Raw genomic sequence first — 44019 nt, forward strand, 5'->3', positions numbered from 1 at the left:
ATTGACGAAGACATGGAGATTGAGAAAGTGATCGCGGTCATTCTGGATTACACTGATTTTGATGGCAACGTCGTTAAAAATGAACATGCCGATGCGTTTTTAGATGTGATTGAAGGCAAAAAAATGAAATGAGCATGGAACGGTTAAAATAACTTATGATATAATCAGCAATAGAAAAAGACGGCGTTCGCGCACCGTCTTTTCTGCCCTGTGACTCACAGAATATATTTAAGCTGTTCGCGCAGCTCTAAATAATTGGGTAGGCTCTAGTCTTTTTGGCTGGAGTCTTTTTTTGCATACTCATTGTATTCATTCGTGTAAAAGTCAGTCGCTTTCACCTGTCCTTCTTTCAACTCGCCATTTTTTTCAAGCCAGTCGATCCAAATATCAAACTCATTTTCTTTAATGACGCCACCTTCTTCGGCAATACCTGTACTTTTAAAGTATTTCAGTTTATCTGTCGATTCACCTTCACGTGCACCAACGATTTCTGTATATTTTTCGATTACTTCTTCTTTCGGTGAGTTGCGTGCCCATTCGATCGCTTTGGCAACACCGTTCACAAATGTTTTTACCGTATCTGGATTTTCTTTAATGTAATCTTCTGTGAAGAAGTAAGAGCCCGCTGTGAATTCTGTGCCGAACACATCAACATCACTAAATACTTCTTGAATACCGCCTCTTTCTAGTGCTAAGTCACGTCCAATACCATTTAAAACAACCGCTTCTAATTGTTCATTTCGTAAAGACTGTTCTGCATTTGAGGCTGGTACGACTACAAGCTGTACTTGCTCAATTTCTTTATCTGTTAAGCCTTCTTGTCGTAAATAATCTCTAATAAAAAATTCCGCATGTGCACCGAGCGTATTCACGCCAATTTTTTTACCAATAAAATCTTTCGCGCTTTTAATCGTCGTTTTGTCTAATGTATACACACCATAGTATGTATTCTTATCACTTCCATATGAACCGACGACTGACTCAATAGGTGCTCCTTTAGAAGCGGCTTTGACAATCGCACCATTAAAGGCTGTACCGAAATCGGTTTCACCGACACTTGTAATTTGAATAGATTCTGGTCCCCCTGTTAAAGCACCAATGTTGTCGAGTTTTAAGTCGTCTAAGTATCCTAATACTTCTGCTAACTCTGGAAATGTCACTGTATTCGGCGAACCTTGATATTGTAGTACTTTATCTTGCTCATTTGCGGCAGCTTGTTCATCGCTAGAACTGCATCCTGCGAGTCCGCCGACTGTTAATGCTGAAAATAATACGAATGAGGCAAATTTTTTCATATACATTCCTCCTATACTTGTTCAACTTGTTTGTGTAATGCAACCGGTACTTTTAATCCTAAATTTTCACGTAATGTTGTGCCTTCATATTCTGTACGGAATAAACCGCGGCGTTGTAATTCAGGAATGACAAGATTAACGATATCATCGACGCTGTCTGGGAATAATGGTGGTTGAATGTTGAAGCCATCTGCAGCATCGTTTAAGAACCATTCTTCTAATTGATCGGCAATTTGCGCTGGTGTACCGACGATTTCACGGTGACCACGTGCGCCTGCAATGTTTTCATAAAGCTCACGTAACGTTTTTAATTGTTTACGCTCTGCTAAGTCTAAAATTAGTTTCGCACGAATTTGTGGGTTCGTTGTATCTTCTGGATCTAGTAAAATTAATGAATCAATAGGTGCTTCTACGTCATAACCTGTTACATCAATCCCTAATGCGTTTGATAAATATTTCAAGCCCGTTTCCGGTAAAATATAACCGTTTAACGCGTCACGTTTCGCCAACGCTTCTTCTTCTGTTTTTGCCACTGTAATAAATGTCCCTGGCATAATTTTTAAATCTTCTGGCTGACGACCATATTTTGCGAGACGTCCTTTTACATCTTTATAAAACTTTTGTGCATCTTCTAAATTCGTCCACGCTGTAAAGATAACTTCTGCCGTTTTCGCTGCTAGCTCTTTTCCTGCCTCTGATGAACCTGCTTGTACAATGACTGGATGGCCTTGTGGAGAAGCGGGCGCATCTAACGTCCCTTTCACATTGAACCATTTTCCTTCATGGTCGACTGTATGAATTTTATCAAGATCTAAATATTGACCACTTTCTTGATCATGAATCAATGCCTCTTTTTCAACTGACTGCCATAATTGTTTCACGACATCTACAAATTCTTCTGCGCGCTCATAGCGATCTGCGTGTGCTAAATGATTTGGTTTACCAAATAATAGTGATTCGCGTGGATTTGCTGATGTCACCACATTCCAACCTGCACGCCCTTTTGATAAATGATCAATACCGATAAATTTACGTGCAATGTGGAAAGGCTCGTTATAAGTCGTTGTCGCTGTTGCGATTAAACCGATATTTTTTGTAACTGCAGAAACCGCAGCATTAATAATAAGTGGATCAATTTTCAACTGTCCCGCTGCTTTCGCATTTGGTTCTGTATTGAAGCCATCTGCGAAGAAAATCGTATCGAATTTAGCCGCTTCCGCTTTTTTCGCGATGTCTGTAATAAAATCTACATCGAAAATGCGCTCATTTTGTGCTGCAGGGTGGCGCCAGCTCGCTACGTGTTGTCCTGGTAACATAATAAATAATCCTAATTTCATTTGTTTTTTTGTCATTTTCCTTCACTCCTATTTTTCATACTCGTTTAGTTGGTATTAAAGATAAAAAAATAAATCCCCCTTTGATGCCTTCTGCTCGGTAAAACAAATAGAGGCATTTATTTATACGGGATAAATAAATGCCTCTATTTTGTATAGTGAGCATATCAATTATTTTCGGCTAGTTATGTGAAAAGATAAACTAGTTAAAAATTATAATAAAGGGATTTTTTTACAAAGTCAACTATTTTTATAGGAATTATTGTCATTAAATATGGATTGTTGCTTTCATATAAAAAGACGTCCCACAATCTTCATTGTAGTGCGTCTTTTTTGAATGACTCTGTATTTAATACCGTTTCTTCCCAATGCTCTATGTTTAATGTGCCACGTCGATGATTTTTCGCTTCATATAACCGATCATCTGCGCGTTTTAACCAATCGGCAAATGTTTTCGTCGTTTGACGACTATAGACCGCACCAATCGTCGCAGACAACGGCAATATTAACGTTTGTGTCTGATAACTTTGAGATGAAAGTTGTTGATGGAAATGTTGTAACACTTCTTCCGCTTCTTGTGGCTTTGTCGTTTCAAAATAAAAACAAAACTCATCGCCACCGTATCGACCAAATACTTGCGTATTGCCTTTAATCGCTTCATGTTGGTAACTGTTCGCACATTGACTAACCATTTTCAACATCTCATCACCGACAATATGGCCATGTGTATCATTAATTTGTTTAAAATAATCGATATCTACGATAGCTAACACTTTGTACACATCTGCTTGCAAACTTAACAGTGGTGATACAAATTTTTCGAAACTCGCGCGTGTATACGCTTGCGTCAACACATCTTTTTTCAAATCATCGAGTAATTCGGCTTCTTGTGCCATCTGATAAAGTTGCGTGCAGTATTGCTGAATACGCTGACTCTTCAACTTATCTGCATACGTAATCGCGCGTTCTAGCACAGAGGCAACCATTTCTGGATTACCAAGTGCTTCATAAACAGCGACGACTTTATCAAAATAATTCAGCATTAGATGATATTCAATCGACTCTAAATCGAGCGATAAAAATCGTTCTGCATATCGTTTTGCATTCTCTAGGTTTCCTACTAACAAATAATAACGAATCGAACGTACTAAATAAATCAATTGTGTAAATACGACCTCTTTTGATGGTAGGCGCTCAAATTTATTTAAATAATACGCCGCACTAATCGTATTTTTTTCTTTCAAATAGACGTGACAAATATTTAAAATCGACAACACATAACTAACATCGCGTTTGATTGGATGTTGCTCATAATATTTCATACACGCTTTGTAGTAATATTTTGCTTCGTCATATTGTTCAATGCGCTCATATTCATAGCCTAAGTTGTTATAAATATCAATCGTCAAATCATGAAGTTTTAGCATTTCTGCTTCTTTTAATAGCTCTTTTAATATATCTGTATGGTCATAGTAAAAGCCTAATGAATCGAGTAATAAACAAGATGCATAACGCATTTTAATACGCATAATTTTACTCGCATATTGCTCAATAAATAATCGCTGTTCTAAATAAATTTCCAACGCACGCAACGTTTGACCATTCCAAAAATAGTGAGACATTTTCAAATAATAGACGTCACATATGTCTTGATATTGCTCAAACTGTTCTAAACGTCTTTGCAAATCCTCTAAATAATCTTGCACGTCTGATAGTGGTTGATGTTTAATATGTTGTTCATATTCTTCTATCGCTTTTTTAAAGTTAATCATTCTAGCACCTCACTCTGCAGCACAAATTGATTTCGGCCATTCTTTTTCGCTTCATAAAGTGCTTTGTCTGCGTGCTGAATAGTATCTTCTAACGTATGTTTTTCAGTCATGTAACACATGCCCATGCTAATCGTTGGGACAATCGTTTGATGATGTGCTAACACATGTACATGTTGTACAGCATCAATGATTTTTTTTGCAAGCGCTTTTAATTGTGATGGTGATAAAGATACGATGCCAAAAAATTCATCGCCGCCTAAACGTACGAAATGAGTGCCTTCTGTTGGCAATACTGCTCGAATGGCTTGTGCAATTTGTTTCAATACTTGATCACCGATAAGATGTCCAGCCGTATCATTAATTGTTTTAAAATGATCGACATCTAATAAAAAGGCGCTAAACGGGACGTGAAGTTGTGGATAAATGTCTTCTAAATAACGACGATTCGGGACAGATGTAAGTGGATCATGCCAAGCAATTTCTTTTAAACCTGTGTCATCGAAATAACGCTCTAACAATTGTAAACGCTCACGATTATCCGTTTTCAGTACACGCTTTTTCATTTCTAAACTCGCTTTCAAGTCTTCAATGTACTGTGCAGTATCGTAACATCGTTTCGAAATACAACAAATATCTTCATATAACAGTTCACACCATTTACTATGATGGGCAATTTCTGAAAGTCTTGATTTTAAATACGTGTAGGCTTCATTATCTTTCCCTCTTGCGCATAAATATTGCGCTTCAATTTGCCAAAATGTAATCGTATCTTGATTAATTGGACGTTCTTTAAAATATTGTGCGCCCCACTCTAATTGAGACTCTGTCGTTGAAAGATGATGCTGTTTTAACAATAACTTCATGTACTGCAACTGCGCTTTCGGCGTTTGATGCATTGCAACACTTTTATGCGCATAGCTTACACTCTTTTCAACGTCAAGAGATTCATAATAAACACTTAAATGATAATAAATATAAGGCAGTGGCTCGATAATATGATATTGCTCTGCTAGTTTCTTTGCTTTTTGTAAATAGCGTAGTGTCGTTTCCGCATTCGCTAATCCTTCATAGGTGGCTGCTAGCAAATAGTAATATTCGATACGCTGATGTACCGAGCCGTTATTGACGATAAATATGCTATAGTCTGTTAGCAATTTCGTCGCAGCGACTTTATTATTCATCGTCAAATAAACATCAACAGCTTGTAACACCGTATCAATTAATAACATCCAGCATTCTTCATTTTTCAATTGGGATAATACACGCGGCATTTCTTTAAAATAACGTGTGTAATCTTCCATTTCTTTATACGATTGTAATGCTTGAACGGCCTGTTTCATGGACTCACATCCTACCATTTAGTGTTATTTATACTTTTTTTACCTTTTATGTATATAAATTAATATAGATATATTTTCGTTACATTTCAAGTAAAAATAGTAATTTAGCGCTTTTACAATGTTTAAAAACAGTGACTTATCACATTATACTTTTTCCCGTTCAGTGCAATAGTATGCATGTATCAGTGTAAATTGCAAAAATGATATTATTTTCGATCTCTTTATACGGCATTTCGAGCATATCGAGTGAAGAAATGAGTCCTTTATCTACTGTTAAATACATCGGTTCAGCCGTTGTAATCGTTTTTTTATTCGACGTTATCGTTACTTGTAATGCTTGGTGACATAAAATATCGACGGCTAGTTGTTTATGTGGTTCTTCAATTAATAGTGACACACGTTCACCTTTGAATAAAATCGGTTGTGCTTTTCCTTTGTATGTGCCGAACCAACTCGTACCAAATCCTGTTAGTTGTACTTCATGCGCAGCAACTTCGCGTTGTGTCGTTTGTTGTTCTGTTGTGAAAGTGAGTGGTGCGCCGTCCTCAAAGTTTACAGTAAATGTGTGTAACGTCTTTTTAATCGAAGCAACAGGGCGTTGTTCGACGCATACTGCTTCACCATTTTTCGTCCATTTATATAAAAAGCGCTCATCGTCGAAATGGCTAAAGTAAATATCACCGTCAAAAGCGGTGCAACATTGTACGCGTGCAGGAAGTAATGTTGTCGTTTTACGCGTATGCATATCCATTTTCATAAGATGCGCCTGTTTCGGATGTGGGAAGTAAATCGCATCCGCGTCGTATGTCACATCATATACGTTCGATAAACCTTTATACGTCTCACTTAAACATTGTGGATAATGGTCATGATTCCAATGATGATCGCGCTCCATAAAACGGTCGGAACGTAAAAAATAGCGATAACGAATGTCATGACTTTTCATTTTGGAGCCTAAATCGTTCCACGTCGCATCGATATGATACCAATGCCCTTCAAGTTGTACCATATTCCACGCATGTCCTAAATTGCTCTCACCGTCCGCTTTACCGACGACATAATGACATGGGATGTTTAATTCGTCCATCATTTTCGCAAACAATAACGCATACGCCATACAAACACCTTGCTTTTCGTGCATAAACGTATAGACCGTAAACGGTGAACCGGTCGTATTCATTTCGTATTGATGATTGCGAACGATGTAGTCATGGACGGCTATCACTTTTTGTAAATCACTCATATGTGGTGCAATAATCTCCGCTAAAACGCGTTGAATTTCTGAAGTCACCCATGCATGTTCATCGCGTGTCATGCGATAACTCATCGTAAAATCAATTTTAATACGATTTTTCGATACACTGACGTAACTGCTTTGTTGACGTCCACAATGCTGTGTATAAAATGGTTCTTGCAAATGTGAAATATCAAATGCATCTTGTAACAATGCACTTAATGGTTTCGGCAAACGTCCATTAATATACAACAAAAATTTGCGATCACCGCGCTTCATATGTGTCACGAGCGCGGGTAACAATTGTTGCGCCGTAATCGTCGTTTGTTTCAGACCGCCTGCCGCCTGAAACGCTTGTAATGATTCAAAATAAATTGGCATAATACCCCTACATTCTCTATAAATTCTTTTCTATTATATACAAAAAAGACAGAAGCATCGACGCTTCTGTCTTTTAATAGATTTATTGGTGAATCGTAGGTACTGGAACGCGCTTCACTGTTAGTAAATCTTCTTGCTTCATTTCTAATGCTTTGAAGCAAAGTTCTTTTTTCAGTTGTTCATTATGTTCATACTCTTCTGGTGTAAATGATTCTTCACGACCTTTTAATAAATAATCATAAAAAATAGGTGGTAAGAAATCTTCATTTAATGACACTTGAACAGATTGTTGTTTTTTATTTGTGAAAATATAAACGTAACCTGTCGGACGATGTGGATCGTATTGCGCTACAGGATATGTTGGATCTACTGTATATTGACCGCGTGTTTTCGCACGTGTCACAAATTCAATCGCATCGCGGAAGCCAGGGCCACCATGACCTGAAATAACTTGTAAATCTTCACGTGATAAAATCTCGCCATTTCCTAGTTCTTTCAATGCCACTTCTACAACACGGTAACCGACACCAATCGCCATATAAGCACGAATACCGTGCAGTTTGCGAATGTCCTCGAAGTTAATGTCTAATAAATAACCGTGATCATAAATTTGAATACCCATAAATTATTGTCCTCTTTTCTTCGTACGTAGTAGTAATAATGCCGCTATGACGACAATGGCACCGCCACCAATCCACCAACCGATAGATGATGACTGTTCTATTTCGTCAGCATTTTTTTCATTTACTACAGGTACGGAAATATGTTCTGTTTGTTTTTCTGTTGTTTTGCAACTTCATCAGCCTCCCCAATAGCTACGTACTGTAGCTTTGCTTCGTCTGATACACTCCCGCCGCCCTTTCGATCCGATACAGTTTGTTTAGTTAATAGTGAAGTCGTCACTGTTTGACCTTCCCATACACGCGGATCGGTTGAATCGTTGTCGATGTTCGGGTGTTCTGCTAACGTATAATTTTCGCCATCAATTGTTAACACATAGTGTTCATTTTTTTCTGCTACCGCTTCAATTTCACTAGTTGGGCCTTCCACATAATCAAGTTGCTCAATCAATGTGCCTGCTGAAAGTTTGTCGCTTGCATGTGTAGCGACGAAATCTGCATATTCACTACGGGTCATCGTACTTGAAGCATCTTCAAGTTTGACCTCATCGGTAAAAAGACATTTTCATCTTTTAAATCTTTCGTATAAATGACTTTGCGTTGTACGAGTGGATGGTCATTCGGTACGATTAAAACGAAAGGCTCATCAAATAATGGATGAACCGTAAAGCGTTCATTCATCTCTATATCTTCTGCATAATAAGGCATCAACGCAAAGTTTGTTTTCTCATTCAGCAAGTGCATTTTCAATGTCGCATAATCCGCACTTTGAATATCATAGCTATAGCGCTCGTCATTATGGATAAATGAAAACAACTCGTCAAAAAAATGATTCGCTAAGTAATAGCTTACGTACACAGACATATGAGAAGACTCATCCGTTCGTTGCATTTTTTCTGTTAATTGATCATTTAACATTAAAATTTCTTTCGCATATGTTAAAAACTGCTCCCCTTTTGATGTTAATACAACTTCTCCGTTTCGACGTGTCATTAGTTGCGCATTATAATGTTTTTCCAATAACTTTAAATGTTGGCTAATTGTCGGTTGTGAACAATATAAATGTTGTGCTGCTTGCGTAAACGACTTATATTGTGCAAGCGCAACAAACGTTTTAAATTTATCAAGCATGGATAAAATCCCCTTAACTCATTAATTGAAATTGATTCTCACTATCAATTATAATCAAAAGTTTATAAAACAGCTATTCATTTTCCACTAAAAAAAAGAAAATGCTATAATAAGAACGAAATTAATGATAGAAAGCTGATGTTATAATGCCTCTTACGAGAATTATTTATTTAGCCGTCATGACACTCATCATTGTCGGCTTATGTGTCCTAAGCATATCAAAAGGTCACAGTGAATTAACGATTTACTATATATTAGGTCTTATCGTAATCTTTGCTGCTGAAACAGTACGCATTGTGCTTGACCGTAAAAAGAAATAATGAAAATCCCAAAATCAACAAGATTTTGGGATTTTTTGATGCATGAAGCGGGAATCAATGCATAAAGGAGGTTTTTAAAATTGTCTGTTTATGCGCAACTGCTCGGTGACAAGTTTCATCAGCTTCATCCGAAACTACAACACCGCTATCATACAGCACCTGGCGAAGCATTTCGTGCAGAAGGTGTGATGACAACGATTCAACATGGTAGTCCATTGTTGATGCCATTTTATTATGCTGCACCACTGATGGATTTTTTATTTCCAGAGCAAGGAAAAGATATTCCATTTGATATGGTACACGAATGTGTAGCACGTGGAAATGATACGTATGATATCGATTGGGGACGTCACTTTTATTTTCCTGAAAAGACACGTGCATTTAATTCAATTACACGTGTCGATTTAAACACGAACGATGCTTATGATTTGCTCGGCAAACCTGCGATGATGCGCTCCAATCTATTATTAGACGTCACAAACGAAGGAAAACTCATTACCCGTACGAATGCTCAGCACTTGTTCGGTCTCGTACCGATGCCTTCTTTTTTTAAAGGAAAGGCAATCGTAGAAGATGGGTTTGATGACGCGCGTGGTGTCTATACTGTACATGCGACAGTATTTAATGATTTGCTAGGTACGATTATGATGTATGCCGGTGAATTCCATGAAAAAACTTAGCATTTCAGAAGTAATCAGAAATACGTATAAAAATATGTGTTCTCATATTAAAATCGCTCTATGATATTTTCTAACAGAGCGATTTTTTGATGTATATTTATTTTAATGTTACTTTCCAGTTCCATTCGCTTTTTACGTATTTTTGCATACTCGTTTTTGTGCCGATAATAATATTTTTATATTTACCTGATTCCATTTCTTCTGCTTGCATTAGCAAAATATAATATTTTCCAGCCTTATAAATACTTTGAGGTAGTTTATCTCCTTCTCCACCACTATAAAGCTTTTTAGTAGCTACTGGATTACCAAATGCTTTCTTCAAATTATTTGATGTTTCTTTTGCATTATTTTTTATTACCATTTGAACTTTATCTTTGTTGTTAACTTTTGTTTTATCAAAGTGATAAATAAAATCTTCTTTATAGTAAACGCCATCATAAATTTCTGGGTGCTTATCTTTTTTCTTTATCGTACTAAGTGTTGTACCGATTTTAAATTGACTACCAGGAATTTGACCGTTTTTATACTGATTTTTTTCGCTAGTAGAAAGTGTTTTTGCACTAGCAGTTGTAGCATGGGGTATAACAGCAGTTGCTGTAATTGTACTTGTTGCAAAAGAAAAAGCTAAAAACATTGATTTCCATTTCATTCATATCACTCCAATAAAAAAATTAGATATAATATACCTAAAAATATTTTACCATAAATAGATAATTTTTACTTATTATTTAAAAATATTATTTATGAACAACCCCTATATTATCTTTATCTACAACAATTGGCGTCAATAAAATAGATGGAATAAGCGTTTTACCGTTATCGATATAACGTGTCGCTTGAATTTGCTCGCCTTTTGCCATTTGCAGGGCAATCGTCACCGCTTCTTTCGCTAACGAATCAATTGGTTTATAAATCGTAGCGAGTTGCTTTCCGGCTCGTATCGCTCGAATGCCTGCTGCGTCTGCATCTTGTCCGATAACAGGAATTTTTTTCGCAAGCCCTTTCGATTGCAGCACATCAATCGTAGTATCGAATTTCCCTTGTGCTAATACATTTGCCGCCGTCGTTAATTGCTTCACTGGTTTTATAAGCGTTGCTGAAAACCCATATGTACCGAGTAATAACACTGCTGTAATCCAACATAATACGATAAATGCTAGTTGATTGAATGCTTGCGAACGTTCAATTAAATTGCGATACGCTTCAAATATTTTAATATTCAAACTAATTAAATGAAATCGATTTCAATTAGACTTTTTTAACTTTTACTAGATTATATTAACTTTTTACTACAATTAAAGATTTATATATTCCTTTTCAAGGGTATTCAACTTAAGAAAGTTTTTATTTATAGGAGGAATGTTGATGATCGTCGAAAAACAGTCTTTTCAATTAGATTACACGTTTGAAAATGGTGAAACGATTCCGCTTACACTAGGATATGAAACGTATGGTACATTAAATGAAAAACGCGACAACGTTATCTATGTCGCGCATTATTTTAGTGCGAGTAGCCATGCGGCAGGAAAGTATGATGAACAAGATGCGACGCCTGGCTATTGGGACGCACTGATTGGTCCTGGTAAAACGATTGATACAAACGAATTTTTTGTTGTAAGCATCGATAACATTTGTAATGTCGCCCCACATAACCGACATATTATTACGACAGGGCCATTATCGATCAATCCGAAAACAAATGAACCGTATGGCTTACAGTTCCCTGTCTTTACGTATCGTGATATGGCGAAAATTGCATACGCATTTTTAACGACGCAACTTGGCATTTCGCAAATGCATTTAGCGATTGGCGCATCTGCTGGTGGGTTCCAAGTGTTAGAGCTTGGCTGTGAATATCCCGATTTCGTCCAACGCATTACAGGTGTTATTACGAACGCGCAAAATCCAACGTGGACATCGTTAACCGTTTTGCAACCCGCAATGCGTGTATTAGAACTTGACCCAGCTTGGCCATCAAAAGAAGCAACGACAGGATTAGAATTAGCTGTTCAAATGATGAACACAGGGGCATTCACATCGACGTTTTACGAACAAAACTATCCACGACCTCATGTAGATGAGGCAACATACAAGTCGTTAAAAGCGCCATCGACCTATGAACAAGCGTTACATGACACATTAGCCAAAACATTACCACTTCTTGAACCGACACATTGGTACTACACATGTAAAGCGACGATGCTACAAGATTTAGCTCGCAATCGTGGCTCACTTGCTGAAGCAGCGAATCGCTTCAAAGCTCCGATTTTAATGATTTCTTGTGACGATGATTTACTACAGCCTTCAACGTATAACGATTCATTCGTCAACCTGTTAAAGGGGCTCGGAAAAGAAGCAACACATTTTCACTATGAAAGTAAACTTGGACATATGGCGGGCATTTTAGATACGACGCCATATGAAGCAACGCTAAAACAATTTATCGGCACAACGAACGTATCAATCGAATAACAAAAAGCAGGTATCGCTTCGGCAATACCTGCTTTCTTTCATTTAAATAGACGATTCAATGATGACTTCTTCTAATGTATGAATCGGTGCCCCCATCTCGACATCATCATCGTACAAATGACACGCTACGAAGTGATCTTCATCTGCGGCAATCCAACGTGGTTCTGTTTTCGTACAAGCGACACAAGCATGTGCACAGCGCGTATGGAATACACAGCCTGTTGGCGGATCAATTGGGCTTGGTAATTCTCCTTGTAAAATGATACGTTGACGCGCTTCTTCAATATCTGGATCTGGAATCGGAATCGCGGATAGAAGTGCTTGTGTATAAGGGTGGAGTGGCTTATCGTAGAGCGCTTCACTCGTTGTGAGCTCAACCATTTTCCCTAAGTACATTACACCGATGCGGCTTGAAATGTATTTTACCATTGATAAATCATGTGCAATAAACAAATATGTAAAGCCTTTTTCTTTTTGGAGACGCTGTAGCAATTTAACGACTGATGCTTGTACAGATACGTCTAGTGCTGAAATCGGCTCATCACAAATAATAAAATCAGGGTCGAGTGCAAGGGCACGTGCGATACCAATACGTTGACGTTGACCCCCTGAAAACTCATGTGGATAACGGTTCGCGTGGTCGCGATTTAACCCGACTGATTCTAACAATTCATATACTTTTTGGGCTAGTTCTTTTTTTGATTTATGTACTTGATGAATAACAAGCGGTTCCGCAATAATTTCAAATACGGTCGAACGCGGATTAAGCGATGCATACGGATCTTGGAAAATCATTTGCATTTCTTTAAAAAAGTCATGGCGCTCTTTTTCGCTCAATGCATGCACATCTTTTCCTTTGTAATGAACGTCGCCTGCTGTTTTATTGTATAAGCCCATAATCGTACGTCCTGCTGTCGACTTCCCACAGCCTGATTCACCAACAAGGCCAAATGTTTCTCCTTTTTTCACATCAAACGTAATACCGTTGACCGCTTTTAACGTTTCATTTCGATCTAGTTGAAAATGCTTTTTTAAATTGTGAACGGATAAAATGATTTCTTCTGTCATGATGTTGTCCTCCTTTATGTTAACGAACGCCTGGTGTAATCACGATTGTTTGCTTCGTCGCGTCTAATGTCGCCTCTACGCCTAACGGCAGCGCAAAATGCGGTTGGCAGTGACCAATTTTCACACCTGATAATACCGGTACACCAAGCGTACCAAAGTAATGGTGGAACACCTCTGTTAGGGTGAGCGAAGCTTTTTCTGGTGAAGGCGATGCATTTGCAAAATCCCCGATTATAACACCGTTTATATTTTCAAATAGACGAGCGAGCCTTAATTGATTTAACATACCATCAATACGATAAGGTGGTTCATTGACATCTTCAATCAATAATATATTGCCCGCCGTCTGTGGTGCATACATCGTCCCTACTGAACTAGCGAGTAAACTTAAATTGCCACCAACGATTTTTCCGGTCGCACGTCCAGCAGTGATCGTTGAAAGACCAGGTGCAAACTGCGCGTCATACGTAAGCGTCGTCGGTGTAAACAATTGCTGAAATTGCGCTGCTGATTGTAGCATAAAAGTCTCTTTGCCAATATCTGAACCGAGCATCGGTCCGTGAAACGTGACGAGGTTTGCGCGTTGCATCAAAGCTTGATGTAACACCGTTATATCTGAATAGCCCCAAAATATTTTTGGGTGACGACGAATTATGTCAAAATCGAGTTCATCGACGTAACGTGCCGCGCCGTATCCACCACATGCACATATGATGCCAGCGATATCGTCTCGTCGAAACATGTCTTCAACATCTGCCCGTCTCACATCATCTCGTGCAGACAAATAGCCATATTGAGATGAAATCGTTTTGCCAAATTCATAACGAAGTCCTAATTGTGTTAAAAAAGATAACGATGCTTGTAGCGCTTGTTGATTTGGCGCACTTGCTGGGGCAATGATGCCAATTGTATCGCCGCGTTGTAAACGTTTCGGTTGTTGCATATCCATGCCTCCCTTCGCTGTAAAAACGACGACTCATTTTCACAGCGAAGGAAGCTGCACATTCGCAGCTTCAACTTCTTTACTTTTTATCAACGTTTTTCAGTTCTAAGTAACCAACTGGGTGACGTACGATACCTGTCACAGCAGGTTTTTGTACGCTTAATTGGTTATAGAAATGAACTGGTACGACTGGTGTTTCTTCCATTAATAATTTTTCAGCTTGTTGTAATAGTTCCCAACGTTTTGCTGCATCTTGCTCTGCTTTCGCATCTGCAATTAATTTGTCGTACTTTTTATTTGACCAATTTGTACGGTTCATTGAAGAATCGGTAATGAATGATTCTAATGCATTCACTGGATCTGCATAGTCAAAAATGAATGATGAACGTGATAATTGGTGTTTTAATTCTTTTTGTTCTGCTAAGAATACACTTGGCTCAACGCTTTGTAATTTCACGTCTACACCTAATGCTTCTTTAAATTGATCTTGCAAAGCAACTGCAACTTTTTGGTTATCAGGAGAAGTACCGTATGTGAGCGTTACAGCAGGTAGCTTGTCCCAGCCTTCTTCTTTCATACCTTCTTCTAATAATTTTTTCGCTTCATCTTTATCAAAGTTGATTAAATCACCAACTGTATCGCGGAATTCTTTACCATCTGGGCCAACGAAACCGTACGATACGAAACCATGTGCTGGTTTTTGACCTGTTTTTGTTACGTATTCAACGATGTTTTCTTGATTAATCGCATGTGCAAATGCTTGGCGTACTTTTGCATTCGTAAATGGCTCTTTATCTACGTTAAAGCGGTAGAATGCCACACCTGCTTGTTCACTATTCACTAATTCATCGCTATCTTTTAATTGGTCGTACATTTCACCTGGAATAGATGACACGTCTAACTCGTCAGATTGGTACATTTGGTATTCTGTATTCACATCGTTTACCATTGCCCATTCTACTTTGTCTAACTTTACGTTTGCTTGATCCCAATATTGATCGTTTTTCTCAAAGACCATTTTTGAATCATGTTCCCATGATGCTAATTTGAATGGACCGTTTGAAACGAATGTGTCTGCTTCTGCAAACCATTTTGCATTATCTTCTGCTACTTTTTCGTTTACTGGGAAGAAGCTAGGGTTTGAAATAATGTTTAAAAATGCTTCTGTTGGATCGTTTAATGTCACTTCGAATGTTTGATCATCTACTGCTTTAATCCCTACATCGCCTTTTTTGCCTTCACCTGTGTTGTATGCTTCTGCACCAACGATTGGGTAAGCTAAAAATGCAGCAGGAGAAGCCGTTTTCGGATCTAACATATGTAACCAACCGTAAACGAAGTCACCAGCTGTTACAGGATCACCATTTGACCATTTCGCATCTTTGCGTAATGTGAATGTGTACGTTTTGCCATCTTTTGATGTTTCTACTTTTTCAGCAATTGCTTCTTTCGGCTCGTTGTTTTCATCTAAACGAACAAGACCTTCCATTAAGTTGTTTAATGGATTCCAAGAGACTGCATCAAATGCGACTGATGGATCGAATGATGTCGGTTCAACAGCATTGTTTAAATACAACACTTTTTCTGACTTTTCATCATTTGAAGATTCGCTACTGTCATTTGAACCAGCGTCTTCGTTTGCTGTACAAGCTGCCATAACAACCATGGCTAGGGCAAGTACGATGAGTGATAACCATTTTTTCATAAAAATCCCCCTTTAACGTTTTGTATATATGTGATGTACGACTGTACGAATCACTGATAGTTAGGAAAAAGCCCTTTCGCTCTTTCATCAAGTTGCCAACAATAGGCGCGATGTGCTTCTGTTAGCACAGTTTCAGGTGGTTCCACACGTTCACATACGTCCATCGCAAACGGACAACGTGCAGCGAAACTACAGCCAACCGGTGGATCAAATAAATCCGGTGGCGTACCATCGATCGGTTGCAACTCTTCTTCTAGTAAGTCGAGGCGCGGTACCGATTGAAGAAGCCCTTTCGTATACGGATGTTTCTGACGATAAAAAATATCGCGCTTCGTACCAATTTCAATGACTTTGCCGGCATACATTACCGCGATACGGTCGGCAATTTTCGCAACGACCCCTAAATCATGCGTAATTAAAATAATCGATACGCCGGTACGCGCCTGAATGTCTGCGAATAGCTCTAAAATTTGCGCTTGAATCGTCACATCAAGCGCGGTCGTTGGCTCATCGGCAATCAATACTTCTGGGTCGCAAATGAGCGCAATAGCGATGATGATTCGCTGACGCATACCACCTGAAAATTGGTGTGGATATTGTTTCAATCGTTCTTCTGGACTCGGAATACCGACAAGGTGAAGCATCTCAATCGCACGTTGCTTCGCTTTTTGCTTTGAAATGCCATGATGGGTGCGAATCCCTTCCATTAGTTGCTCCCCAATCGTCAGCGTCGGATTTAACGCCGTCATCGGGTCTTGGAAAATCATCGAAATATCCATTCCTTGAATATCGCGGAGCTCTTTTTTCGAAAGCTTCGCTAAATCGCGTCCTTTATAAAGCACTTGGCCATTCGCAATACGACCAGGTGGCTGTGGAATGAGGCCCATAATCGCATTAGACGTCACACTTTTACCACAACCTGACTCACCAACGATGGCAAGCGTCTCTCCTTTATACAAATCAAATGTCACTCCACGTACCGCTTTCACTTCACCGCCATACGTTTTAAACGTGACATGTAGATTTTTGACTTCAAGCACTTTTTGTTGGGCTTCAACAATTGGTGGTGCTACTGTTGGTTGATTTGTAACCATGTCTCTACCCCCTTAACTTTGGATCAAGCGAATCTTGCAAGCCATCACCTAACACGTTAAATGCAAACATCGTAATCGAAATGAATAATGCTGGGAAGAATAAACGCCACCAGTCACCGGATAAAATGACCGGTAATGCATCATTCGCCATTACACCCCAACTCGCATACGGTGCTTGTACACCAAGCCCTAAGAAACTTAAGAAAGCTTCCGCAAAAATCGCTGTCGGTACGCTTAGTGTAATTTGGACGATGATTGGTCCCATCGTATTCGGCAATAAGTTTTTACGAATAATACGACTTGAATCCGCACCGAACGATTTCGACGCTGTAACAAATTCGTAGTTTTTAATTTGTAACACTTGGCCACGTACGATACGTGCCATGCCGACCCAACCCGTAATCGTCAGCGCAATAATAATCGTTAATAAACTTGGTCCCATCACGACCATTAATAAAATGACAACGAGTAAGTTCGGTAAGCCGTATAAAATTTCAACGATACGCATCATGATCATATCGACTTTGCCGCCTTTATAACCGCTAATTCCGCCGTAAATAATACCGACAATACAATCAATAAGCGCTGCAACTAAGCCGACAAATAATGAAATTCGGGCGCCGTACCATGTTCTCGTAAATACATCGCGTCCCATTTCATCCGTTCCAAACCAGTTTTTCGCAGATGGTGGCTTATTTTGATTTGGTAAATCTGTCGCTGTGACAGAATGTGGAGAAAAAATAGGCACGAAAATCGCCATCACTGCGAGTAATACGAGAAAAACGAGCCCTAGCATCGCAAGCTTATTTTTACGCAATCGACGCCAAGCATCTTTCCAATACGATAGTGATGGGCGCATCACTTGTTCTTTTGCTTCACTATCTTTTTTCTTAGGTGTGAACCATTCGTCTTTTACATTTACGTTTGTCATGATGACTCACCTTCTTTTTTATGCAATTTAATACGCGGGTCTAAAATGCCATAAATGATATCGACAAGGAACAGCATAAAAACTAAAAAGGCGCTATAAAACACTGTCGTTCCCATGATGACCGGGTAATCTCGATTGTTAATACTTTCTACGAAATATTTACCCATTCCTGGAATCGCAAAGATTTTTTCAATGACGAACGTCCCCGTTAAAATCGACGCGAGCATCGTTCCCATAATCGTCACGACCGGCATCATCGCATTACGAAGCGCATGGCGACATACGATGCGCCAAGGTTTTAATCCTTTTGCTTTTGCCATCTTTATGTAGTCCTGCGTTAATACTTCAAGCATGCTTGAGCGCGTTAACCTTGCGATAATCGCCATTGGGCCCGTTGCTAAAGCAAGCGTCGGTAAAATCATATGTTTTGGACTTGACCATGTCGCAGCTGGTAGCCAACCGAGCTGACCTGCGAATACTTGGATTAATAACGTCGCTAAAATAAAGTTTGGAATCGAAATCCCGATGACCGCAATCGCCATCGCAAAATAATCGACGAGTCCATTATGTCTTAGCGCTGCGAGCGTACCGAGGATAATCCCCGAAATACAAGCGACGATAATCGTAATCATGCCGAGTTCAAGTGATATTGGGAATCCTCTCTCTAACAATGAATTAACCGTTTCATTCGGTTTTTTAATCGATGGACCAAAATCAAATGTCACAATCGCCTTCATATAACTACCGTACTGGACGAGTAGCGGATCATCTAAATGGTAAAACTTTTCTAAATTTTCTTGGATGACGGGATTAGACGTTTTGTCGCTATCAAATGGTGATCCTGGAATTGCATGCATCAACGCAAATGTTAATGTCGCAATAATAAAAATCGTCATGATCATCATGAAAAAGCGCTTTACAATATACGAAATCATAGTGTTCCCCCTCTCTTTGATGCTTCCAAAAAACATTTTTGGATATTTTTGGTTAAAATAATATTATCAGAATTTTTATAATATTACAATTTTATTCTGTAAAAGAATTGAAAATGCTGTTTTATACCTAGTTTTTATTTACCTAATTGATTTTTACAATGATGCGCGCTATAGGTACATTCGCTAATATAAAAAAACACCTCACACAATTGTGTAAGGTGTTTCATATTGGTCCAAATATTCTATTATGGAAAAACATCCATCATTAAAAATAATATTGCATCAAATTGTTAACGTTTTGCGAGCATGTCATATACTTGTTCAACATCTTTGTCACCACGACCTGAAATGTTGACGATCACAATATCTTCTTTTGATAACGTTGGGACAAATTTTAACGCGTACGCCACTGCATGGCTACTTTCTAATGCTGGGATAATACCTTCTTCTTTCGATAATGTCATAAAGGCATCTAATACTTCCTCATTGGAAATCGTCACATACTCCCCACGACCTGATACTTTTAGTTGTGAATGTTCTGGCCCTGCGCCTGGATAATCTAACCCTGCCGCAATTGAATACGTAGGCTGTGGATTGCCCGCTTCATCTTGCAATACTAAACAGCGGAAACCGTGTAAATCACCCGGTGTTCCTTCTGTTAATGAAGGTGCTTGGTCAGGTTCTACGCCGATTAAGCGTACGTCTTCATCTGCAATATATTCCGCAAATGAACCAATAGCGTTACTACCACCACCAACACATGCAATGACTGCTGTCGGCAACTTGCCTTCTTTTTGTAAAATTTGTGCACGACTTTCACGGCTAATAACCGATTGGAAATGTTTCACCATCGTTGGGAATGGGTGTGGTCCGACAGCTGAACCTAATAAATAGAATGAGTTTTCATAGTTCTCTACTAAATCTGCAAATGCGGCATCAACAGCTTCTTTCAGGCGACCTTGTCCTTCTGTAACCGATACGACTTTCGCACCTAATAATTCAATACGGAACACATTTAACGCCTGACGCTTAATATCTTCCGCGCCCATGTAAATGACACATTCCATATTAAACATCGCACATACTGTTGCTGTCGCTACACCATGCTGACCTGCACCCGTTTCAGCAATAATACGTTTTGCCCCCATACGTTTCGCTAATAAAATTTGACCGAGTACGTTGTTAATTTTATGTGATCCTGTATGATTTAAATCTTCACGTTTTAAATAAATTTTTGCGCCACCTAAACGGTTCGTTAAGTTTTCCGCAAAATAAAGTGGTGATTGACGGCCTACATATTCACGGAAATAATAATCTAATTCATTTTTAAAATCTTCATCATCTTTAAAACGATTAAAATTTTCTTCTAAAATGTCTAATACATTTTGTAATGACGGCGGTACTTGACTACCACCAAATTCTCCGAAATACCCTGCTTGTTGCTCTGTGCTCATCTCATCTTGCCCCTCTCAACTAACTAAATTTTCAGTCTATTTTAAACATTTTATAAGAAAAACGCAATTGGTTATACGGAAATCGAGCAAAAAAAGTGCTATTTTTACATGTTTTAGAAAAAATGAACGCGAGCAAAAAAACACTCGTCAAAAAACGAGTATTTTTAACGCTCATTAATAATATTCATTGTCATCTTCTAATGGGAAAATTTCTAAATCATCGCTATCAATTTCATTGAACCACAATGTGTCCGCGCGTCGACGCCACGTCTCAAGCACATCAATTGTCGTACATTGATCCGTTACACAATCATCGCGTGCAATGTCTCGAAACGTAATCACCTCGTCTAATATTTCATAAGCTGTAATTAATTCCGCTAATCTATTCGCTTCTACAATTTGTTGTAATTCTTCGACGATAGGGAGATGATGTTGTAGCAAATGAACGGTATTATTCGATAATCCCGCTTGCGCCACTTGGTCACTCAACACCCAACGTGCCACAAATAACCGTAAAATACTAAATTGCCACGTTTCTAAACGGTCGTCCTTTCGATGAAATTCGCCGAGACGGGCATAAGCATATGCGAAAATATGTCGTCCTTCATATTGTGCAAACACCACTAAATCTCCTTTATTTCCGACACCTCTCTGCAAATCCAAGCCTTTCAAAAATGGTTGACCTTCTTCGGTAAATACATTTCTTTTATGAAACAACACTAAAATCATTGTCATCTTCCTTTCCATTGAAAAACGATTTGTTTATGATCATAACAACGAAACAGAAATCGAACACATGTTCTAAAATAATTTTTTAGCATAAAATAACATAAATTCAATATATTTTTACCCTACTTATCCACTTTTTAAAAATAATCGTGAAAAATAACTTATGTAAATATAAAAAAGCACCTAATAAGATGCTTTTTAAACCGAAGATGTCGCCGCTTCTAAAATTTCTTCTAACATTTGTTCTGTAAACGCTGCGCCGTTCATTTCTAAAATCCGGATTGGGGCCTCATGCGCGAGCGTTCCATAGATCTCACCATGTTGTGGCGAGTAATGATGCTCCGTTAGCTGCATCATGCCGAGGTCCATAAATGAATCTCCAGCGGCATAATGGGCAATCGGTGCAAGCTTTTCTAATACATATTGTACAGCAGCCTCTTTCGTTAACGTTTTCGGCAATGCGTAAAATTTTCGACCGTGCACATAACTCGTCCAACGTGCATCTTCAAACGATTCAGCTAATTTCGTCAACGCTGCATCATCACGTTTTTCTTCATCAATGAGCATCACGTAAAACAAACCGTCTACCTCATTAATTTTTCTGAACATCTCCATTTCCCAACAATGTGCAAACGTTTCTCGAAATGCTTCAAAGCCCATGCAACTCGCAATGTTTTTTTGCACTTGCGCTTGCCATTCACGATCTATTTCACCATCATTGAGAACAATTCCTCCGTTACAAACGACGGCGTAATGCGGTGTTTGGTCAAATAACTGAATGCGATCATATTGCGCACGTGAACGCGTTGTCACTGGAATGATTTCAATATGTTGTTGCGCTTCTTCTAAAAGCGCTTTTGTTCGCTTAGAAATGTAAGAAATCGGCCTATCATGAAGCTTTTCAATACAAATTGCTTCTTCTAATGGCAGCCCAACTGTTCGCTCTGAAAAAATAAACGTTCGATCTAAGTCTGTTGTTAGTACGTGCATTTATATCAACTCCTTAATGAGTCCACAACAAGAGTAGCTCATGTCTTTGTATACCTCGACCGGCACACCACGTTCCTCCGCTAGCATATAAATATGTTGCAAGTCCATATCATACGTCGGGTTGACGAGAATTTTCCACGGTACACGTCGCAATAGTACGCGCGTCGTTTCACCAACGCCTGGTTTAATATGATGCGTATTGGCAATGTCAAATTGCTCTTGAATACGCTCAACAGATTGCATACCTAACCATGTCACGGGCGCATCTTCTGGCGGTTGAGGCGATACGTTCGGAAATTGTGCAACGACCGCATCGATAAACGTATACGACACGTCCGCAGATTCAAGCGCTTCATAATATTTCGCGCCGTGGAAATCACCTTCGTGAATGAATGTGTCATTTAATACCGTACGACTAACGAGGCCTGAAACAGTCGAGTTCAAGCACGCAGAAGGAATTAAAAAATCATCACGTGTCCCATATAAAGAAGCACAATGTCCGGGATCTGCTAAAACAGCTAGCGTATCATCAATGTCAATTCCTTTTAAGCGCAGCTCGTTACACGCAGCAGTTAATTCTCGTGTGATGGCGCCTTTTCCTGTCCAACCATCGACAAATTGAATATTTGCCTGTGGGTGCGTATCTAAAATGTATTGAATCGCTACTTCATCAATGCCTCGATCGCGAATGATTGAAATAGCGTAATGCGGTACGGTTTCACCATATTTAAACTGAATGTAACGCTTCATTAAAATCCCGATTGGCGTACCGGCACGCGCTAAACTAACGAGCACGACTTCATCGAGTACCTTTTTCGCAAGCACTTGCTCTGTTACCGTCGCAACAGCTTCCGCTAAACGTGCACTATACGCATCTAGCGTTTCATGGAATAGCGCTAAATAATCGTCACTCGGCTGGAATTCTTGCGGTAGCATCGTTGAATAATGTACTCCTTGTTGAATGAGTTGTTCGCGTGATTGCGTATCTTTTTCTAATTCAATATCGCTTAAATCCTTCAATAAGAAAATTACATCGTCTGTACTATAGCTCGTTTGCATAAACGTTTTGACCGTCATAATAAGACACTCCTTCCGTTAGTTGAATGACTATTACTGGTAAATTCAATTGTGCAATTAATGCCTCTAAACCTTCTTCGTCTGCAAGGCGCTCGACGACAAGTACGACTTCATCAAAATTTCCTTTTGACACGCTATATAAGAAATTCGCGACACCTGCATTTTCAGGGCTGCTAAAAGCGTACTTCTCATAAATGACCGAACGTTCATCTACAAAAATCGGACTGCGTGTCGTCGATTGTGTCCAAACATCACCATCTAATAGCATCGCAATTTGCATCGGGATAAACATACATTCCCCTGTACCGACCACAAGCGTTTTACCATTTACTTTTGGTAAAGCTAGCGTCGATAAATCGTCACGCAACATTTTATTTTGTGTTGCAGTCAAGCCGAAACGACCTGTTTGCTCTACATATGGCGATGCACAAAGCGTGCCATCTTCACTCGTTGATTTATAGACGATCGGTGTTAAACTGCACGCTTCACCAACACGTTTTGATACCGTACGTGCTGACAGTTGGAGAGGTGTTTCCTCGTCACAAAATGAACCTTCTACAGCCATCGTACCACTCATCAACGTCACGACTTGAATATCGATACGACGCGCTGCTGCAAACGTTTCATATGCTTTGCGCTCTTCTGCACTACGCCAATCTAAAATAGATACGACCGTATATTGTTGAATGTGCGGATATTGCGCATGTAATTCATCAATAATATTTAAATTCGTCTGACCTGTCGACATTTCATCATCTACGAGGACTATGTGCGTTGCCTGCTCAAACATGTTCGGCGGAGCATATAAGCGATGACTCGTCGCATGAGAATGTTCCTCTTCAAATGTAATCGTCGGTTCTAAACCGTGAACGCGCTCACGTGTCGTATGAATATACGTCGCGTTGTCGTCAAATGCATCGAAAAATGCATGTCCGAGTGCCGTCGCTGTTTCTGCAAACCCGATAATGGCAATTTGCTCTGGTGCTTTCGTTCGTACGCTCTCGATATCAACGAGTGGCGTCTCTGTTTTAATCGATTGTACGAGTGCTTCCGTATGGTCTTGATAAATACCGTAATGTTCTAAAAAACGATTTGCTAATAAATGCCCTGTATAAATTGGAATGAACGGTTTTACATGTAAATGTTTACCGAGTACTTTCGAAACAAATAAAAATTGACGCTTTTTATTAATGCGTAGCCCTAATGCAAATAAATCATGCTCACTGAAATTATACGGATTGTGGAAAATATTCGTATCAACCGTTAAACGGCCTTCAATTGAAAAAGTTGTCATAGAAAATGCCTCCTTAGATGAGTGCTAAATAATCTTCTTCTGGCTTTAACACGCCGTAAATTTCTGCTCTTGCGAGAATGCGTTTTGCCCAATATTGATGTGGCTTCATCTCATTCATTTTGTTCCCGTAGCTACTTTTCAACACCCCTGCGTCCGTTGCGTGATCTAAAACGGCTAGTGCATCTAAATAATTTTCATACGTCACAATGTACGATGCATTGACGAATTGAATATGCGTTGGATGAATGACGGTTTTTCCGACTAAACCGTTTAATTGATCCAATTCACATTCTTGCGCTAAGCCTTCTAGCGCCCGCGTCAACGTCTTCGTTGCAACCGCACCACCGCTTGCGACTTCTTGCTTCGTATCGAAGTATTCCCATACCGCACCTGAAATTGCAAACCCTTGCTGGCGACCAAATACGTTCACGATATCTGTTAACATATCTTGCGCAATCAATACATCATATACAGACTGCGTACGTTTTCGACGAATACCATAAACGCCGAGGAAATCTGTTGCCCCAATACGGACGTTTAAAATCATATCCTGGTATTCTTTTAATAAATCATATAGTTGTGTAAGTTGGGATAGGCGACGTTCTTTATATAGAAGGTTCGCCGTTTCTAGCACTGGCATTGCGTACAATGAATAACCTTTCATACATTCGCGGGCCATCACATGTAAAAAAGCCGCCCCATTTTCAAGTTCAAACTTCGGTAGCACGTACCCTGTTAATAAATGTTGCGTTTCACCAAGTACTTCAGTTACACGTTCTAAATGTTTTGGTGTTCTGACACGTACGAACAATAGTGGCAATGTTTCTTCTGTTAATAATCCTTTTTCTATAAACCCTTGAACTTTCAATAAACTTTCATGTGTATTGCGAAGTGCGCCCTCTACTTCGCTATCCGCAACAGCATCTTCTAAATCAATAATGAGCGACGTTAATTGTGGGTACTTGCGATCCAATAAATCTTCAGCAATTTTTGTTCGTGTACCCGGGGTGTACAATGTAGCTCCTAAACAAAGTGCTAACTGCTCACGCGGCGTATCCTTTGTGAAATGTTTCGGCAAAATGGCTAAGTGACGAGCTAATTGTTGATCCGATAAATGTTGATGAAAACGCATGTAAATCGCTCCTTTCAATTTTTGTAAAGTTTTATGAAAAAAACAAAAGTTTAATAGAATTTTCTGAAAAATATACCCTTAATTATATGTGAGGTTATATAACATTGCAAATAATTAACAGTTATTCCTTTAAATAATATATTGATGTAATTCATCGCAATTCGTTATATGCAATCTATGATTTAAATTGATTCTTTTCCGAGATAAATCTTATAAAACTTTTTCGGACGTCCTCTTGTCGACGCAACGACATTCGGTAATTCTGTTGCCAATTGTTTTTGACATAAGTTTTGTAAAATGCGATTGGCAGAGCGAACGGTCATATTTAAATGATCCGCGAGCAATTCACCGTTTAAAATCGGCGTTTGTAACGTTTGAATGACTGCATCAATTTTTTGTAATTGTGCAAATGGTAATTGTTTCGATATGCTGATGTCCTTTAATCGCTGTTGTCGTGATGCATCATATTGTAACGTCACACCTGCTAACAATGGACCGATTTCATACGTTTCACCTTTCATATAACCTTCTGTATGTTTCGACGTGCATCGCTGAACCGCTTGTTGGGCAAATGCACGACTTTGTTGCAACGTTTGGCCAATGCCCCAGCCAACTTTCACAGGAAATGATAGCTGTTTTGATAAATAAGCGACGAGTTCACACGTCGTTCGTTCTTTCGTCAACGCAATGAAATGCGCATACGTCGTTAAAAGCATCATCGCAGTTGCCTCGCGATGGACGATTATATGCGGATGCTGCTGTTTCAAATCTAAAATGGCTTTATAAAGTGAAATATGACGATATTCTAATGTTTCGACATCTGTTTTATCGACTGGTATGTGAATCGCTGCGACAACGACTTGATTTTGAATAAGTTGTGCCATATCTAATTGTTGAATGAATCGTTTAATCGTTTTTTCAACAGCATATGGAGACGGATGGACGAAAATATAAGGAACACCTCGTGCAGCTAATTGATCGACCATCTCCGCAACGCGCGTCAAGCTAAGCTTCGTTTTTCCTTTTTGATACAGCGTCGTATGCCAGTCGACGACGGATTCGATAATATTGCTCGTCGCGTACGAATTCATCGTTTGACTGAACAATTGTGGCAAATCATCTTCTCGCCATTCATGAATACCTAAATAGCCATTTTCTTCATAACAAAAATCAATCGCGATTTCTTTTAACCGTAAATCGCGTGTATAAAATAGTTCTGTTAATAAACGATAAAAATCACGTTCAGAAATATCGAAGTACGCCATTGGCACTGTCGTTTCTTTCATATTTGCTTGAGCGAAAAAATATGGAATTTGACCGCTAAATAATGCGCCGTCCCCTTCTGATAAATGAGCACGTAATAATGCATGCAGTTGTTCGAAAGATGTGTATGTATAGTAATGAAACGTACAATTTTTAATCGCTAATTTATCAATGTATTTCACCCATTCATATGAGCGTTGTGCGCAAAAAATATTAATGTGGTACATTTAAAAACTCCTATCTGTTTAAATAAAATAATTGCTTAATATGGTATTTTATGTATATTATATATTAAAAGACGCGAGTGATTCATGTCTTTTAATCATTGTAAGATTAAATGTCAGAATTTTCAAACTTAAAAGCGTCTATTTCAATTAAAGGAGATGAATAACATGAAAGAAAAACGAACATTCGTCACGCGATTCCTCGATGTCATCGAACGTGCGGGTAACAAATTACCAGACCCAATTACGTTATTTGTCATCATGGCATTGCTCGTACTCGCTCTTTCTTGGTTGCTATCAGCGATTGGCATTTCAGCTGTTAAACCAGGAACTGACGAAACGATTTCTGTCGTCAATTTATTGAGTCAAGATGGGCTCATTTTAATTGTCACTGAAATGATTAATAATTTCACCGGCTTCCCACCGTTAGGAATGGTAATTGTCACGATGCTTGGAATCGGTTTAGCGGAACAAACAGGTTTAATTTCAGCTTTAATGAAACGAACAGTGCTCGCCGCTCCGCAAAAATTAATTGTTCCCGTATTAATTTTAACTGGTTTAGTCGGTAACTTAGCTGCCGATGCTGCATTTATTATTTTACCGCCGATCGCCGCGATGATCTTTATGAGTATCGGACGTAATCCATTAACAGGTTTAATCGTTACATATGCTGCAGTTGCTGGTGGTTTCAGCGCCAACTTATTAATTAGCTCATTAGACGTTTTATTACTAGGCATTACCGATTCAGCCGCACAAATTGCTGATAAAGATTATAGCGGTCGTGCAACGATGAACTATTACTTCTTAATCGTTTCTACATTTTTATTAATGATTGTCGGTACGTGGGTAACACATAAAATTACAGAGCCACGTTTCGGTAAATTTGAAGGAACGGTTGAAAAATTAGAGCCTATTTCGGACTTAGAAAAGAAAGGTCTGAAATGGGCAGGGATTGTAGCTGCAATTTATATTATCGTCATTGCATTTACAGTCATTCCGTCAAACGGCTTACTACGTGACCCTGAAACAGGCGGATTTTTAAATTCACCGTTTATGACAGGGATTGTTCCAGTCATGTTATTCTTCTTCCTATTACCAGCGCTCGCTTACGGTATCGGTTCAAAAAATATTCAAAACGACAAGCAAGTAGCGGAGAAAATTTTCAAGTCGATTGCAGATATGTCACCATTTATCGTGCTCGCATTCGTTGCTTCTCAAATGATTGCTTACTTTAACTGGAGTAATATCGGTTCGATTATGGCGATTAAAGGGGCCGAATTGTTACAAGCATTAAACTTCACAGGCTTACCAATGATCATTGGATTTATTATCATTTGTGCATTCGTCAACTTACTTGTTGCAAGTGCTTCTGCCAAGTGGGCATTACTAGCACCGATTTTTGTACCGATGTTTATGTATTTAGGTTATTCACCTGCCGTAACACAAGCTGCTTACCGCGTCGGGGATTCGATTACAAATCCAATTACACCGATGTTAGCGTATTTCGCGATTTTACTCGCATTTGCACGACGCTACGATAAAAATATCGGTATTGGTACATTAATTTCAGCGCTATTGCCATACTCAATTGCCTTTGCAATTGGATGGATCATTTTATTCGCTATTTGGTTCTTATTCGACTTACCACTCGGACCTGGAGATTTCATTCATTTAAAATAAGGGAGGACATTTTATGATGTCGACACAACAGCAACAATTACACGATTTACTACAACAATACGAAGCGGAAATGATTGCGCTCCGTCGCGACTTTCATGCAAATCCAGAATTATCATTTGAAGAAGTAGAAACACCGAAAAAAATCGCTGCCTTTCATCGTGCACTAGGACATGATGTACGAGAACATGTAGGCGGTAACGGTGTTGTTGCAACGCTTGTCGGTGCAAAACCTGGCAAAACTGTCGCACTTCGAGCAGATTTTGATGCGCTTGCGATCACAGAAGAAACGAACTTACCGTTCCAATCGAAGTTTAAAGGACGTATGCACGCGTGCGGACATGACGGTCATACAGCAACGCTTTTAACGTTAGCGAAAGCACTTAACCGCATGCGTGATGAACTTGAAGGTACGATCGTCTTTATTCATCAACATGCTGAAGAAATCGCTCCGGGTGGCGCAAAAGCAATGATTGAAGATGGCTGTTTAGAAGGCGTCGATGTCATTTTCGGTACGCATTTATGGGCACCACTTCCTCTCGGTAATATATATACTGCACCAGGTCCAGTAATGGCCGCGGCAGATGGTATTTATATTACGATGAAAGGGAAAGGCGGACACGGTTCTAACCCGACAGATACGAAAGATGCGGTGTTGATTGCCTCACAATTTATCGTCAATTTACAACAGCTCGTATCTCGTCGCGTCAATCCACTCCAACCTGCCGTTGTATCAGTCGGACATATTGAGGCACTCAATCCATTTAACGTTATCGCTGACCAAGTGAAGTTAAAAGGAACAGTGCGTACATTTGATGAAGAAGCGCGTCAGTTATTAGAGAAGGAAATTGAAAAGTTACTGCAAGCAACTTGTGCATTTATGGACGCAGATTATGACTATCAATTTATTCGCGGTTATCCAGCAGTCGTCAACCACCCAAATGAAACGTTACACGTCGAACAAGCCATTGCCAAACTCGACGACATTACGTTCGAACGTTGTGAACCACAAATGGGCGGCGAAGACTTTGCGTACTATTTACAACACGTCCCTGGTAACTTTTTCTTCACCGGTGCACAAAATCCAGAATGGGAAGAAACATATCCGCATCATCACCCGAAATTTGACTTTGATGAACGCGCAATGATGATCGCCGCAAAAGTACTCGGCCAAGCTACACTAGATTATTTATCAAAATCGTAAACACAGAAAACACGTGAATCTCACGTGTTTTTTCTTTTTTTGGTAGTATATAGAAAAAGCTATTCATAGGAGGTGACGCATGGCAAAACGACTTTCTTTTCAATGGAAAATTACGCTATATGTCAGTGCGATTATTGTCATGATTTGTACGGTGTTCTTCTTATTATTCGAACATCATTTACGTACGAAAATGCATGCACAAATAGGCGACCAAGCGCTTCAAGCTGCGCAACTCATTGCAGAAATGCCGAGCGTACACGTTGCATTTACGCAACCGAATCCAACGACGTCATTGCAGCCAATCGCCGATAAAGCACAACGCATTACGAACGCTGCTTTTATCGTTATCGGAAATGAAAAAGGTATTCGTTATACCCACCCAGACCCCGAAAAAATCGGTCAACAAATGGTCGGTGGCGATAACGCCCACGTATTACTCGACGGCAAAACGAGTGTCACAACAGTGAAAGGTTCACTCGGTGAATCGATTCGTGGTAAAGCACCGATTATCGAAAATGGCCAAATTATCGGTGTAGTCTCTGTCGGCTTTTTAACGACAAGTATCGAAAAGACAACTGCTACATTATTTTTACAATGGCTAGGCATTACTGGCATTGTCGCACTCATTGGTATTATTTGCGCCTTGTTATTTAGCATTTATATGAAAAAACAATTGCACGGAATGGAGCCCGCTGAAATCGCGACATTGTATCAATTAAATGAAAACATTTTAGCGACGACGAGCGATGCTATTGTAACGACATCTACAGATGACCTTATTACGTCTGCTAATCCAAATGCGACAGCATTTTTCCAATCCCATCATTCGCTCGTTGGGTTACCAATTCAACAGCTGTTTCACGACAATATTGTTGAGCAACCTTCATTTTCAACGCTAGAATTAGTGATTGCGAACGAAACAATTTTATTATCAAAAGCACCGATTTATACGAACAAACAGCTCAGTGGTGCGATGTATACGTTCCGGAAAAAAATCGATTATGAACACATTTTGCAAGAACTGCATCACGTCAAACAACAGGCACAATTGCAACGCGCACAGACACATGAATTTTCGAATAAATTGCATTTAATTCGCGGGTTACTCGCACAACAAAAAGTACAAGAAGCGATGCAGTTTATCGATCAACATGCTTCAGAGCAACAGCAACTGTATAACTTATCTAATCAGCCTTCTTATACGATTTTAAGCGCCTTATTAACCGGCAAACGACTTGAAGCAAAGGAGCGCGAAATTGATTTAATCGTGACGATTCCAGACGATTTAATGCCATTAAATGATGCCCAACTAAATGCATTAACACTCGCTCTTGGCAACGTCATTCAAAATGCTTTCGATGCTGTTCAACAAAGCACGCATATGATGAAACAAGTGCATGTTACACTTGAACAATATGAACATGAGCTACTTATTACTGTAGAAGATAGCGGAGATGGGATTCCACAAAACATCGAAACGCAATTGTTTGAGCGCCACTTTTCAACGAAAAAAGGATTTGACCGCGGCCATGGTTTAGCACTATCTCAACAAGCATTGGCAGCGGTCGACGGCGAAATATGGATTGATGACGGTGATTTAAGTGGTGCTTGTTTTTTAATTACGTTGAGGAGGATACACGCATGAACATTTGGATTTTAGAAGATGATTTTCGTATTGCCGATTTACATCAGCAATATGTGGAAGCACAAGGTACACATGAAGTAACGGGGAATTTTCGTTATGGCGCTGAATTAATTACCGCCCTATCAACGGCGCCTCACCCAGACGTATTATTAGCTGATTTATACGTACCCGATGTGACGGCATATGAGCTCGTAGATAATGTTCGTAAAACTGCACCTCATATCGACATTGTTATTATTTCGGCTGCAGCTGAAACGACGCATGTGACGGCACTCTATGATCGTGGTGTAAAAGATTATTTATTAAAACCATTTCAAGCCGAGCGATTACATGCGTCGCTTGCCCATCTCGCACAACAGCGCAAATTACTATTGAATGCGTACGTGACACAACAACAACTCGACCAATTATTTCATATTGGCGCATCTAAACATGAGCAAACGATGCCAAAAGGAATTGATGCGCAAACGTTAGAAACAATTAAAATGGCATTTTTATCACATGAAATGAATCATGTGACGGCTGCAGCTTTAAGTGAACAATTTGGCATTAGTCGTTCGACTGCACGCCGCTACTTGGAACATTTAGTTGCTGAGAACGTCTTAATGACAACATTACTATACGGTACTGTCGGTCGACCTGAGCGACAATATGTTCTCCGTGAAACTTATGAACAAAATGATATTTAAACAGTTTATCCAACAAATCGCCATATTCTTTTCCTCATTTGAAATGATGGTACAGTAAATGTACACATCACAAAGGGGGAAATGATATGTCACTCACAATCATTGGCATCGTGACGATTTTAATTATCGTTGCATTGCTCATTAGCGGACGTGTATCGCCGATTATCGCGATGGTGTTACCACCGGTCGTCGCACTGTTCGTTGCAGGTTATTCTTTTACAGATTTAGGAACGTTTTTTGATGAAGGATTGCAGTCGGTCATTAGCGTAGCCGTCATGTTTATTTTCGCCATTATCTTCTTTGGCATTATGCAAGATGTCGGATTATTCGAACCTATCATCAATAAAATGATTGCGCTTTCAAAAGGAAATATCGTTGTCGTCGCAGTTATTACGGTACTGATTGCCGCATTAGCACAAATGGACGGCTCCGGCGCTTCTACATTTTTAATTACGATTCCGGCATTACTACCACTTTACTTACGCCTCGGTATGAATCCATACGTACTATTGCTACTCGTCGGGGGATCGGCAGCAATCGTCAATATGATTCCATGGGGTGGTCCGTTAGGCCGTGTCGCTTCTGTATTGAAAACAGACGTAACAGAACTGTGGTATCCACTTATTAAAATTCAAGTCATCGGCTTACTACTTATGCTCGCTTTAGCTGTTTTTATGGGCTTGCGCGAAAAGAAACGCATCAATGCGAAAAAAGCGCGTGGTGAGTCTGTCGAAATTACGTTAAAAAATAGTATCGTTAATGAAGAAGCGGATACATCATTACATCGTCCAAAATTAATATGGATCAATGCCATTTTATTAATCGTTGTCATTGGTATACTCGTTTCAGGGTTACTACCGGCAGGACTTGCCTTTTTAATCGGTGTATCACTCGCATTAATCATTAACTTCCGTACACCGAAAGCACAAATGGATCGTATTAAAGCACATGCGGCGAACGCTTTAACGATGGCATCGATAATTATTGCCGCAGGACTATTTTTAGGTATTTTAAACGGTACGGGTATGCTCACAGCGATTGCAAATAACGTCGTCAAAATTATGCCCGACTTTTTAGCTTCTTATTTACACGTCATTATCGGGATTTTTGGGGTGCCATTTGATTTACTACTCAGTACAGATGCATACTACTTCGCCCTATTCCCAGTCGTTGAACAAATCGGTATGTCATTCGGCATCGATTCACTGTCAACAGCTTATGCGATGATTATCGGGAATATCGTCGGTACGTTCGTATCACCACTTGCACCAGCTGTTTGGCTAGCGCTAGGTCTATCTGGTTTAGAAATGGGTAAACATTTACGCTTTTCATTTTTCTGGATGTGGGGACTGAGCGTTACATTACTTTTAATCGCTGTCGCTATCGGTTTAATTCACGTATAACTGTATTAAAAAAAGAGGACTCGCCTAAGCGGTTCCTCTTTTTTTGTTTATCCTGCATTCTTTTTCACATTGATTTTATGCACGACGAACGTTGCGGCAAAGGCAATGACCAATACTGCGAAAAATACGTAGTGCGAAATTTCAATATGGAATACACTTAATAGCATTTTTAATGCAATGATGAAAATTAAAATGAAGGCTGTCGTTTCAAGCTCTGGTACTTTATCAATTAACGTAACGAAAACACCTGCGATCGTACGCATCATTAAAATACCAAGCATACCACCGATTAATAGTACCCATACTTCACTTGATACAGCGAAAGCAGCTAAAATTGAATCGACAGAGAATGCAACGTCCATTAACTCAACAGCTACAACTGTACCCCAGAACATGCCGAACATGCGCACGAGGATACCTTCTTTATTAAATTCTTTTGCGTCGTCATCATCGCCGCCTTTTTTGCGGAAGTAGTCGATACTAATCCACATTAAATATGCGGCACCGAGCACTTTGACGAACCAAAACTTTACTAAGTACACACCAATTCCGATAAAGATAAAACGGAAAACATAAGCCCCTATTAAACCATATAATAACGCTTTTTTACGTTGTTTTTCCGGTAAATGCTTTACAAGAACGGCCAGTACGAGCGCATTATCTGCTGATAATAAACCTTCTAACACGACAAGAGATAAAATCAAACCCCAGTTCACTGGGTTTGATAATACTTCTACCCAATGTTGCCAGTCAAAGAATAGCGCATATGTTGATAATATTTGATTGATAATTTCCATCTGGCCATCACCTTATCTATCTAGACTATACGGATAAACCGTATGCATTGACAAGTGCCGCTAGTCCACCTTGGAAACCTGCGCCGACCGCATTAAATTTCCAATCTCCACCGTGACGATACAATTCACAAAATACAACAGCCGTTTCAATCGAGAAGTCTTCGCCTAAATCGAAATGCAATACTTCTTGTCCTGTATTTTCATCGACAAGACGTGCAAATGCGTTCGAAATTTGACCGAAGTTTTGATTGCGTGCTTCTGCATCGTGAATCGTTACCGTAATGGCGATTTTATCGACATCCGCTGGCACTTTTGATAAATCTACTTTAATTTGTTCATCGTCCCCGTCGCCTTCACCGGTACGGTTGTCACCGGTATGTACGACTGAACCATCTGTACTTTGCAAGTTATTGTAGAAAATGAAATCTAAATCTTGGCGGCATTTCCCTTCGCTATTCAATAAAAATGCAGATGCATCTAAATCGTAATCTTGCCCACCGTCGTAACTCTTTACGTCCCAACCTAAACCGATAATAATATTCGATAATGCTGGGTTATCTTTCGTTAAATCAATACGTTGACCTTTACTTAATTGAATTGCCATGTAATTTCCTCCAATTGAATGATTATTTGCTACCCGCTTGCCAACGCAGCCCCCAATTGTAAGCTGCATCCATTTTCGAATGACCACTGAAATAGTCGACGAGACGTTTTACATTGAACGTTTCGTTTTGAACATTTTCAATGAGCGCAATCGCACACATACCCGAGCCATTTCGATGTTCATCGAGACGAACAACGATGTCCTGTCCACCTGGGTAACTAATCGTCACGACACCGTCTGCTTCCGACCAGTTGGAGACACCTTCATAAATAAAGGCATACACTAAAATACGTTTAATATTTGCGACTTTTTCACCGTTAATCCGTAAATTTTCACCGCCAGAAACTGTCCCCGTTCGGTCGTCCCCATCTAATTCAATATAAGGTGGGTGTTGTAATGAACCGAATGAATTGCCCAATGCTTGAATCGCGCCCTTTTCCCCTGTCGTCAATTCAAACAAACAGCCTAAATCTAAATCAATGCCAGATGAATTGTTCCCAAATAGTGACTTCAAAAAGCCACCGGAAGGTTTTGTTTGCTGGTTCCAATTCAAATTGACAGTAATCGGCCCTAACTGTGCTTTCTTTTCTAGGTTGATCGATTGACCTTTTTTCGTTAATTCAATTTTACCTAAATTAACCATGCAATCCCTCCCTATTTAAAAGATACTTCTATTTTACAATAAATAACAACTTAATTACCACCTATAACAGTATTTTTTGGTAATTTACGTAAAATAAAAATATGTTTGAGCCTAATATTATTTGGCCATTTAATATATTATTGCTTTTTGTCCAAAAGCGGCTATAAACTTATGTTTAATAACTCAATTCACCTATCGATTTGCACAGCTACAACGACAGCAATGTATACGAAAGAATGGTAAATAACATTTTATTGTCAGAATTTATAGTATAATCAGTATATTAATGATAGATAGGAGAACAACATGAATCAACAAATCGTTTTATTGCAACATGCAACACTAGAAAGCGAACGTCTTTTATTGCGTCCGTTTGCTTTAACAGACGCACAAGATTTATATGAAATTAACAGTGATGAGGAAACGACACGTTATATTTATCCGCCCCACAAAACGCTAGAAGAAACAGAAAATTTATTGATCAACTTTTTCATGCAAAAACCAATCGGCAAGTATGCGATTGAATTGAAAGAAACAGGTAAAATGATTGGGACACTTGAAATGCATTTACAACATCACAACAATAGCGCCGAAATTGGCTTCACACAAAACCGTGCCTACTGGGGCAATGGTTATATGACAGAGGCTGCGAAACTCGTATTAGATGTCGCGTTCAACAAATTAAACTTAACGCGTGTGTATGGTGGCTGTGATGCTCGCAATACCGCATCAGGCCAAACGTTACAACGTATCGGCATGACACATGAAGGAACATTCCGTAAAGATCATGCGTTTAACGGACAGTATGCTGACAGTAACTATTACTCGATTTTAAAAGAAGAATTTTAAAAAATCGTGTGCCGTCTCTAAGCGGTGCACGATTTTTCTGCTTTTCGGCTAATTACACCGTTCTCAAAATGTTTTCGATATAATGAGTATTGAAAATTTTTTGAAAGCAGGCTTTTATGACATATTTTAAACCGATCGTTTGGCAATTATTAATCGGTATGGTGTTTACACGCACCGCAAGCTTTATGACATTGCCGTTTTTAGCGATTTATATGCAAAATGAATTACACGCCGCGCCAGTGCTCATCGGCGTAGCAGTCGGCATTTCTCCACTGATGTCGACGTTTGGCGGCTTTTTCGGTGGTTATTTAACAGACCGCTTCGGCCGTAAAAAAATATTATTATTATCAATGGTCGGCTGGTGCCTCGCATTTTACGGCTTCGGTTTTGCGCATAGCCCATGGACATTTATTGCGTTAAATGCATTAAATGGGATCAGTCGTGCGTTTTTTGAGCCAGCCTCACAAGCATTCATGATTGACCATACCCCGCAGGAAAAACGACGCAGATTATTTTCGATTCGTTATACGATGATTAATTTGTCTGCGGTTGTCGGCCCACTCGTTGGGGTCATGATTGCGAATACGAACAATATGCATTTGCCATTTATTATTACAGGCACACTCTACATTATTTGCTTTCTGTTCTTCTACATCGTTTTGAAAAAAGCGCCAGAAACACATGCACATCGTAAAACAGAAAGCTTTACGCAACTTATAAAAGTACTCGCAAAAGATCACGTCCTATTATGGATGATTGTCGGCAGCGTTTGTATGAACTTCGTTTACGCACAAACAGATTCTACGTTATCACAAATTTTAAATATGACGTTTGATGACGGCGTGAAGCTGTTTTCTGTATTGATTGCGACAAATGCAGGGACGGTGTTATTGCTGCAGTTGCCATGTAGTTTATTGACGGAAAAACTATCGGTCAAAACGACGTTAGTCATCGGTAGTGTATTAACGGTTTTAAGTATGATGGCATTTTACATTGCTGATAGTTGGACGTTATACATTATCGCTATGTTTATTATTTCATTAGGTGAAATTTTTATCGCACCGATCGTCGGCGTTATTATTGAAATGATTGCCCCGAGTCATCAAAAAGCGACATACTTAGGCGTCATGCAATTTCAAAGCTTAGGTGGTTTCTTCGGGCCGATTGTCGGCAGCTGGCTCCTCGTCCATTGGCTCGGCCAACTTTATTCAGTCATGGTCGGTATCGGACTTTTAATGACGTATTGTTTCATCTATGCAACACGCAATCGCTTTTAAACGGATCCCTTTGTATCGTTGGAGATACAAGGGGTTTTTGTTTATACTATAAGAAAAGGTGGCGATTTATATGATAGATACAATGATTGAACAGCAAATTATTACGCTTTTACGTACGAAAGCAAAAGCTGATTTCATCATACTATTTGGCTCACATGCAAAAGGTACTGCTCGCGCAGACAGCGATATCGACCTTGCTTATTTTAGTCACGATACAATGTCACCATACGATCGATTTTTATTAGCCGGAGAAATCGCAGCACTCACAAATTGTGAAGTAGATTTAGTCAATATTCGAGAAATTGATACCGTGCTAACGATGGAAATATTCGCATACGGTAAACCAATTGATATCCAAAATGAAAATGAATATATTCGTCAAAAAATGCGTGCGTATAGTATGTACGCGACGCTAAATGAGCAACGTGCAGGCATTATCACGGCGATTAAAGAAAGAGGAAGTGTGTTTGGCTATGAATGACATTATTCTAAATAAGACAGCAACGATTGAGCGTTGTGTTCATCGTATTGAAGAAGTATATGATAACAATCCAAAAAACCTCACTGATTTTACAAAACAAGATAGTATTATTTTAAATATACAACGTGCATGTGAAGCAAGTATTGATTTAGCAATGCATATCGTCAGTGAGCGAAAAATCGGCATACCGAAAGCGAGTCGAGAAGCATTTAAGTTATTAGAAGAAGCACACATTATTTCTGGCGACTTAGCTAAAACGTTAATGAATATGGTCGGTTTTCGTAATATTGCGGTACACGATTATCAGGCGCTAGAACTTGGCATCTTACAATCGATTTTAGAGAAACCTGTGAAAGATTTTAATGACTTTACAAAAGTTATTCTCTCACTTACTTAATTTAAAAACGCACAACATTTTCCCTTTTATCGTTGGAGGTACAAGTTTTTTTATAAAAAGGAGCTGTGATGAATGAGTTTAGCGAGCTATATTGGAACAAATGTAGCCATTCCAATTAATCCACATATTTACGATGAGGATTTTGATGAAATATTGTGGATTGGGCTATGTTTTGCAGAACCCGAAGATGTAGAAACTGCAAGGACACAGCATTTTTCAACTACTTATGCATATGAAATTTCTTCTCATTGGGGTATTGGAACAGAAACACATCGTCCGCTTGACCTCGAATCAAAGATTAAATTAAAAAAGCTTTTCGAAATTTTAGAAGACTATATGAAGCCTGGTGATTATTTTCAACTATACAGTTGCTGGGTTGGTGAAGAAGATGACAAGAGCGAAGGAAGCATGACCGTTCATATGGATACACTTAATTTAAATGAACTTGTACTCCTTGAAAAAACCGTCGTAACTTTTCAATTTTAACAAAAAACCCGTGCCTAAACATATCGTTTAAGCACGGGTTTTTCTCATTTAATTATAATTGTTGCATACTTGCAATCGATGTATGTTTATCAATAATGACTGTTTCTAAATTCATCATACGTGCCCAGTCAACGATTTGTTCTTTATTTAATGCTAAAGAAAGCACTGTATGGTGACCGCCGCCAGCGTAAATCCATGCTTTCACGCCGTCTTTTTGGTTCGGTTGTGGGTGCCACATTACGCGCGCCACTGGTAATTTTGGTGCTGCTTCTGTCGGTGTGACGCATTCTACATCGTTTACTAATAAACGATAATGTGTGCCAAGGTCGACCATTGATACGGTGATACCTTCACCTGCTTTACCGTCAAATACTAAACGAGCCGGTGCTTCTTTACCGCCGATACCAAGTGGCAGTACCATTACTTTCGGTTTTGTTTCCGCTAATGTTGGATCTACTTCTAACATGTGAGAACCGACGATGACGTTGTTTTCTGGTGTTAAATCGTATGTGTAATCTTCCATGAAGCCTGTTGATTCATTATGTGCCATCACTTTCATCATACGGTCAAGTGCAGCTGTTTTCCAGTCACCTTCCCCAGCGAAGCCGTAACCTTCTGCATTTAAACGTTGTACGGCAAGACCTGGTAATTGTTTCATGCCGTAAAGATCTTCGAAGTTCGTTGTGAATGCATCGTAGTTACCGCGTGCTAAGAAACGGCGTAGTGCGATTTCGATACGTGCTTGTTCACGCACATGTGCTACGTATGTTGCTTCGTCATTGTCGCCTACGTGTAGGTCATACAATTTTTCGTATTCAGCGTAAGTCGCATCGATTTCTGCGTCAGATACGGCATCCATTTCAGCAACTAAATCGCCGATACCGTAATAATCCACTGTCCAACCGAATTGGATTTGTGCTTCAATTTTATCGCCATCTGTTACAGCTACTGAACGCATGTTATCGCCGAAACGTGCGACTTTAATTGTTTGAGATGCGTTGTACGCACGTGCTACGTCTGTCCAGTCGTTGATTTCTGCTTGCACGTCCGCTTGTTGCCAATGACCGAAAATCACTTTGTTGTGTTTTTTCAGACGGGCATTGATGAATCCGTACTCACGGTCGCCGTGTGCAGATTGGTGTAAGTTCATGTAGTCCATGTCAATTTCATTCCATGGTAATTCTGCTTTATATTGTGTTGCGAAGTGAAGGAGCGGTTTTTGTAATAATTTTGTGCCCGCAATCCACATTTTCGCTGGAGAGAATGTGTGCATCCACGTAATTAAACCAGCACAGTTGTCATCATAGTTTGCTTCTTTTACGATGTTGACAATTTCTTCTGCACTTGTTCCTAATCCTTTAAACACGATTTCTGTTTGAATGGCGTCACTTGCATTTAGTCCTGCTGCGATTTCTTTTGCATTTTTTTCTACTTCTTTTAAAGCTTCTGCCCCGTATAAATGTTGGCTCCCTACGACGAACCAAAATTGATTTGCTACTTGTTTCATTATTTTGCGCTCCCTTGAGGTTGTTTTTGACCGTAATAAGCATTTGCCCCGTGTTTACGGTTGAAATGTTTTGCGAGTAATTCATCTGCAATGTGCACATTGTGTGGATTTAATTGCATTGTGTGATACGTCATTTTCGCGACTTCTTCCAGTACGACTGCATTGTGCACCGCGTTACTTGGGCTCGTCCCCCAGTTAAATGGACCGTGGTCGTTTACGAGTACGCCTGGTACGCGATCTGGATCAATGTCACTTTTCTCGAACGTTTCAATAATAACGGTGCCTGTTTCTTTTTCATACGCACCTTCAATTTCTGCTGTCGTCATGGCGCGTGTTACCGGAATATCGCCATCAAAATAGTCCGCTTGTGTCGTTCCAGCGTTCACAATTGGTACACCTGCTTGCGCAAATGATACTGCCCATGGTGAATGCGTATGTACGACGCCACCGATATTTTCAAAATGTTTGTATAGCTCTAAATGTGTTGCCGTATCACTTGAAGGATTTAAATCCCCTTCGATGATATTGCCATCTAAATCGACGACGACCATTTGTGCAGGTGTTAGTTTTTCGTATTCCACACCACTCGGTTTAATAACGACTAAACCTGACGCACGGTCGATACCACTTACATTGCCCCACGTAAATGTGACAAGATTGTATTTTGGAAGCTGCATATTCGCTTCATATACTTGTTGTTTTAATGCTTCTAACATTGTAATGCCTCCTCAGCGTACGCTGTTTTTAATGATTTCAAACGCTTCATCACATCATTTTCACCACGACCGAAGTAGTCATGTAGCAATTTATATTCTGCATACAACTTTTCATATACAGCTTGGTTTGCCGCAATCGGTGTCACTTTTTCATCACGCACGTGCGCCATTTGCTTCGCCGCTTCTTGTAATGAAGGGTACGCGCCCGCTGCAACTGCTGCAAATACTGCTGCGCCAACTGCTGGTGCATGTAGTTGCTCAGCAATTGTCATTTCTTTATTCGTAATATCTACATAAATTTGATTTAATAATTGGTTTTTATGTGGTAAACCGCCACATACTGTCAAACGTTCAACTGCGATGCCATGTGCTTCTAATTGATCAATGACTAAACGTTTGCCGAAAGCTGTTGCTTCAATTAACGCACGGTACATTTCTTCTGGTTTCGTTTGTAACGTCATACCTAAAATCATGCCCGTTAAATCGGTGTCGACTAAAATTGAACGGTTCCCATTCCACCAATCTAATGCCAATAAGCCTGACTCACCTGGTTTTAACGCTGATGCTTTTTGTTCAAGCAATTGGTGAATGTTCATACCAAGTGAGGCCGCTTCTTTGTAGTACGTTTCAGGTACGCAATTATCAACGAACCATCCGAAAATATCACCGACTGCATTTTGACCAGATTCGTACGCATAAAATCCTGGTACTGCACCATCACGTACGACGCCACACATTCCTGGCACATTGACTTCTTTCGTTGCTAACGTAATATCGCACGTTGATGTCCCCATAATGTTTAACATCGTGCCCGCATCGACAACACCTGTTGAAGCAACAGAAACGTGTGCATCTACATTACCGACTGCAATGACAACGCTTGGTAATAAGCCCATTTTTTCCGCCATCTCCGGTAAAAGCGTACCTGCTTTCGTACCGACTGCTACATATTCCGTACCTAATTTTTCTTCCACGACGTTTTCAAATTGTGGATGCAACGCTTTAAAATACGCTTTGTCTGGGAAACCTTCACGGTCGTTCCACATCGCTTTATAACCTGCTGTGCAAGAATTACGTTTTTCAACGCCTGTCATTTGCCACGTAATCCAATCTGTCGCTTCAATGAAACGATCCATTTCATGATAAATGTGTGGTGCTTCATCTAAAATTTGTAGCAATTTCGGGAATAACCATTCCGATGAAATTTTGTTGCCGTAACGTGCAAGGAATGATTCCCCGCGCTCTGCTGCAAGCGCATTAATTTTATCCGCTTCATATTGTGCAGCATGATGTTTCCATAGTTTCACCCACGCATGTGGTTCACGTTCAAACTCCGGTAAGAAGCAAAGTGGTGTGCCATCTGCTTGAATTGGTAAAACGGTACAAGCTGTAAAATCAACACTTAAACCGATAATATCTTCCTTCGCAACGTCAGATGTTTGTACAGCTTCTCGTACTGTTTGAATGAGGCAATCAACATAATCTTGCGGATGTTGTAACGCCCAGTCTCTTCCTAATGTTGTCGTACCATCTGGTAACGTTGCCGTCATAACTGCGTGTGGATAATCTCGAACAGCTGAGCTCACAACGTCCCCATTTGTAATATCTACTAATACTGCGCGCGCTGATAATGAGCCAAAGTCGACCCCAATCGTATATTTCGTCATAATCATTCTGCTACTAAAAACATATACAAAAGTATATATCTAGCTTTTTCCTGCTTCTCAGAATGCGTCCTCGGCACGTACTCCCTACTAACGTTTCGTGTCATTCTCCACAGGCTTCAATTCCGATGTAGCCCACCGTACTATACTCATTTAAACTGACACTAACAATTCATATTGTGTAGCCTGTTTTAAATTCATGGCGGCGTTTAAATCTCGGTCTAATACTTGATGACAATTTACACATTCGTAAATTCTATCTTTCAATGTCAAATCTACTTTCTTATGACCGCATACACTACATAATTTAGAACTCGGATAAAAACGATTCACAAGGCGTAATTCAATGCCATATGCTTCGCACTTCATTTGCAACTTCGTTCTAAAATTGAAGAAACCTTGTTGTGCAATCGCTTTTGATAAATGTCTGTTTTTCATCATACCGCGCACATTTAAATCTTCTAATGCAATGAATGCTGGTTTGGTTTTCACCAAGTCATTCACAATGTGCTTCTGGTAGTTTTCTCGAATATTTGCTAGACGCTGATGTAACGTTTGTACG

The 44019-nt window shown here is 39.5% G+C and carries 43 protein-coding genes; 13 read left to right on the top strand and 30 right to left on the bottom strand.

Annotated elements, in window-relative coordinates; all coding sequences use genetic code 11:
- Window positions 1-266: 266 nt before the first annotated feature.
- The 8 genes from KMHG_RS12380 to KMHG_RS12415 all read right to left on the bottom strand — a co-directional run bounded on the left by KMHG_RS12380 (window position 267) and on the right by KMHG_RS12415 (window position 9107).
- Window positions 267-1295, bottom strand: a complete 1029-nt coding sequence (locus tag KMHG_RS12380; protein WP_010289946.1) for an ABC transporter substrate-binding protein — start codon at window positions 1293-1295, stop codon at window positions 267-269.
- Window positions 1296-1306: 11 nt separating this feature from the next.
- Entirely contained in the window at window positions 1307-2647 is a 1341-nt protein-coding gene (locus KMHG_RS12385; protein ID WP_010289947.1) for an LLM class flavin-dependent oxidoreductase, read from the bottom strand.
- A gap of 296 nt (window positions 2648-2943) precedes the next feature.
- Window positions 2944-4401 (bottom strand): tetratricopeptide repeat-containing diguanylate cyclase, encoded by a 1458-nt coding sequence (locus KMHG_RS12390; protein WP_010289950.1) that lies wholly within the window; start codon window positions 4399-4401, stop codon window positions 2944-2946.
- Window positions 4398-5741, bottom strand: coding sequence for a GGDEF domain-containing protein (locus tag KMHG_RS18515; RefSeq protein WP_010289952.1), 1344 nt, complete (start codon window positions 5739-5741; stop codon window positions 4398-4400). Before KMHG_RS18515 ends, KMHG_RS12390 begins: the two co-directional genes overlap by 4 nt.
- 160 nt (window positions 5742-5901) lie before the next feature.
- The gene (locus KMHG_RS12400; protein ID WP_010289953.1) at window positions 5902-7356 is read right to left on the bottom strand and encodes a transglutaminase domain-containing protein; all 1455 of its coding nucleotides are present in this window, start codon (window positions 7354-7356) and stop codon (window positions 5902-5904) included.
- Between the two features lie 82 nt (window positions 7357-7438).
- Complete coding sequence (locus KMHG_RS12405; RefSeq protein WP_010289954.1) at window positions 7439-7978, bottom strand: FmdE family protein; 540 nt, start codon at window positions 7976-7978, stop codon at window positions 7439-7441.
- 125 nt (window positions 7979-8103) lie between these two features.
- A complete protein-coding gene (locus tag KMHG_RS12410) occupies window positions 8104-8493 on the bottom strand; it encodes a hypothetical protein (RefSeq protein ID WP_010289955.1) in 390 nt (129 codons plus the stop codon).
- On the bottom strand, window positions 8490-9107 hold the full coding sequence (locus KMHG_RS12415) for a LysR family transcriptional regulator (RefSeq protein WP_010289956.1): 618 nt from the start codon (window positions 9105-9107) through the stop codon (window positions 8490-8492). Before KMHG_RS12415 ends, KMHG_RS12410 begins: the two co-directional genes overlap by 4 nt.
- A gap of 146 nt (window positions 9108-9253) precedes the next feature.
- On the opposite strand from KMHG_RS12415, the gene KMHG_RS19140 reads away from it, so the two are divergent.
- Window positions 9254-9427, top strand: coding sequence for a hypothetical protein (locus tag KMHG_RS19140; protein ID WP_154647376.1), 174 nt, complete (start codon window positions 9254-9256; stop codon window positions 9425-9427).
- Window positions 9428-9507: 80 nt separating this feature from the next.
- Window positions 9508-10107, top strand: a complete 600-nt coding sequence (locus KMHG_RS12425; protein ID WP_010289957.1) for a DUF4166 domain-containing protein — start codon at window positions 9508-9510, stop codon at window positions 10105-10107.
- A gap of 97 nt (window positions 10108-10204) precedes the next feature.
- Here the strand turns inward: KMHG_RS12425 and KMHG_RS12430 are convergent, their stop codons facing one another.
- Window positions 10205-10756, bottom strand: coding sequence for a hypothetical protein (locus tag KMHG_RS12430; RefSeq protein ID WP_010289958.1), 552 nt, complete (start codon window positions 10754-10756; stop codon window positions 10205-10207).
- Between the two features lie 88 nt (window positions 10757-10844).
- A complete protein-coding gene (locus tag KMHG_RS12435; protein WP_010289959.1) occupies window positions 10845-11330 on the bottom strand; it encodes a substrate-binding domain-containing protein in 486 nt (161 codons plus the stop codon).
- Window positions 11331-11472: 142 nt separating this feature from the next.
- Here KMHG_RS12435 and KMHG_RS12440 point away from each other — a divergent pair, with 142 nt between their 5' ends.
- Window positions 11473-12579: an alpha/beta fold hydrolase gene (locus KMHG_RS12440; RefSeq protein ID WP_010289960.1), complete on the top strand. Its 1107-nt coding sequence runs from the start codon at window positions 11473-11475 to the stop codon at window positions 12577-12579.
- A gap of 42 nt (window positions 12580-12621) precedes the next feature.
- On the opposite strand, the gene KMHG_RS12445 is transcribed toward KMHG_RS12440, so the two are convergent.
- The 13 genes from KMHG_RS12445 to KMHG_RS12505 all read right to left on the bottom strand — a co-directional run bounded on the left by KMHG_RS12445 (window position 12622) and on the right by KMHG_RS12505 (window position 27421).
- Window positions 12622-13647: an ABC transporter ATP-binding protein gene (locus tag KMHG_RS12445; RefSeq protein WP_010289961.1), complete on the bottom strand. Its 1026-nt coding sequence runs from the start codon at window positions 13645-13647 to the stop codon at window positions 12622-12624.
- Window positions 13648-13666: 19 nt separating this feature from the next.
- The gene (locus KMHG_RS12450; RefSeq protein ID WP_010289962.1) at window positions 13667-14590 is read right to left on the bottom strand and encodes a S66 peptidase family protein; all 924 of its coding nucleotides are present in this window, start codon (window positions 14588-14590) and stop codon (window positions 13667-13669) included.
- Window positions 14591-14669: 79 nt separating this feature from the next.
- Entirely contained in the window at window positions 14670-16295 is a 1626-nt protein-coding gene (locus tag KMHG_RS12455) for a peptide ABC transporter substrate-binding protein (protein ID WP_010289964.1), read from the bottom strand.
- Window positions 16296-16345: 50 nt separating this feature from the next.
- On the bottom strand, window positions 16346-17389 hold the full coding sequence (locus KMHG_RS12460) for an ABC transporter ATP-binding protein (RefSeq protein WP_010289965.1): 1044 nt from the start codon (window positions 17387-17389) through the stop codon (window positions 16346-16348).
- Window positions 17390-17393: 4 nt separating this feature from the next.
- A complete protein-coding gene (locus tag KMHG_RS12465; protein WP_010289966.1) occupies window positions 17394-18320 on the bottom strand; it encodes an ABC transporter permease in 927 nt (308 codons plus the stop codon).
- A complete protein-coding gene (locus KMHG_RS12470; RefSeq protein WP_010289967.1) occupies window positions 18317-19255 on the bottom strand; it encodes an ABC transporter permease in 939 nt (312 codons plus the stop codon). Before KMHG_RS12470 ends, KMHG_RS12465 begins: the two co-directional genes overlap by 4 nt.
- A gap of 290 nt (window positions 19256-19545) precedes the next feature.
- Window positions 19546-20709 (bottom strand): tryptophan synthase subunit beta, encoded by a 1164-nt coding sequence (trpB, locus tag KMHG_RS12475; protein ID WP_010289968.1) that lies wholly within the window; start codon window positions 20707-20709, stop codon window positions 19546-19548.
- Between the two features lie 174 nt (window positions 20710-20883).
- Complete coding sequence (locus KMHG_RS12480) at window positions 20884-21330, bottom strand: hypothetical protein (protein WP_147608216.1); 447 nt, start codon at window positions 21328-21330, stop codon at window positions 20884-20886.
- 306 nt (window positions 21331-21636) lie between these two features.
- Complete coding sequence (locus KMHG_RS12485) at window positions 21637-22428, bottom strand: HAD family hydrolase (RefSeq protein ID WP_010289972.1); 792 nt, start codon at window positions 22426-22428, stop codon at window positions 21637-21639.
- The gene (locus KMHG_RS12490; protein WP_010289974.1) at window positions 22429-23505 is read right to left on the bottom strand and encodes a cysteine protease StiP family protein; all 1077 of its coding nucleotides are present in this window, start codon (window positions 23503-23505) and stop codon (window positions 22429-22431) included.
- The gene (locus tag KMHG_RS17995; RefSeq protein WP_010289975.1) at window positions 23471-24799 is read right to left on the bottom strand and encodes a phosphoribosyltransferase family protein; all 1329 of its coding nucleotides are present in this window, start codon (window positions 24797-24799) and stop codon (window positions 23471-23473) included. Before KMHG_RS17995 ends, KMHG_RS12490 begins: the two co-directional genes overlap by 35 nt.
- Window positions 24800-24812: 13 nt before the next feature.
- The gene (locus tag KMHG_RS12500; RefSeq protein ID WP_010289976.1) at window positions 24813-25931 is read right to left on the bottom strand and encodes an HpcH/HpaI aldolase/citrate lyase family protein; all 1119 of its coding nucleotides are present in this window, start codon (window positions 25929-25931) and stop codon (window positions 24813-24815) included.
- A gap of 182 nt (window positions 25932-26113) precedes the next feature.
- Window positions 26114-27421 carry a hypothetical protein gene (locus tag KMHG_RS12505; RefSeq protein WP_010289977.1) on the bottom strand — a complete coding sequence of 436 codons (1308 nt, stop codon included), beginning with the start codon at window positions 27419-27421 and terminating at the stop codon, window positions 26114-26116.
- A gap of 165 nt (window positions 27422-27586) precedes the next feature.
- Between KMHG_RS12505 and KMHG_RS12510 the strand changes: the two genes are divergently transcribed.
- The 5 genes from KMHG_RS12510 (at window position 27587) to KMHG_RS12530 (ending at window position 34036) form a co-directional block, all read left to right on the top strand.
- The gene (locus tag KMHG_RS12510; protein ID WP_010289978.1) at window positions 27587-29098 is read left to right on the top strand and encodes an AbgT family transporter; all 1512 of its coding nucleotides are present in this window, start codon (window positions 27587-27589) and stop codon (window positions 29096-29098) included.
- Window positions 29099-29111: 13 nt separating this feature from the next.
- Complete coding sequence (locus KMHG_RS12515; protein ID WP_010289981.1) at window positions 29112-30299, top strand: M20 metallopeptidase family protein; 1188 nt, start codon at window positions 29112-29114, stop codon at window positions 30297-30299.
- A 79-nt stretch (window positions 30300-30378) separates the two neighbouring features.
- Complete coding sequence (locus tag KMHG_RS12520; RefSeq protein WP_010289984.1) at window positions 30379-31944, top strand: ATP-binding protein; 1566 nt, start codon at window positions 30379-30381, stop codon at window positions 31942-31944.
- Window positions 31941-32633 (top strand): response regulator, encoded by a 693-nt coding sequence (locus tag KMHG_RS12525; RefSeq protein ID WP_010289986.1) that lies wholly within the window; start codon window positions 31941-31943, stop codon window positions 32631-32633. Before KMHG_RS12520 ends, KMHG_RS12525 begins: the two co-directional genes overlap by 4 nt.
- 86 nt (window positions 32634-32719) lie before the next feature.
- Window positions 32720-34036, top strand: coding sequence for a CitMHS family transporter (locus KMHG_RS12530; protein ID WP_010289987.1), 1317 nt, complete (start codon window positions 32720-32722; stop codon window positions 34034-34036).
- A gap of 47 nt (window positions 34037-34083) precedes the next feature.
- On the opposite strand, the gene KMHG_RS12535 is transcribed toward KMHG_RS12530, so the two are convergent.
- Genes KMHG_RS12535 through KMHG_RS12545 form a run of 3 tightly spaced genes read right to left on the bottom strand, consistent with a single transcriptional unit; the run spans window position 34084 to window position 36080 of the window.
- A complete protein-coding gene (locus KMHG_RS12535; protein WP_010289988.1) occupies window positions 34084-34833 on the bottom strand; it encodes a TerC family protein in 750 nt (249 codons plus the stop codon).
- A 25-nt stretch (window positions 34834-34858) separates the two neighbouring features.
- Window positions 34859-35437 (bottom strand): TerD family protein, encoded by a 579-nt coding sequence (locus KMHG_RS12540; RefSeq protein WP_010289989.1) that lies wholly within the window; start codon window positions 35435-35437, stop codon window positions 34859-34861.
- Window positions 35438-35459: 22 nt separating this feature from the next.
- Window positions 35460-36080: a TerD family protein gene (locus KMHG_RS12545; protein ID WP_010289990.1), complete on the bottom strand. Its 621-nt coding sequence runs from the start codon at window positions 36078-36080 to the stop codon at window positions 35460-35462.
- 306 nt (window positions 36081-36386) lie between these two features.
- Here KMHG_RS12545 and KMHG_RS12550 point away from each other — a divergent pair, with 306 nt between their 5' ends.
- The 5 genes from KMHG_RS12550 to KMHG_RS12570 all read left to right on the top strand — a co-directional run bounded on the left by KMHG_RS12550 (window position 36387) and on the right by KMHG_RS12570 (window position 39570).
- The gene (locus KMHG_RS12550) at window positions 36387-36929 is read left to right on the top strand and encodes a GNAT family N-acetyltransferase (protein WP_010289991.1); all 543 of its coding nucleotides are present in this window, start codon (window positions 36387-36389) and stop codon (window positions 36927-36929) included.
- A gap of 116 nt (window positions 36930-37045) precedes the next feature.
- Window positions 37046-38206: an MDR family MFS transporter gene (locus tag KMHG_RS12555; protein ID WP_010289992.1), complete on the top strand. Its 1161-nt coding sequence runs from the start codon at window positions 37046-37048 to the stop codon at window positions 38204-38206.
- A 70-nt stretch (window positions 38207-38276) separates the two neighbouring features.
- Window positions 38277-38687 (top strand): type VII toxin-antitoxin system MntA family adenylyltransferase antitoxin, encoded by a 411-nt coding sequence (gene mntA, locus KMHG_RS12560; protein WP_010289996.1) that lies wholly within the window; start codon window positions 38277-38279, stop codon window positions 38685-38687.
- Window positions 38680-39084 carry a type VII toxin-antitoxin system HepT family RNase toxin gene (gene hepT / locus KMHG_RS12565; protein WP_010289997.1) on the top strand — a complete coding sequence of 135 codons (405 nt, stop codon included), beginning with the start codon at window positions 38680-38682 and terminating at the stop codon, window positions 39082-39084. The genes mntA and hepT overlap by 8 nt, the downstream gene beginning before the upstream one ends.
- A gap of 72 nt (window positions 39085-39156) precedes the next feature.
- Window positions 39157-39570, top strand: a complete 414-nt coding sequence (locus KMHG_RS12570; RefSeq protein WP_010289998.1) for a hypothetical protein — start codon at window positions 39157-39159, stop codon at window positions 39568-39570.
- 52 nt (window positions 39571-39622) lie between these two features.
- Here KMHG_RS12570 and araA read toward each other — a convergent pair whose 3' ends face one another.
- From araA to KMHG_RS18000, 4 genes are all read right to left on the bottom strand, one after another.
- Window positions 39623-41077, bottom strand: coding sequence for an L-arabinose isomerase (araA, locus tag KMHG_RS12575; protein ID WP_010289999.1), 1455 nt, complete (start codon window positions 41075-41077; stop codon window positions 39623-39625).
- On the bottom strand, window positions 41077-41793 hold the full coding sequence (locus tag KMHG_RS12580) for an L-ribulose-5-phosphate 4-epimerase (protein WP_010290001.1): 717 nt from the start codon (window positions 41791-41793) through the stop codon (window positions 41077-41079). The genes araA and KMHG_RS12580 overlap by 1 nt, the downstream gene beginning before the upstream one ends.
- Window positions 41787-43460 carry a ribulokinase gene (locus tag KMHG_RS12585; protein ID WP_010290002.1) on the bottom strand — a complete coding sequence of 558 codons (1674 nt, stop codon included), beginning with the start codon at window positions 43458-43460 and terminating at the stop codon, window positions 41787-41789. The genes KMHG_RS12580 and KMHG_RS12585 overlap by 7 nt, the downstream gene beginning before the upstream one ends.
- A gap of 150 nt (window positions 43461-43610) precedes the next feature.
- Window positions 43611-44019 (bottom strand): RNA-guided endonuclease InsQ/TnpB family protein (locus tag KMHG_RS18000; protein ID WP_010290004.1); only part of this gene is annotated, 409 nt, incomplete at its 5' end.

It is taken from the genome of Kurthia massiliensis, from assembly GCF_000285555.1.
Classification (GTDB): Bacteria; Bacillota; Bacilli; order Bacillales_A; family Planococcaceae; genus Kurthia; species Kurthia massiliensis.

Bases quoted from the DNA above. Each gene is read 5' to 3' on its own strand.
- KMHG_RS12525 (WP_010289986.1), top strand. From the start codon at position 31,941: ATGAACATTTGGATTTTAGAAGATGATTTTCGTATTGCCGATTTACAT.
- KMHG_RS12460 (WP_010289965.1), bottom strand. From the start codon at position 17,389: ATGGTTACAAATCAACCAACAGTAGCACCACCAATTGTTGAAGCCCAA.
- KMHG_RS19140 (WP_154647376.1), top strand. From the start codon at position 9,254: ATGCCTCTTACGAGAATTATTTATTTAGCCGTCATGACACTCATCATT.
- KMHG_RS12580 (WP_010290001.1), bottom strand. From the start codon at position 41,793: ATGTTAGAAGCATTAAAACAACAAGTATATGAAGCGAATATGCAGCTT.
- KMHG_RS12540 (WP_010289989.1), bottom strand. From the start codon at position 35,437: ATGGCAATTCAATTAAGTAAAGGTCAACGTATTGATTTAACGAAAGAT.
- KMHG_RS12530 (WP_010289987.1), top strand. From the start codon at position 32,720: ATGTCACTCACAATCATTGGCATCGTGACGATTTTAATTATCGTTGCA.
- hepT (WP_010289997.1), top strand. From the start codon at position 38,680: ATGAATGACATTATTCTAAATAAGACAGCAACGATTGAGCGTTGTGTT.
- KMHG_RS12445 (WP_010289961.1), bottom strand. From the start codon at position 13,647: ATGACAGAAGAAATCATTTTATCCGTTCACAATTTAAAAAAGCATTTT.
- KMHG_RS12380 (WP_010289946.1), bottom strand. From the start codon at position 1,295: ATGAAAAAATTTGCCTCATTCGTATTATTTTCAGCATTAACAGTCGGC.
- trpB (WP_010289968.1), bottom strand. From the start codon at position 20,709: ATGAGCACAGAGCAACAAGCAGGGTATTTCGGAGAATTTGGTGGTAGT.
- KMHG_RS12505 (WP_010289977.1), bottom strand. From the start codon at position 27,421: ATGTACCACATTAATATTTTTTGCGCACAACGCTCATATGAATGGGTG.
- KMHG_RS17995 (WP_010289975.1), bottom strand. From the start codon at position 24,799: ATGACAACTTTTTCAATTGAAGGCCGTTTAACGGTTGATACGAATATT.
- KMHG_RS12410 (WP_010289955.1), bottom strand. From the start codon at position 8,493: ATGACCCGTAGTGAATATGCAGATTTCGTCGCTACACATGCAAGCGAC.
- KMHG_RS12485 (WP_010289972.1), bottom strand. From the start codon at position 22,428: ATGCACGTACTAACAACAGACTTAGATCGAACGTTTATTTTTTCAGAG.
- KMHG_RS12500 (WP_010289976.1), bottom strand. From the start codon at position 25,931: ATGCGTTTTCATCAACATTTATCGGATCAACAATTAGCTCGTCACTTA.
- KMHG_RS12490 (WP_010289974.1), bottom strand. From the start codon at position 23,505: ATGACGGTCAAAACGTTTATGCAAACGAGCTATAGTACAGACGATGTA.
- KMHG_RS12465 (WP_010289966.1), bottom strand. From the start codon at position 18,320: ATGACAAACGTAAATGTAAAAGACGAATGGTTCACACCTAAGAAAAAA.
- KMHG_RS12515 (WP_010289981.1), top strand. From the start codon at position 29,112: ATGATGTCGACACAACAGCAACAATTACACGATTTACTACAACAATAC.
- KMHG_RS12415 (WP_010289956.1), bottom strand. From the start codon at position 9,107: ATGCTTGATAAATTTAAAACGTTTGTTGCGCTTGCACAATATAAGTCG.
- KMHG_RS12545 (WP_010289990.1), bottom strand. From the start codon at position 36,080: ATGGTTAATTTAGGTAAAATTGAATTAACGAAAAAAGGTCAATCGATC.
- KMHG_RS12385 (WP_010289947.1), bottom strand. From the start codon at position 2,647: ATGACAAAAAAACAAATGAAATTAGGATTATTTATTATGTTACCAGGA.
- KMHG_RS12470 (WP_010289967.1), bottom strand. From the start codon at position 19,255: ATGATTTCGTATATTGTAAAGCGCTTTTTCATGATGATCATGACGATT.
- KMHG_RS12555 (WP_010289992.1), top strand. From the start codon at position 37,046: ATGACATATTTTAAACCGATCGTTTGGCAATTATTAATCGGTATGGTG.
- KMHG_RS12520 (WP_010289984.1), top strand. From the start codon at position 30,379: ATGGCAAAACGACTTTCTTTTCAATGGAAAATTACGCTATATGTCAGT.
- KMHG_RS12455 (WP_010289964.1), bottom strand. From the start codon at position 16,295: ATGAAAAAATGGTTATCACTCATCGTACTTGCCCTAGCCATGGTTGTT.
- KMHG_RS12390 (WP_010289950.1), bottom strand. From the start codon at position 4,401: ATGATTAACTTTAAAAAAGCGATAGAAGAATATGAACAACATATTAAA.
- mntA (WP_010289996.1), top strand. From the start codon at position 38,277: ATGATAGATACAATGATTGAACAGCAAATTATTACGCTTTTACGTACG.
- KMHG_RS12405 (WP_010289954.1), bottom strand. From the start codon at position 7,978: ATGGGTATTCAAATTTATGATCACGGTTATTTATTAGACATTAACTTC.
- KMHG_RS12400 (WP_010289953.1), bottom strand. From the start codon at position 7,356: ATGCCAATTTATTTTGAATCATTACAAGCGTTTCAGGCGGCAGGCGGT.
- KMHG_RS12450 (WP_010289962.1), bottom strand. From the start codon at position 14,590: ATGCAACAACCGAAACGTTTACAACGCGGCGATACAATTGGCATCATT.
- KMHG_RS12430 (WP_010289958.1), bottom strand. From the start codon at position 10,756: ATGAAATGGAAATCAATGTTTTTAGCTTTTTCTTTTGCAACAAGTACA.
- KMHG_RS12550 (WP_010289991.1), top strand. From the start codon at position 36,387: ATGAATCAACAAATCGTTTTATTGCAACATGCAACACTAGAAAGCGAA.
- KMHG_RS12585 (WP_010290002.1), bottom strand. From the start codon at position 43,460: ATGACGAAATATACGATTGGGGTCGACTTTGGCTCATTATCAGCGCGC.
- KMHG_RS12535 (WP_010289988.1), bottom strand. From the start codon at position 34,833: ATGGAAATTATCAATCAAATATTATCAACATATGCGCTATTCTTTGAC.
- KMHG_RS12570 (WP_010289998.1), top strand. From the start codon at position 39,157: ATGAGTTTAGCGAGCTATATTGGAACAAATGTAGCCATTCCAATTAAT.
- KMHG_RS12440 (WP_010289960.1), top strand. From the start codon at position 11,473: ATGATCGTCGAAAAACAGTCTTTTCAATTAGATTACACGTTTGAAAAT.
- KMHG_RS18515 (WP_010289952.1), bottom strand. From the start codon at position 5,741: ATGAAACAGGCCGTTCAAGCATTACAATCGTATAAAGAAATGGAAGAT.
- KMHG_RS12510 (WP_010289978.1), top strand. From the start codon at position 27,587: ATGAAAGAAAAACGAACATTCGTCACGCGATTCCTCGATGTCATCGAA.
- araA (WP_010289999.1), bottom strand. From the start codon at position 41,077: ATGAAACAAGTAGCAAATCAATTTTGGTTCGTCGTAGGGAGCCAACAT.